This is a genomic window from Aurantimonas endophytica (genome assembly GCF_014196845.1).
Taxonomy (GTDB): domain Bacteria; phylum Pseudomonadota; class Alphaproteobacteria; order Rhizobiales; family Rhizobiaceae; genus Aurantimonas; species Aurantimonas endophytica.
Map to the genome: position 1 here is coordinate 512,875 of NZ_JACIEM010000002.1, position 55,670 is coordinate 568,544.

General features: G+C 67.4%; 54 protein-coding genes, 1 tRNA gene and 1 pseudogene (1 of these 56 running past the window's edge). 22 read left to right on the top strand and 34 right to left on the bottom strand.

Annotated elements, in window-relative coordinates; translation table 11 throughout:
- Nucleotides 1-504: 504 nt before the first annotated feature.
- The 7 genes from GGR03_RS10050 to aroC form a co-directional block, all read right to left on the bottom strand.
- Nucleotides 505-1,197, bottom strand: a complete 693-nt coding sequence (locus tag GGR03_RS10050) for a VTT domain-containing protein (RefSeq protein WP_183207547.1) — start codon at nt 1,195-1,197, stop codon at nt 505-507.
- Nucleotides 1,198-1,296: 99 nt separating this feature from the next.
- Nucleotides 1,297-2,517, bottom strand: coding sequence for a class I SAM-dependent RNA methyltransferase (locus GGR03_RS10055; RefSeq protein ID WP_183207549.1), 1,221 nt, complete (start codon nt 2,515-2,517; stop codon nt 1,297-1,299).
- Complete coding sequence (locus tag GGR03_RS10060; RefSeq protein WP_183207551.1) at nt 2,514-3,278, bottom strand: TlyA family RNA methyltransferase; 765 nt, start codon at nt 3,276-3,278, stop codon at nt 2,514-2,516. The genes GGR03_RS10055 and GGR03_RS10060 overlap by 4 nt, the downstream gene beginning before the upstream one ends.
- A gap of 60 nt (nt 3,279-3,338) precedes the next feature.
- Nucleotides 3,339-5,255 carry a 1-deoxy-D-xylulose-5-phosphate synthase gene (gene dxs / locus GGR03_RS10065; protein ID WP_183207553.1) on the bottom strand — a complete coding sequence of 639 codons (1,917 nt, stop codon included), beginning with the start codon at nt 5,253-5,255 and terminating at the stop codon, nt 3,339-3,341.
- 252 nt (nt 5,256-5,507) lie between these two features.
- A complete protein-coding gene (locus tag GGR03_RS10070) occupies nt 5,508-5,780 on the bottom strand; it encodes an exodeoxyribonuclease VII small subunit (protein WP_183207555.1) in 273 nt (90 codons plus the stop codon).
- A 55-nt stretch (nt 5,781-5,835) separates the two neighbouring features.
- Entirely contained in the window at nt 5,836-6,762 is a 927-nt protein-coding gene (locus GGR03_RS10075) for a histone deacetylase family protein (RefSeq protein WP_183207557.1), read from the bottom strand.
- A gap of 155 nt (nt 6,763-6,917) precedes the next feature.
- A complete protein-coding gene (gene aroC, locus GGR03_RS10080; protein WP_183207559.1) occupies nt 6,918-8,012 on the bottom strand; it encodes a chorismate synthase in 1,095 nt (364 codons plus the stop codon).
- A 213-nt stretch (nt 8,013-8,225) separates the two neighbouring features.
- On the opposite strand from aroC, the gene GGR03_RS10085 reads away from it, so the two are divergent.
- Nucleotides 8,226-8,474: a DUF1344 domain-containing protein gene (locus GGR03_RS10085; protein ID WP_183207561.1), complete on the top strand. Its 249-nt coding sequence runs from the start codon at nt 8,226-8,228 to the stop codon at nt 8,472-8,474.
- A 15-nt stretch (nt 8,475-8,489) separates the two neighbouring features.
- On the opposite strand, the gene GGR03_RS10090 is transcribed toward GGR03_RS10085, so the two are convergent.
- From GGR03_RS10090 to GGR03_RS10105, 4 genes are all read right to left on the bottom strand, one after another.
- On the bottom strand, nt 8,490-9,083 hold the full coding sequence (locus tag GGR03_RS10090) for a histidine phosphatase family protein (protein WP_183207563.1): 594 nt from the start codon (nt 9,081-9,083) through the stop codon (nt 8,490-8,492).
- Between the two features lie 22 nt (nt 9,084-9,105).
- A complete protein-coding gene (gene fabI, locus GGR03_RS10095; RefSeq protein ID WP_183207565.1) occupies nt 9,106-9,930 on the bottom strand; it encodes an enoyl-ACP reductase FabI in 825 nt (274 codons plus the stop codon).
- Between the two features lie 99 nt (nt 9,931-10,029).
- Nucleotides 10,030-10,980 carry a DnaJ C-terminal domain-containing protein gene (locus GGR03_RS10100; protein WP_183207566.1) on the bottom strand — a complete coding sequence of 317 codons (951 nt, stop codon included), beginning with the start codon at nt 10,978-10,980 and terminating at the stop codon, nt 10,030-10,032.
- 122 nt (nt 10,981-11,102) lie between these two features.
- On the bottom strand, nt 11,103-11,522 hold the full coding sequence (locus GGR03_RS10105; RefSeq protein WP_183207568.1) for an RT0821/Lpp0805 family surface protein: 420 nt from the start codon (nt 11,520-11,522) through the stop codon (nt 11,103-11,105).
- A 76-nt stretch (nt 11,523-11,598) separates the two neighbouring features.
- Here GGR03_RS10105 and pdxH point away from each other — a divergent pair, with 76 nt between their 5' ends.
- A complete protein-coding gene (pdxH, locus tag GGR03_RS10110) occupies nt 11,599-12,219 on the top strand; it encodes a pyridoxamine 5'-phosphate oxidase (RefSeq protein WP_183207570.1) in 621 nt (206 codons plus the stop codon).
- Nucleotides 12,220-12,257: 38 nt separating this feature from the next.
- Here pdxH and tldD read toward each other — a convergent pair whose 3' ends face one another.
- Together tldD and GGR03_RS10120 are read right to left on the bottom strand one after the other, a co-directional pair.
- Complete coding sequence (gene tldD, locus GGR03_RS10115) at nt 12,258-13,673, bottom strand: metalloprotease TldD (RefSeq protein ID WP_183207572.1); 1,416 nt, start codon at nt 13,671-13,673, stop codon at nt 12,258-12,260.
- A gap of 94 nt (nt 13,674-13,767) precedes the next feature.
- On the bottom strand, nt 13,768-14,283 hold the full coding sequence (locus GGR03_RS10120) for an invasion associated locus B family protein (protein WP_183207575.1): 516 nt from the start codon (nt 14,281-14,283) through the stop codon (nt 13,768-13,770).
- Nucleotides 14,284-14,658: 375 nt separating this feature from the next.
- Here GGR03_RS10120 and coxB point away from each other — a divergent pair, with 375 nt between their 5' ends.
- The 11 genes from coxB to rnhA all read left to right on the top strand — a co-directional run bounded on the left by coxB (nt 14,659) and on the right by rnhA (nt 23,762).
- Entirely contained in the window at nt 14,659-15,570 is a 912-nt protein-coding gene (gene coxB / locus GGR03_RS10125) for a cytochrome c oxidase subunit II (RefSeq protein ID WP_183208007.1), read from the top strand.
- Nucleotides 15,571-15,594: 24 nt separating this feature from the next.
- The gene (gene ctaD, locus GGR03_RS10130; RefSeq protein ID WP_183207577.1) at nt 15,595-17,196 is read left to right on the top strand and encodes a cytochrome c oxidase subunit I; all 1,602 of its coding nucleotides are present in this window, start codon (nt 15,595-15,597) and stop codon (nt 17,194-17,196) included.
- Nucleotides 17,197-17,316: 120 nt separating this feature from the next.
- Nucleotides 17,317-18,261: a heme o synthase gene (locus tag GGR03_RS10135; RefSeq protein WP_183207579.1), complete on the top strand. Its 945-nt coding sequence runs from the start codon at nt 17,317-17,319 to the stop codon at nt 18,259-18,261.
- Between the two features lies 1 nt (nt 18,262).
- On the top strand, nt 18,263-18,397 hold the full coding sequence (locus tag GGR03_RS24610) for a hypothetical protein (protein WP_281378983.1): 135 nt from the start codon (nt 18,263-18,265) through the stop codon (nt 18,395-18,397).
- Complete coding sequence (locus GGR03_RS10140) at nt 18,394-19,026, top strand: cytochrome c oxidase assembly protein (RefSeq protein ID WP_183207581.1); 633 nt, start codon at nt 18,394-18,396, stop codon at nt 19,024-19,026. Before GGR03_RS24610 ends, GGR03_RS10140 begins: the two co-directional genes overlap by 4 nt.
- Before the next feature lie 109 nt (nt 19,027-19,135).
- Nucleotides 19,136-20,014: a cytochrome c oxidase subunit 3 gene (locus GGR03_RS10145; RefSeq protein WP_183207584.1), complete on the top strand. Its 879-nt coding sequence runs from the start codon at nt 19,136-19,138 to the stop codon at nt 20,012-20,014.
- Nucleotides 20,015-20,090: 76 nt separating this feature from the next.
- Nucleotides 20,091-20,477 (top strand): DUF983 domain-containing protein, encoded by a 387-nt coding sequence (locus GGR03_RS10150; protein ID WP_183207586.1) that lies wholly within the window; start codon nt 20,091-20,093, stop codon nt 20,475-20,477.
- A complete protein-coding gene (locus GGR03_RS10155; RefSeq protein ID WP_183207588.1) occupies nt 20,467-21,249 on the top strand; it encodes an SURF1 family protein in 783 nt (260 codons plus the stop codon). The genes GGR03_RS10150 and GGR03_RS10155 overlap by 11 nt, the downstream gene beginning before the upstream one ends.
- A gap of 100 nt (nt 21,250-21,349) precedes the next feature.
- Complete coding sequence (gene ispH / locus GGR03_RS10160) at nt 21,350-22,315, top strand: 4-hydroxy-3-methylbut-2-enyl diphosphate reductase (protein WP_246367860.1); 966 nt, start codon at nt 21,350-21,352, stop codon at nt 22,313-22,315.
- A gap of 5 nt (nt 22,316-22,320) precedes the next feature.
- Complete coding sequence (locus tag GGR03_RS10165; RefSeq protein ID WP_183207592.1) at nt 22,321-23,301, top strand: homoserine kinase; 981 nt, start codon at nt 22,321-22,323, stop codon at nt 23,299-23,301.
- Nucleotides 23,298-23,762: a ribonuclease HI gene (rnhA, locus tag GGR03_RS10170; protein WP_183207595.1), complete on the top strand. Its 465-nt coding sequence runs from the start codon at nt 23,298-23,300 to the stop codon at nt 23,760-23,762. The genes GGR03_RS10165 and rnhA overlap by 4 nt, the downstream gene beginning before the upstream one ends.
- A 43-nt stretch (nt 23,763-23,805) precedes the next feature.
- Here rnhA and GGR03_RS10175 read toward each other — a convergent pair whose 3' ends face one another.
- Both GGR03_RS10175 and GGR03_RS10180 read right to left on the bottom strand, forming a co-directional pair.
- Nucleotides 23,806-24,291 (bottom strand): peroxiredoxin, encoded by a 486-nt coding sequence (locus GGR03_RS10175; RefSeq protein ID WP_183207597.1) that lies wholly within the window; start codon nt 24,289-24,291, stop codon nt 23,806-23,808.
- Between the two features lie 96 nt (nt 24,292-24,387).
- Complete coding sequence (locus tag GGR03_RS10180; protein ID WP_183207599.1) at nt 24,388-25,209, bottom strand: protein-disulfide reductase DsbD domain-containing protein; 822 nt, start codon at nt 25,207-25,209, stop codon at nt 24,388-24,390.
- Nucleotides 25,210-25,403: 194 nt separating this feature from the next.
- Here GGR03_RS10180 and GGR03_RS10185 point away from each other — a divergent pair, with 194 nt between their 5' ends.
- Entirely contained in the window at nt 25,404-26,006 is a 603-nt protein-coding gene (locus GGR03_RS10185; RefSeq protein ID WP_183207601.1) for a YqgE/AlgH family protein, read from the top strand.
- Between the two features lie 7 nt (nt 26,007-26,013).
- On the opposite strand, the gene GGR03_RS10190 is transcribed toward GGR03_RS10185, so the two are convergent.
- The 4 genes from GGR03_RS10190 to thrC are packed head-to-tail and all read right to left on the bottom strand — an operon-like array spanning nt 26,014 to nt 32,304.
- The gene (locus GGR03_RS10190) at nt 26,014-28,908 is read right to left on the bottom strand and encodes an EAL domain-containing protein (protein ID WP_183207603.1); all 2,895 of its coding nucleotides are present in this window, start codon (nt 28,906-28,908) and stop codon (nt 26,014-26,016) included.
- Between the two features lie 46 nt (nt 28,909-28,954).
- On the bottom strand, nt 28,955-29,578 hold the full coding sequence (locus GGR03_RS10195) for a GNAT family N-acetyltransferase (protein WP_183207605.1): 624 nt from the start codon (nt 29,576-29,578) through the stop codon (nt 28,955-28,957).
- A gap of 9 nt (nt 29,579-29,587) precedes the next feature.
- Nucleotides 29,588-30,898 (bottom strand): M16 family metallopeptidase, encoded by a 1,311-nt coding sequence (locus GGR03_RS10200; protein ID WP_183207607.1) that lies wholly within the window; start codon nt 30,896-30,898, stop codon nt 29,588-29,590.
- Nucleotides 30,895-32,304 (bottom strand): threonine synthase, encoded by a 1,410-nt coding sequence (thrC, locus tag GGR03_RS10205; protein ID WP_183207609.1) that lies wholly within the window; start codon nt 32,302-32,304, stop codon nt 30,895-30,897. Before thrC ends, GGR03_RS10200 begins: the two co-directional genes overlap by 4 nt.
- A 134-nt stretch (nt 32,305-32,438) precedes the next feature.
- Between thrC and GGR03_RS10210 the strand changes: the two genes are divergently transcribed.
- Nucleotides 32,439-32,987, top strand: a complete 549-nt coding sequence (locus GGR03_RS10210; protein WP_183207611.1) for a hypothetical protein — start codon at nt 32,439-32,441, stop codon at nt 32,985-32,987.
- Nucleotides 32,988-33,049: 62 nt separating this feature from the next.
- Here the strand turns inward: GGR03_RS10210 and GGR03_RS10215 are convergent, their stop codons facing one another.
- Nucleotides 33,050-33,736 carry an HAD family hydrolase gene (locus GGR03_RS10215; protein WP_183207613.1) on the bottom strand — a complete coding sequence of 229 codons (687 nt, stop codon included), beginning with the start codon at nt 33,734-33,736 and terminating at the stop codon, nt 33,050-33,052.
- A 180-nt stretch (nt 33,737-33,916) separates the two neighbouring features.
- Here GGR03_RS10215 and GGR03_RS10220 point away from each other — a divergent pair, with 180 nt between their 5' ends.
- Nucleotides 33,917-35,053, top strand: coding sequence for a site-specific DNA-methyltransferase (locus GGR03_RS10220; protein WP_183207615.1), 1,137 nt, complete (start codon nt 33,917-33,919; stop codon nt 35,051-35,053).
- A gap of 17 nt (nt 35,054-35,070) precedes the next feature.
- Here GGR03_RS10220 and GGR03_RS10225 read toward each other — a convergent pair whose 3' ends face one another.
- A complete protein-coding gene (locus tag GGR03_RS10225; protein WP_183207617.1) occupies nt 35,071-35,688 on the bottom strand; it encodes an HAD family hydrolase in 618 nt (205 codons plus the stop codon).
- Between the two features lie 11 nt (nt 35,689-35,699).
- Entirely contained in the window at nt 35,700-36,770 is a 1,071-nt protein-coding gene (gene mutY / locus GGR03_RS10230) for an A/G-specific adenine glycosylase (protein ID WP_183207620.1), read from the bottom strand.
- 113 nt (nt 36,771-36,883) lie between these two features.
- On the opposite strand from mutY, the gene GGR03_RS10235 reads away from it, so the two are divergent.
- The 3 genes from GGR03_RS10235 (at nt 36,884) to ppdK (ending at nt 41,171) form a co-directional block, all read left to right on the top strand.
- Nucleotides 36,884-37,411, top strand: coding sequence for a DUF721 domain-containing protein (locus GGR03_RS10235; protein ID WP_183207621.1), 528 nt, complete (start codon nt 36,884-36,886; stop codon nt 37,409-37,411).
- A 140-nt stretch (nt 37,412-37,551) separates the two neighbouring features.
- Complete coding sequence (locus GGR03_RS10240) at nt 37,552-38,334, top strand: thioredoxin domain-containing protein (RefSeq protein ID WP_252920185.1); 783 nt, start codon at nt 37,552-37,554, stop codon at nt 38,332-38,334.
- Between the two features lie 167 nt (nt 38,335-38,501).
- A complete protein-coding gene (gene ppdK / locus GGR03_RS10245; protein ID WP_183207625.1) occupies nt 38,502-41,171 on the top strand; it encodes a pyruvate, phosphate dikinase in 2,670 nt (889 codons plus the stop codon).
- Between the two features lie 28 nt (nt 41,172-41,199).
- Here the strand turns inward: ppdK and GGR03_RS10250 are convergent, their stop codons facing one another.
- Entirely contained in the window at nt 41,200-42,981 is a 1,782-nt protein-coding gene (locus tag GGR03_RS10250; protein WP_183207627.1) for an SLC13 family permease, read from the bottom strand.
- A 205-nt stretch (nt 42,982-43,186) separates the two neighbouring features.
- Nucleotides 43,187-43,591 (bottom strand): hypothetical protein, encoded by a 405-nt coding sequence (locus GGR03_RS10255; RefSeq protein ID WP_183207629.1) that lies wholly within the window; start codon nt 43,589-43,591, stop codon nt 43,187-43,189.
- A gap of 164 nt (nt 43,592-43,755) precedes the next feature.
- Between GGR03_RS10255 and GGR03_RS10260 the strand changes: the two genes are divergently transcribed.
- Both GGR03_RS10260 and GGR03_RS10265 read left to right on the top strand, forming a co-directional pair.
- A complete protein-coding gene (locus tag GGR03_RS10260) occupies nt 43,756-45,384 on the top strand; it encodes a long-chain-fatty-acid--CoA ligase (protein ID WP_183207631.1) in 1,629 nt (542 codons plus the stop codon).
- 71 nt (nt 45,385-45,455) lie between these two features.
- Nucleotides 45,456-46,385 carry a DUF1499 domain-containing protein gene (locus tag GGR03_RS10265; RefSeq protein WP_183207633.1) on the top strand — a complete coding sequence of 310 codons (930 nt, stop codon included), beginning with the start codon at nt 45,456-45,458 and terminating at the stop codon, nt 46,383-46,385.
- 25 nt (nt 46,386-46,410) lie between these two features.
- Here GGR03_RS10265 and GGR03_RS10270 read toward each other — a convergent pair whose 3' ends face one another.
- Nucleotides 46,411-47,313, bottom strand: a complete 903-nt coding sequence (locus tag GGR03_RS10270) for an MBL fold metallo-hydrolase (protein ID WP_183207635.1) — start codon at nt 47,311-47,313, stop codon at nt 46,411-46,413.
- Between the two features lie 251 nt (nt 47,314-47,564).
- On the opposite strand from GGR03_RS10270, the gene GGR03_RS10275 reads away from it, so the two are divergent.
- Nucleotides 47,565-47,639, top strand: a tRNA-Gln gene (locus tag GGR03_RS10275).
- 305 nt (nt 47,640-47,944) lie between these two features.
- Here the strand turns inward: GGR03_RS10275 and GGR03_RS10280 are convergent.
- The 9 genes and pseudogenes from GGR03_RS10280 to GGR03_RS10320 all read right to left on the bottom strand — a co-directional run.
- A complete protein-coding gene (locus GGR03_RS10280) occupies nt 47,945-49,576 on the bottom strand; it encodes a complex I subunit 5 family protein (RefSeq protein ID WP_183207637.1) in 1,632 nt (543 codons plus the stop codon).
- A complete protein-coding gene (locus tag GGR03_RS10285) occupies nt 49,573-51,108 on the bottom strand; it encodes a complex I subunit 5 family protein (protein ID WP_183207639.1) in 1,536 nt (511 codons plus the stop codon). Before GGR03_RS10285 ends, GGR03_RS10280 begins: the two co-directional genes overlap by 4 nt.
- Nucleotides 51,105-51,452: an NADH-quinone oxidoreductase subunit K gene (locus GGR03_RS10290; RefSeq protein WP_183207641.1), complete on the bottom strand. Its 348-nt coding sequence runs from the start codon at nt 51,450-51,452 to the stop codon at nt 51,105-51,107. The genes GGR03_RS10285 and GGR03_RS10290 overlap by 4 nt, the downstream gene beginning before the upstream one ends.
- Nucleotides 51,449-52,381 carry a hydrogenase subunit MbhD domain-containing protein gene (locus GGR03_RS10295; protein ID WP_183207643.1) on the bottom strand — a complete coding sequence of 311 codons (933 nt, stop codon included), beginning with the start codon at nt 52,379-52,381 and terminating at the stop codon, nt 51,449-51,451. The genes GGR03_RS10290 and GGR03_RS10295 overlap by 4 nt, the downstream gene beginning before the upstream one ends.
- Nucleotides 52,378-52,671, bottom strand: a complete 294-nt coding sequence (locus GGR03_RS10300) for a cation:proton antiporter (protein WP_183207645.1) — start codon at nt 52,669-52,671, stop codon at nt 52,378-52,380. The genes GGR03_RS10295 and GGR03_RS10300 overlap by 4 nt, the downstream gene beginning before the upstream one ends.
- Nucleotides 52,668-52,952, bottom strand: a complete 285-nt coding sequence (locus GGR03_RS10305) for a monovalent cation/H+ antiporter complex subunit F (RefSeq protein WP_183207647.1) — start codon at nt 52,950-52,952, stop codon at nt 52,668-52,670. Before GGR03_RS10305 ends, GGR03_RS10300 begins: the two co-directional genes overlap by 4 nt.
- Before the next feature lie 2 nt (nt 52,953-52,954).
- Nucleotides 52,955-53,449, bottom strand: a complete 495-nt coding sequence (locus tag GGR03_RS10310) for a Na+/H+ antiporter subunit E (RefSeq protein ID WP_183207649.1) — start codon at nt 53,447-53,449, stop codon at nt 52,955-52,957.
- 167 nt (nt 53,450-53,616) lie between these two features.
- Nucleotides 53,617-54,054: pseudogene (locus tag GGR03_RS24875) on the bottom strand (AI-2E family transporter); the annotation flags it as partial.
- 215 nt (nt 54,055-54,269) lie between these two features.
- A protein-coding gene (locus GGR03_RS10320; RefSeq protein WP_183207651.1) for a hypothetical protein crosses the window boundary here: on the bottom strand, nt 54,270-55,670 show its 3' portion. The gene runs 330 nt beyond the window's last position; only the last 1,401 of its 1,731 coding nucleotides appear in the window; the start codon falls outside the window, past its right edge; its stop codon occupies nt 54,270-54,272.

Consider the following 55,670-nt stretch of genomic DNA (forward strand, 5'->3'; position numbering starts at 1 on the left):
ATTGGCCGCTGCCTCCCTCACGGCGTCATCTCCGGGCTTGACCCGGGGACCCGTTCCAAACCGTCCGAGCTCTCGATTGCCCTGGGAACACGCGTCACCTCCGCTGCCGCCATTCAACGTTCCCTGGATCCTCGGGACGGGCCCGAGGATGACGACCCTCGATGAGCGCAGGCACATACTTGCCGAGTTGATGGATAGGCGCGTCATCGCGGCGATGTACCCAGGCTTATCGGTGTCGCCGGCAACCCGTCCGTGGGGCGCTGGCTAATGCCGTCATCTGGCAAACCGGACTGCCCCGCCGCCGTCGGCGACTCGTCAGATCATCCACGGGCGTCATCCTCGGGCCCCGTCCCGAGGATCCAGTTTGAGGGCCCTCAGGCCGAGGCCGGGATCGATTCCCTGCCGCGCGGCGGGAGCTTCTGCGCCGAGGCATGAGTCACGGGGACAAACCCGGGGATGACGCCGTGAAGGTGGTTACCGCCACCTCGCCGATGCGGCTGGTCTTCATCCACGCTTTCGACTGTCTTCCTCGATACTGCCGGTCGTCGCCCCGCGGGTGCTCTTCCCCCCGGCTACGTCGCTCTTCGTGTCGTCAACGGTCTCCGGCTCCTCCTCCGCCTCGGCGCGAAACAGGAAGCGGTAGGTGCCGACACAGCCGATAAGGCAGATGCCGGCCGCGATGACGATGATCGGCCAGGTGCCGTGCTCGGCGAAGAACACCCGGAATGCCGCCCCGAATATGTAGGCGCCGAGCCCGTAGGCGCCGGCCCAGAGCGCCGCGCTGATCGTGTTCAGGACGAGGAATTTCGGCCAGCTCATGTGCATCGTGCCGGCGACGAAGCCGTTCAGCTGGCGCAGGATGATGATGAAGCGGGCGACCAGTACCACCCAGAGGCCGTAATCCTCGAAGCGCTTCTCGACCATGGCGAAGCGGCGCTCGCCGAGGCCGACCTTCTCGCCCCAGCGCACCACCATGCCCCGGCCGTAGCGGCGGCCGAGCAGATAACCGAGATTGTCGCCAACCACCGCCCCGACCATCGCGGTGAGGAACACCGCGGTCAGGCTGAGCGAGCCTTCGCCGGCCAGCATCCCTGCGGCCATGACCAGGCTTTCGCCCGGCAGCGGCAGCCCGGTCGACTCAAGGAGAACGACGACGAACAGGAACGCGTAGCCGTAGTGGGTCAGGTACTCGGTCACTGTGTCGGTTCAGTTGGTTGCGGGGGTTGGCGCGCCCGATCGGCAGGCATCTCGGCTCGCACGAACGGCCGGCAACGGCAAGCCCGTCTCGCTGAGTGCTCAGCGCTCCAGCAGTGCGACGACTTCCACGTGGTGCGACCAGAGGAACTGGTCCACCGGCGTCACCGAAGTGACCCGATAGCCGCCGTCGATCAGGATGCGCAGGTCGCGTGCCAGCGTCACCGGGTTGCAGGAAACCGCCGCGACCCGGCGCACGGTCGAAGCGGCCAGTTCCTGCGCCACGGCCTCGGCGCCGGCCCGCGGCGGGTCGAACACCACGCCGTCGTAGCGCTTGAGTTCCTTGGCCTGGATGGGCCGGCGGTAGAGATCGCGCTTTTCCGTCGTCACCGCCTTCAGCCCGGCGGCGCGGCGCCATCCCGTGTCCAGCGCCGCGAGCGCCGTAGGGTCGGCTTCCACGGCGTGGACCCCGGCCTGTCGGGCGAGCCGCAGCGAGAACGTGCCGCAACCGGCGAAGAGATCGGCGACCCGGCGGGCACCGGCGAGATGGTCACAAACCAGCGTCGCCATCGCCGCCTCGGCCGACGCCACGGCCTGGGTGAAGGTGCCGGCCGGCAGTTCCACCGAGACGCCGTCGAAGGCGAGTGTCGGCGGCCGCGTCATGATCACCGTCTCGCCGCCGACCGTGAGGCGAGCGAAATCCTCCGCCAAGGCCAGCCTTACAGCGTTGCGGCGCAGCGATTCCGAGAGGTTGGCCGCGTCGGCAACGACGACGTCGAGCCCGGTCGCCGTCGCCGTGACGGTGATCCGCAGCGGCCGCTTGCGGTCGACGAGGAGGCTTGCCAGGCGCCGCAGCGCCGGCAGCGCGCGCTCTATCGCCGGCAGCGCGATGACGCAGACGGTGATCGGCACGATGCGGTTCGATTCCGCGGCGTTGAAGCCGAGCACGACGCCGCCATCCACCCGCGCCGCCGAGAGAACGACGCGCCGGCGCGATGCAGGCGGGCAGGGCACGAGCTCCGCCACTTCGGTCTCGATCCCCTCGCGGGCGAGCGCCTTGAGGACCAGGTCGCGCTTGAACAAATGATAGAGTTCGTCGTCGGCGTGCTGCATGTCGCAGCCGCCGCAATCGCCGAAATGCGGGCAGGGCGGCAGCTGCCGATGCGCCGAGGCCTCGACGATCGTCGTGGTCCTGAACGGCGTGCCCGGACGCTCGATCGCCACGGTCTCGCCGGGCAGCGTGAACGGCACGTAGATCGGCCCCCCGGTGGTTTCGGCGACGCCGTCGCCCCTGGCGCCGAGATGGTCGATGGTCAGGTTCACTGCTTGACCCCGGCCAGCAGGAACTCGTGATTGCCGTCCCCGCCGGCGATCGGCGAGGGGATCAGGTCGATCGACCGCCAGCCCGTCTGCTCGTCGAGCCAGGCGCGCAGCGCCTCGGCGACGGCCGGGGCGCTATCGGGATCGCGCAGCAGGCCGTTCTTGGCGATCGCCTCGCGGCCGGCCTCGAATTGCGGCTTCACCAGGAAGACGGCGTTCGTCCCCGGCTCGGCTAGTTCCAGCGCCGGGGGCAAAGCGAGGCGCAGCGTGATGAAGCTGACATCCGCGACGAGGAGGTCGAATTGTCGGCCGCCAATGTCCTCGCGCTCCAGGTCGCGGGCATTGAGCCCCTCGATCACCGTGACGCGCTCGTCGGCTCGGATCCGTGGATGCAGTTGCCCGTGCCCAACGTCGATCGCGACGACATGCGCCGCGCCGCGGCGCAGCAGCGCCTCGGTGAAGCCGCCGGTCGAGGCGCCGAGATCGACGGCCGTCCGCCCCGCGACGTCGATGCCGAACTTGTCGAGGGCAAATTCCAGCTTCAACCCGGCGCGCGACACGTAGTCGGCGGCCGGATCGTCCAGGGTGATGACGCTGTCCGGCGGAACGTTCAGGCTCGGCTTGGTGACGGTCAGGCCGTCGACCTTCACGTGCCCACGCCGGATCGCGTCGCGGGCCCTTGCACGACTCGCCGCTAGGCCTCGTTCGCTGACGAGGCTGTCCAGTCGCACGCGCGACAAATGCTGCTCTTCGGTGGCTGCCATCGTGAGGTCATGCGGGCAGGCGAGGCAAATGGCAAGCGGCGATAACGGGGCAGGGCCTTCTCAGGCCTGCATCACCCGGCTCGCTTCCGTCCCCAAGGCGCGGAAAACCGCATCGACGATGCCCTGCTTGTCGAGCCCGGCGAGCTTGATCATCGCTTCCGGGGAAGCGTGGTCGACGAAGCGGTCCGGCATCACCAGGGGGCGCACTTTCAGCCCGCGGTCGAGCAGGCCGCTGGTCGCCAGATGCTGCAGCACCTGCGAGGCGAAGCCGCCGCTGGCGCCTTCCTCGACCAGGATCAGCACTTCGTGATCGCGGGCGAGGCGGCCGATCAGCTCAGTGTCCAGCGGCTTGGCGAAGCGGGCATCGGCAACGGTCGTCGACAGGCCGAAGGATTCCAGCTCCTCGGCCGCAGCGAGACTGTCGGCCAGCCGGCTGCCGAAGGAGAGGATCGCCACCTTGGTGCCCTCGCGCAGGATGCGGCCCTTGCCGATCTCCAGCGCGACGCCCCGGTCCGGCATCTCGACGCCGGTGCCGTTGCCCCGCGGATAGCGGAACGAGATCGGGCCTTCGTCGTAAACGGCCGCGGTGCGGACCATGTGGCGCAGTTCCGCTTCGTCGGCCGCCGCCATGACCACCATGCCCGGCAGCGGCGCGAGGAAGCCGGTGTCGAACGAGCCCGCATGGGTCGGCCCGTCGGCGCCGACGAATCCGGCGCGGTCGATGGCGAAGCGCACCGGCAGCTTCTGGATCGCCACGTCGTGGACGATCTGGTCGTAGGCGCGCTGCAGGAAGGTGGAGTAGATCGCGGCGAAGGGCTTGTAGCCTTCCGAGGCCAGCCCGGCACAGAAGGTGACGGCGTGCTGTTCGGCGATGCCGACGTCGAAGGTGCGGGTCGGGAAGATCGCCTCGAACTTGTCGAGCCCGGTGCCGTTCGGCATCGCGGCGTTCACGGCGACGATCTTGTCGTCTTCCTCGGCTTCCTGGATCAGCGATTCGGCGAAGACGGCGGTGTAGCTCGGGGCATTGCCCTTCGATTTGGCCTGCGTGCCGGTGATGACGTCGAACTTCGACACGCCGTGATACTTGTCGGCCGAGCTCTCGGCGGGCGCGTAGCCCTTGCCCTTCTTGGTGATCACGTGGACGAGGATCGGGCCGGTCTTGGCGTCGCGGACGTTCTTGAGCACCGGCAGGAGGTGGTCGAAATCGTGCCCGTCGATCGGCCCGACATAATAGAAGCCGAGCTCCTCGAACATCGTGCCGCCGGTGAAGAAGGCGCGCGTGTATTCCTCGGTCTTGCGGGCGCCCTCGCGCATGAATTCCGGCAGGCGCTGGGTGATGTGCTTGGCCCGGTCGCGCAGCGTCCGGTAGGTCTTGCCGGAGACGAGCCGGGCGAGATAGGCGCTCATCGCGCCGGTCGGCTGGGCGATCGACATGTCGTTGTCGTTGAGGATGACGATCAGCCGCGCGTCGAGCGCGCCGGCATTGTTCATCGCCTCGTAGGCCATGCCGGCGCTCATCGCGCCGTCGCCGATGACGGCGATCACGTTGTTGCTGCCGCCGGATAGGTCGCGCGCCACCGCCATGCCGAGGCCGGCCGAGATGGAGGTCGAGGAATGGCCGGCACCGAACGGGTCGTATTCGCTCTCGGTGCGCTTGGCGAAGCCCGACAGGCCGCCTTCCTGGCGGACGGTCCGCATGCCCTCGCGCCGCCCGGTCAGCAGCTTGTGCGGATAGGCCTGATGGCCGACGTCCCAGATCAGCCGGTCTTCGGGTGTGTTGAAGACATGATGGATTGCCACCGTCAGCTCGACGACGCCGAGCCCGGCGCCGAGATGGCCGCCGGTCCTCGACACAGCGTCGATCAGGTCCTCGCGCAGCTCGTCGGCCACCTGCCTGAGCTGGCTCTCCTTGAGCCGGCGGAGATCGGCGGGAGAGGCGATCTGATCGAGCAGCGGCGTGTTCAACTCGTGGGACACTGAATCAACCTTTCAGAGGCCATCGGGACGGCAGGAACTCGCTTACATCGGTTCCAGATTGCATGGTTCAAGCCGGACGGTCCACCGAACTGGACACGAAGAGCGTAACGCCGAGGGTTTGGGGAGGGTAGTGGGGAACCTGGCGTCTTCGCCAGGATGAAACGGACGGGACCGCATCGCCTTTCCGTCGCCGGAACCAGAGCCGCGTCGCCGCCGCTCCTCCGCCCGAAGCGTCACACGCCGATGAGCGCCTCAGCCTGGATCGAGCGGTTCGGCGCCCACCGGCTTGCCGGCGCGGTTGAGCTTGATCTTCTCGACCTTGTCCTCGGCAGCGGAGAGCAGCCGGTCGCAATGATTCTTCAGCTTCTCGCCGCGCTCGTAGATGCGGATCGAGCGGTCGAGCGGCACGTCGCCGCGCTCGAGATCCGAGACGATCCTTTCCAGCGATGCCAGAGCTTCCTCGAAGCTCATGCGCTTGATGTCGGAATCGTCGCTCGGCAGCGCGGCTTCAGGTGTATCGGACATCGGCTCTCGTCGTTGGTTGTCGCACGGCGCGGTGGCTGGCCAAGGGCCGGCCCCGTCAGCCGGTCATCAGCCGCTTGACGTGCGCGGCGGTGGAGACGGCTAGGCCCTGCAGGTCGTAGCCGCCTTCGAGCAGGCTCACAAGACGCCCCTGCGCATACTTGTCCGCGATGGCCATCAGTTCGGCCGTCGCCCAGTCGAAGTCGCCCTCGGTCAGCTTCAGGTTGCCCAGCGGGTCGCGGTAGTGGCCGTCGAAGCCGGCCGAGACGATGACGAGGTCCGGCTCGAATTCCCGGAGCGCCGGCAGGATACGGGTCCGGAACGCGTCGCGCAGGATCTCGCCGCCATCGCCGGAAGCGAGCGGTGCATTGACGATGTTGCCGGCGCCGGTTTCGTCCCTGGCGCCCGTGCCCGGATAAAGCGGCATCTGGTGGGTCGAGCAGTAGAGCACGCTCGGATCGGACCAGAAGATTTCCTGCGTGCCGTTGCCGTGGTGGACGTCCCAGTCGACGATGGCGACCCGCTCCAGCCCATGCACGGCCTGCGCATGGCGGGCCGCGATGGCGGCATTGTTGAACAGGCAGAAGCCCATCGCCACCGCCGTCTCCGCATGATGGCCGGGCGGCCGGGCGGCGACGAAGACATTGTCGACCTCCTTCGACACGACGTCGTCCACCGCGGCCACGGCGGCGCCGACCGCGCGGAAGGCGGCGGAAAAACTCTTCGGGCTGACGATCGTGTCGCCATCGACCCGGACCAGGCCGTCCTGCGGAATGGCGGTCGCGACCTTGCGGACATAGGCTTCCGGGTGGCAGCGATAGATCGCCTCGAGCGAGGCTTCCGGCGCCTCCGCGCGATCGAGATGCTGGAAGCACTCCGCCTCCAGCGCCGCCGAGACCGCGCCCATCCGCTCCGGACGTTCGGGATGGCCGGCACCCGTCAGGTGCTCGGCGAAGATCGCGTGGTGATAGAGGCGGGTGGTCATGGTCGGCAGGCGACCGGGCTCGTACGCAGGCTCATCCGGCCGTCCTCCTGTTTTCGCAAAGCCGTCCACTGCCAAGGGCTAGCGCGTTGCGGCGGGCTTATCAATTGTGCCGGTCGTCGGAGGCGAACGGGGTCGCCTCCTCGAGCGTAGATCGATCAGATCCGTCCGGTCTGGCCGCGATGACGCAGATAGTGATCGGCAATCGCGCAGGCCACCATCGCCTCGCCGATCGGCACTGCGCGGATGCCGACGCAGGGGTCGTGCCGACCCTTGGTCATGACGTCGACCTCGGTGCCCGCCGCGTCGATCGAGCGTCGGGGCGTCAGGATCGACGAGGTCGGCTTAACGGCGAAGCGCGCCACAACCGGCTGGCCGGTGGAGATGCCACCGAGAATACCGCCCGCGTGGTTGGACAGGAACTCCGGCTTGCCGTCCGGGCCGATCCTGATCTCGTCGGCATTGTCCTCGCCGCTGAGCCGCGCCGCCTCGAAACCGTCGCCGATCTCGACGCCCTTGACGGCGTTGATCGACATCAGCCCGGCGGCGATGTCGGCGTCGAGCTTGCCGTAGACCGGCGCACCGAGACCCGCCGGCACGCCCTCCGCGACGACCTCGACGATGGCGCCGACCGAGGAGCCGGCCTTGCGCACCGCGTCCAGATGCTCGGCCCAGTGTTCGGCGGTCTCGGCGTCGGGGCAGAAGAACGGGTTGCGGTCGACCTCGCTCCAGTCCCAGCGGCTCCGGTCGATGGCGATCGCGCCGATCTGCACCAGCGCCGCCCGCACCCTCAGGCCCGGCACGATCAGCCGGGCAATGGCGCCGGCTGCGACCCGCGTCGCGGTCTCACGCGCCGACGAGCGACCCCCGCCGCGGTGATCGCGAACCCCGTACTTGATGTCGTAGGTGATGTCGGCGTGGCCGGGGCGGTAGCGCTGCGCGATCTCGGAGTAATCCTTCGACCGTTGATCGACGTTCTGGATCTCCAGCGCGATCGGCGTCCCCGTGGCGACCAGCTCGCCCTCCGCCTCGCCGGGCACGACGCCGGACAGCACCCGCACCTGATCCGGTTCCTGGCGCTGGGTCGTATAGCGCGACTGACCGGGCCGGCGCCGATCGAGGAACGCCTGGATTGCGGCTTCTGAAAAACGGACGCCAGGCGGCGTGCCGTCGACCACGCAGCCGATCGCCGGGCCGTGGCTCTCGCCCCAGGTCGTGACGCGAAAAAGGTGACCGAACGTGTTGTGGGACATGTAACTCCGCCAAGATGGCACGTACTGGCAAGAGGGCGGTGTAGGCGCCTTTAACCAATTCGGTCAAATGCAACGAAACGCAACACATCGTAAAGCTTTCCGCGCCACTTCCGACACAATCCGGTTCGAGTTTGCCGGTGCGCGGGCCACTGGCTCGCAAGGTGCCGCGGCGCAGAGCCAGGGTTCGCGGCGGAGATCGCAGGAGGCAGTTCGATGACCAGGCAGATACTCGCTTTTTTCGCCAGTTCGGTGCTGACGGTCGCGATGCAGATTCCGTCGATGGCTCAGGAGGTCGACGGGACGATCGAGGCAGTCGATCGCGAGCGGGCGGAAATCCGCCTCAGCGACGGCCTCGTCTACATGCTTCCCGACGGCTTCAATTTCGATGGGGTCAAGCCCGGCATGGATGTCGTGTTGATCTATGACGAGCAGCATCCGCTAGGAACGATACGCCTCGTCTGAACCTCACCGAGGAGCCTAGACCCAGGCAACTTCGCCGTCCTGCCAGCGCAGGATCCGGTCCTGCGGCACGCCGAAGCGGGCCGCGGTATCGGGGTCCATCCCGGCATGGCGCCGCAGGAAGCTGCGGGTGATGCCACCATGGGCGGTGATCAGCGTCGGGACGTCCAACTCGTCGAACACCGGGCCGACGCGCTGTTCGAGCATCTCGTAGCTTTCGCCCTGCGGGCCGGGCGGCACGAAATGCCATTTGTCGGCCTTGCGGGCGGCGATCCGCCCGGGGTCGCGCGCTGCGATCTCGGCCAGCGTGGAGCCCTGCCAGTCGCCGAAATGCAGCTCGACCAGCCGGGCGTCGCGGTCGAAATCGTCGGGCTCGAGGCCGAGCTGTCCGCGGATGATCCGCATCGTCTCGACGGTCCGCGACAGCGGGCTGGAGATGAAGCGCAGCGAAGCGGCCTTCTCGCCCAGGACATTGCGCAGGTACAGCCCGTTGCGGGCCGCCTGGTCCCGGCCGCGAGGAGTCAGCGGCACGTCCTCCTGACCCTGCAGGCGTCCCTCCGCATTCCAGGCCGTCAGGCCATGGCGGCACAGATAGAGCAGGGGCAGGCTCATGCCGGCGCCAGCGCGGGCCCGCTTACGGGACGTCCTTGACGACGGAAATATCCGGTGCGTCGACCGCCTTCATGCCGACCGTGTGGTAGCCCGAATCGACATGGTGGATTTCCCCGGTGACGGCAGTCGACATGTCGGAGAGGAGATACAGCGCGGACTGGCCGACCTCGTCGATCGTTACCGTCCGCTTCAGCGGCGCGTTGTACTCGTTCCACTTCAGGATGTAGCGGAAATCGCCAATGCCGGACGCGGCGAGCGTCTTGATCGGGCCCGCCGAGATCGCGTTGACGCGGATCTTCTGCTTGCCGAGATCGACGGCCAGATAGCGCACCGAGGCCTCGAGCGCAGCCTTGGCGACGCCCATGACGTTGTAGTGCGGCATCACCTTCTCGGCGCCGTAATAGGTCAGCGTCAGCATCGAGCCGCCATCGGTCATCAGCTTCTCGGCCCGCTGCGCGACCGCCGTGAAGGAATAGACCGAGATCAGCATGGTCTTGGTGAAATTGCCTTCGGACGTGTCGACATAGCGACCGGTAAGCTCGTCCTTGTCGGAAAAGCCGATGGCGTGCACCAGGAAGTCCAGCTTGCCCCACCGTGCCTCGAGGCCCGCAAACACCGCATCGATGCTGGCGCTGTCTGCGACGTCGCAATGGCCGGCGACGAAGGCGCCGAGTTCGGCGGCGAGCGGCTCGACTCGCTTCTTCAGGGCCTCGCCCTGATAGGTGAGGGCGATCTCGGCGCCCTGCTCGGCAAGCGCCTTGGCGATGCCCCAGGCAATGGAACGGTTGTTCGCCACCCCCATCACGAGGCCGCGCTTGCCGTTCATCAATCCGGTTGAATGAGCCATGGCGCGAATCCCCCGGACCTACTGCAATGGGTGGTTTAGACGGCGGCGGGTATGGCACAGCCCCGCCGGACCATCAAGCGCGGTGGCCGCGTCGGACCGTCAGCCGGCGGCGGGTTCCTGCTCGGCGCGCTGGCGAAACAACGCCTCGAGCTCGGGATCGTGCTTCGGCAACACAACCCGCACCGTGACGAGGAGATCGCCTCGATCGCCCGTTTTCGTCGTCAGGCCCTTGCCCTTCAGGCGGAAAGTCTTGCCCGAACTCGTCCAGGGCGGGATCCTGAGAGACACCCGGCCATTGATGGCCTCCACCTCCACCTTGCCACCGATGACCGCGGTCTGCAGCGGCAGATCCAATTCGTGCACGAGATCGCGCCCGTCGACGCGGAAGCGCGGATGCGGCACGAAGCTGATCGTCACCAGCGCATCGCCCGCCTTGCCCCCAGGCAAGGGCGAAGGCTGGCCCTGGCCCTTCAGGCGGATGGTCTGGCCATCTTCGACCCCGTCGGGCAGGCGGATGGCGAGCCGCTTTCCGGTTGGAAATTCCGCTTCGACCTTGTCGCCCGCGATGATGTCCTCGAGCCTGACCGCCAGCCGCGCGTTGAGGTCCGCACCCTTGGACGCGGCGTTGCGTGCGGCGGTGAACCCCGCGCCTTCCGCGCCGCCCCGCCGTCCGGCACCGCCGGAAAACGCCTGTTCGAAGAAGTCGGAGAAAATGCCCTCCGCGCCGAAATCCTCGGTTCCGCCGGACGAGCGGAATTCAAAGCCGCCGGGCCGAGCGCCGCGCCTGGCGCCGCCGAACGGCGCGCCCGAGAAGCCCTGGAACTTCTGCTTGCCTTCGGCGTCGATCTCGCCGCGATCGAACTGCGCCCGCTTCTCCTTGTCGCCCAGGATCTCGTACGCCTGGTTGGCTTCGTTGAAACGGTTGATGGCACTTGGATCGTTGGCGTTCGCGTCCGGATGATACTGCTTCGCGAGCTTGCGAAAGGCAGTCTTGATCTCCTTCTCGCTCGCCGACTTGGCGACGCCGAGGACGGCGTAGGGATCGCGCATCTGGCAAGAGGTCCTTCAAGTACGGTGATGGCATACGGCACGACGCGCGGGGCCGCCCGCGCTGAGGGGTTATATGGACCGCTTCCACTGGAAATTTAAGGCCTGCCTCGAGGTCAGGCTGCTCAGCTTCCTGCTTCGTTGAAGCTCACGAGCGCCCACTCGCCTTCGCCGACCGTGCAGGCCTCGCCGTGATAGAGCGCGATGCCGTCGAAGCGCTGGCGGGAAGTCTGGAAGCTGCGACAGATCCGGGGCCCGTCGCGAACCTCCCTGATCGCGGTCAGGACGCCGTTGGCGCCGGTCTGGGGATTGGCCCAGGCGTGCCGTACCGCGCCGCCCTTGATGTCGGCCGTCGAGACGGCGTTGCGCACCGTGCGTTCGTCGGAGGCGAGTTCCTCGTTCGGCGCGGCGGCGGGCTCGGGGCGGGCAATCGAGCCGGTGACCAGTTCCGCGTCGACCATTCCGCCAAGGCCCGGGCCGGAGACGACGCAACCGCCGAGTCCCAAGGAAAGAACGCTGGCCGCGAGGAGGTGGATTCGTGCCATCGATCTCTTATCTGTTGCCGCGCCACGCCCGCCTGCGAATCAGGGGGCGTTCCCCGTTGCAAGGAACACAGCGAATATGGCGAATGAAGCCTTAACCCTTGGTGAAAGACCTGTGGGGGACGACCCGTTCGGCCTTTTCGCCAATTGGCTGGCGGAGGCCGAGGCGAGCGAGCCCAACGACCCGAACGCCCTCGCTCTGGCGACTGTGGACGAGACGGGCCTGCCCGACGTTCGGATGGTGTTGCTCAAGGATTTCGACGCGGCGGGCTTCGTCTTCTACACCAATTTCGAGAGCAGCAAGGGGCGCCAGCTCCTCGCGTCGCGCAAGGCCGCAATGTGCTTCCACTGGAAATCGCTGCGTCGTCAGGTCCGGGTCCGTGGGCCGGTCGAGGTGGTCAGCGAAGCCGAGGCGGACGCCTATTTCACCTCGCGGCCGCTGGGCAGCCGCATCGGCGCCTGGGCCTCGGCGCAGTCGCGCCCGCTCGAGAGCCGGGCGGTGCTGGAGGCGCGCGTCGCCGAACTCGGCGACCAGTACGGCGACAGTGCCGTCCCCCGGCCGCCGCATTGGTCGGGCTTCCGCCTCGTGCCCCAGCAGATCGAGTTCTGGCACGACGGCGCCTTCCGCCTGCATGACCGAGCACTGTTCAGCCGCGACGGCGACGCCGGCGCCTGGCGGATCGAGCGGCTTTATCCGTAAGGGGCGGCGGCACTTAGCGAGGGTGCCGCTCCCGCGCCTCAGGTCTCCGTGCCGCCGACCGTGATCTGGTCCATCCGCAGATGCGGCTGGCCGACGCCGACCGGAACGCCCTGGCCGTTCTTGCCGCACATGCCGACGCCGGTATCCAGCGCGACGTCGTTGCCGATCATCGATACCCGGTGCATCGCCTCTGGTCCGTTGCCGATCAGCATGGCGCCCTTCAGCGGCTCGGCCACCTTGCCGTCGCGGATCCGGTAGGCCTCGGTGCAGCCGAACACGAACTTGCCGGAGGTGATGTCCACCTGCCCGCCGCCGAAGGAGACCGCGTAGATGCCGTCCTTCACCGAAGCGATGATCTCCGCCGGCTCGTGCGGCCCGGCGAGCATCATCGTATTGGTCATGCGCGGCATCGGGGAGTGGGCATAGGACTGGCGTCGCCCGTTGCCGGTGGGATTGACGCCCATCAGCCGGGCGTTCTGGCGGTCCTGCATGTAGCCGACGAGCTTGCCGTCCTCGATCAGCACGGTGCGGTTGGTGGGCGTTCCCTCGTCGTCGATGGTCAGCGAGCCGCGCCGCTCCGCGATGGTGCCGTCGTCGACGACGGTGACGCCCTTGGCTGCGACCTGCTGGCCCATGAGACCGGAGAAGGCCGAGGTTTTCTTGCGGTTGAAATCACCCTCGAGCCCGTGGCCTACCGCCTCGTGCAGCATGACGCCCGGCCAGCCCGAGCCGAGCACGATGTCGAACGTCCCGGCCGGGGCGGGAACGGCGGTCAGATTGGTGCGTGCCTGCTGAAGCGCCTTGTCGGCGATCGCCTGCCAGTTCTCGGGGACGAGGAATTCCGCGAGCCCGGTGCGGCCGCCGGCCCCGAACGAGCCCGACTCCTGCTGGTCGCCGGCGCCGCACACGACCGAGATGTTGATCCGCACCAGCGGCCTGATGTCCCTGGCAAGGCGGCCGTCGGCGCGCAGGATCTCCACCGTCTGCCACTGCGCGCCGAGCGTCGCCGACACTTGCCGGACGTCGTCACCCTTCGCCCGCAGATACGCGTCGATCTCCTGCAGCAGCTTGACCTTCGCCTCGAAGCCCGGCGTCGGGATCGGGTTCTCGTCGCCATAGAGCTTACGGTTGGTGCCGGCAGGGGGCTCGGCATAGGTGCCGTGATGGCCGGTCTTGACCGCCGCGACGGCGCTCGCCGCGCGCTTCAACGCCGCTTCGGAAAAATCGCCGGCATGGGCATAGCCGACCGCCTCGCCGGCGACCGCGCGCAGCCCGAAACCCTGGTCCATCGAGAAATTGCCGGATTTCAGCCGGCCATTGTCGAAGACCAGCGATTCCGATTCCCGGTATTCGAGGAAGAGTTCCCCGTCATCGGCGTCGGTCAGGGTCTCGCCGAGGATCGCATCGATCTCGGCGCGGGAAATGTCGAAGCGCTCGATCAGCGACGCTGTCATGGGTGACTCCTCGGGTGGCGACTGTCGCGGCGCAGATATGGTCGCGCAGCCGTCCTGCCAACCGTCCTCGATCGAGCTGCGCCAGAGCCGGGATCTACGGCAGGGCGTCGAAGCCGTCCTTGAAGCCGGCCAGGTCGACCGGGATGCCGATTCCCTGCTCCGGCGTCTGGAAGACGATGAAGGTCGCGGTGGTGCCGGCCGAAAGCGTGGCCAGCAGCTCGTCGGCGAGAATGACTTCGGCGTAGCATCCGTCCTGGAAGCAGCGGACGAACTGGGCACGGCCGATATCCTTGCCGTCAACGTACAGACCGAGCCCATTTGGCAGGAGGATGCCCAGCGGTGCCAGGATCCGCAGGATCCGCGCCTGCTGGTCGGCGGTCTTCAGCGCGACGATGGACAACCCGACCTCCGGCCGATCCTCGGCCACGACGTTCTGCAGGAGCGCGCATTGCTCGCCGGTCGCCCCGGCGGGCTCGTCGCACACCACCGCCCAGGAGCCATGCTGGGATTTCACGGTCCCGGTCGCCCCGGACTGGGCGGCAGCCGGGAGGCTGGCGCCGAGACCGGCGAGGATGAGGGCCGCAAGAAGGGGCCGAGAGATTCTTGTCATGGGAAAAATCCGAATCACGCGCTCGCATCGATGTGGCGCGGGCATGGTAAACAATTGCTTATCGCACGAGGCGCCGGGACGTTTCGAGAGGCGACCATGCATCGCTGGCGCCAGCCTAGCACGCGGCGCGCGTTCCTTGCAGGCCCTTCCAGCCAAGCCGCACCGCTTGCGGCGGCAGCCGACGGCAAGTTTCGCGATTTTGTCGCAAGCTTATGACGCTTCTAAGATGTTGCGGCGGGCCGGGTTTCGTGGTTTGAAGCGGTGGACCGCCAGATATATTCGTTTTCTGATATGTGTGGGCATGCAGGCATCGGCGCCTGTCTGTCGCATTTCATCGATGATCGAGGGCTGCCGCGGGTGCGACAGATGGAGATAATGCGAGTGAGACGATCGTTCTTCGCCGCCGCGGCGTTTCTGGGAGGGGCCGGCACCGCGTCGGCACAGGATGCCGCCGTGATCCCGGGACAGCCACACCCATGGCAGATGGGGCTGCAGGAGGCGCTTTCGCCGATCGAGGCGCAGATCCACTGGTTCAGCAATTACACGCTGGCATTCATCATTCCGATCACGGCTCTCGTGGCCGCGCTCCTGGCCTGGTGCATCTATCGCTACGCCGCCCACCGCAATCCCACGCCATCGCGCACCAGCCACAACACGACGATCGAGGTCGTGTGGACGCTAGCGCCGGTGATCATCCTGCTGTTCCTGGCGGTGCCGTCCTTCCAGCTCCTCACCGCGCAGTACAACCCGCCGCGCGAACCGGAGCTGACGATAAAGACCACCGGCTACCAGTGGTTCTGGGGATACGAGTACCAGCCGATCGAGACCGAGGGCGAAGCGGCCGCCGAGCCGGTGTCGTTCGAATCCTATCCGCTGCTCGAGGAGGACCGTGACGGTTCCGGCAAGGAAGACCGCGGCGTCTATCCGCATCTCCTGGCCGTCGACAACGAGATGGTCGTTCCGGTGAACACCGTGATCCGCATCCTCTCGACCTCGGCCGACGTGATCCACGCCTTCGCCCTGCCGTCGATGGGCGTGAAGGTCGATGCGGTCCCCGGCCGGATCAACGAGTATTTCATGGAGCCGCTGCGCGAGGGCATCTTCTACGGGCAGTGCTCCGAGCTCTGCGGGCAGGCTCACTACAACATGCCGATCGCCGTCCGCGTCGTGTCGCAGGAACAGTTCGCCAGCTGGTACGCGGCCGCTGCCGAAGACCTCGACGGCGCCAATGCGGCGTTGACCGCAGCAATTCAGACCGCCGGCGATGTCGCCGTGGCCGGCCGTTAAAACTAGGGTTCGAGGGAGATCGACATGGCTTACGGAGCCACTCACGACGCCCATGGCGACCACAAGCCGACCGGCTGGACGCGCTGGGTCTATTCGACCAACCACAAGGACATCGGTACGCTCTACCTGATCTTCGCGATCGGTGCCGGTATCATCGGCGGCGCGCTGTCGGTCGCGATGCGCATGGAATTGCAGGAGCCGGGTCTGCAGATCTTCGGCGACCCGCAGATGTACAACGTCTTCACGACGGGCCATGGCCTGATCATGATCTTCTTCATGGTCATGCCGGCGCTGATCGGCGGCTTCGCCAACTGGATGGTGCCGATCATGATCGGCGCGCCGGACATGGCGTTCCCGCGACTGAACAACATCTCCTTCTGGCTCCTGGCGGTGTCGTTCCCGCTGTTGATCCTGTCGATGTTCGTCGAAGGCGCGCCGGGCTCCACCGGTGCGGGCACTGGCTGGACCATGTATCCGCCGCTGTCGACGTCAGGCCATCCGGGTCCGGCGGTTGATCTCGCGATCTTCGCGCTGCACATCGCCGGTGCCTCGTCGATCCTCGGTGCGATCAACTTCATCACCACCATCCTGAACATGCGCGCGCCGGGCATGACCCTGCACAAGATGCCGCTGTTCGCATGGTCCGTGCTGGTCACCGCCTTCCTGCTGCTGCTTTCGCTGCCGGTCCTGGCCGGTGCCATCACCATGCTGCTCACCGACCGTAATTTCGGGACGACCTTCTTCGACCCGTCGGGCGGCGGCGACCCGATCCTGTTCCAGCACCTGTTCTGGTTCTTCGGTCACCCCGAGGTGTACATCCTGATCCTGCCGGCTTTCGGCATCGTCAGCCACATCATCTCGACCTTCTCCCGCAAGCCGGTCTTCGGCTATCTGGGCATGGCCTACGCCATGGTCGCGATCGGCGTGGTCGGCTTCGTCGTGTGGGCGCACCACATGTACACGACCGGCATCTCGCTCAACACGCAGCGCTATTTCGTGTTCGCCACGATGGTGATCGCGGTGCCGACCGGCATTAAGATCTTCTCCTGGATCGCGACGATGTGGGGCGGCTCGCTGTCCTTCAAGACGCCGATGCTCTGGGCGATCGGCTTCATCTTCCTGTTCACCGTCGGTGGCGTCACCGGCGTCAAGCTGGCCAATGCCGGCATGGACCGGGTGCTGCACGACACCTACTACGTCGTCGCGCATTTCCACTACGTGCTGTCGTTGGGTGCCGTCTTCGCCATCTTCGCGGGCTGGTACTACTGGTTCCCGAAGATGACCGGGTACATGTACAACGAGACGCTCGGCAAAATTCACTTCTGGATGACGTTCGGGGGCGTGAACATCCTGTTCTTCCCGCAGCATTTCCTGGGCGCCGCGGGCATGCCGCGCCGCTACGTCGACTACCCGGAAGCCTTCGCCGGCTGGAACTTCGTCTCCTCGATGGGCTCCTACATCTCTGCCGTCGCGGTGCTGGTGTTCCTCTACACCGTCTTCGAGGCCTTCTCGAAGAAGCGCGTCGCCGGCGCCAATCCCTGGGGCGAGGGGGCGACCACGCTCGAGTGGCAGCTGCCGTCGCCGCCGCCCTACCACCAGTGGGAGACGCTGCCGCGCGTCAAGTAAGGCAGCGATACACCTGCGGCCGACCGGCCGACGGGTGGAAACAAGAAGCGGCTGCCGTCTTCCGGGGCGGCGGCCCACCGGACCGGATGAACCGGTCGACCGGAGCAGTCCGAGGTTGATTTGACGTTTCTCGATGCCACCAGCACAGCGGCCGCTCCCGACAGGGTGAGCCTCGCCGAGCCGCGGGATTTCCTGGCGCTTCTGAAGCCGCGGGTCATGTCGCTGGTCGTCCTGACCGCGATCACCGGCCTCGTCATGGCACCGGGCGATCTGCACCCGACTCTGGCGTTCATCGCGATCCTGTCGATCGCCATGGGTGCCGGTGCCTCCGGCGCACTCAACATGTGGTACGACGCGGACATCGATCGCCTGATGACCCGCACCGCGCAGCGTCCGGTCGCCGCCGGCCGCATTGCGCCCGAGACGGCGCTGGGCTTCGGCGTCGGTCTCTCATGCCTTTCGGTGATGATGCTCGGCCTTGCCACCAACTGGTTCGCGGCCGCGCTGCTCGCCTTCACGATCTTCTTCTACGCCGTCATCTACACGATGGGCCTGAAGCGCCGGACGCCGCAGAACATCGTCATCGGCGGTGCCGCCGGCGCGTTTCCTCCGATGATCGGCTGGGCCGCGGTGACCGGTGGGGTGGCGCTCGAGAGCATTGTCCTGTTCCTGATCATTTTCCTTTGGACGCCGCCACATTTCTGGGCGCTGGCGCTGTTCAAGCTCAAGGACTATGGCAGCGCCGGGGTGCCGATGCTGCCCAACGTCGCCGGCGAGCGGGCGACGCGGAACCAGATATTCCTCTATTCGCTGATCCTGGTCCCCGTTGCGGTGGCTCCCTGGCTGCTCGGTTTCGCCGGGCCGGTCTACGGCATCGCTGCGATCGTCCTTGGCGCGAACTTCCTGCGCCATGCCTATGCGACGCTGAGAATGCCGGATGGCGATGCCCAGATGGTCCCGGCGAAGAAGCTGTTTGCCTTTTCGATCTTCTATCTGTTCGGTCTCTTCGCCATCTTGCTCGTCGAAGGGATCGTCGGCGGCATGGTTTCTACGGGTGGGCTCTGAGATGGCTGATGATGGCGTCCGGCTCACCGCAGCCGAGCAGAAGGCCCGGCGGAATCGCAACATCGCGATCGGGATCATTCTGGTCGCGCTTGTCGTAATCTTCTATTTCGTGTCCCTGGCGAAGATGTCGGCATGAGCGGCGAACCGAGCGAACGTCCTGGCACTCTGACTGCGAAGACTGCGCGTCGCGGCAGGATCATCGCGGTCGCCTGCGCCGCCTTCGCGTTCGGGATGGTCGGCGCCGCCTACGCTTCCGTGCCGCTCTACGAGCTTTTCTGCCAGGTCACTGGCTATGGCGGGACGACGCAGCGTGCGGAGGGCGAGTCAGGCCGCTTGGTGGACAATTCGATCGTCGTGCGGTTCGACGGCAACGTGACCCCGGGCCTGCCCTGGCGTTTCGGGCCGAACGAGCGCGAGATCAGCGTCAAGCTCGGGGAGACTCGGCAGACCAGCTTTCATGTGCGCAACGATTCGGACAGGCCGGTGACGGCGCAGGCGACGTACAACGTCACACCCGATGCTGCCGGCCTGTACTTCAACAAGATCGCCTGCTTCTGCTTCGACAACCAGACGCTCCAGCCGGGCGAGGAGATGGACATGCCGGTCGTGTTCTTTGTCGATCCGGACATCCTGGAGTCGGAGGAACTGCGGAACGGCAGGGCGATTACGCTGTCCTATACGTTCTTCCCGCAGGAGAGCGTCTCCGAACCGGTGGCGACAGCGCCGGACAAGGGCGAAACGGACGCCGCGACCGACAATCTTTGACGTCTCGCGCCGCGCGTAAGCGCCGGCGCGGGAACTTACGCAAGCTGGAGTTTGCCGCCGATCTCTTGTAGTCAGATCGCCGAGCAGTGAGGGAGACCGGGGAACCGCGATGGCAGACACGCACGCCAAGCATCACGACTATCACATCATCGATCCGAGCCCGTGGCCGTTCATCGCTTCGGTCGGCGCGTTCATCATGATGATCGGCGCGGTCAGCTACATGCGCTACCTGTCCGGCAACCAGTTCCTGGTCTTCGGGATCGACCTGGCGACGCCGTGGATCTTCTTCGTCGGTCTCGCGATCGTGCTCTACGTCATGTACGCGTGGTGGGCGGATGCCATCAAGGAAGGCCAGGAGGGCGCGCACACGCCGGTCGTGTCGATGCACCTGCGCTACGGCATGATCATGTTCATCGCCTCCGAGGTGATGTTCTTCGTGGCGTGGTTCTGGGCGTTCTTCGATGCCAGCCTGTTCCCGAACGAGGCGGTGCAGGCGGCGCGGACCGAAGTGCTGGGAGGCCAGTGGCCACCGGTCGGGATCGAGGTGCTCGACCCGCTGCATCTGCCGCTGTTCAACACGGTGACCCTGCTCCTGTCGGGCACGACAGTGACGTGGGCGCACCACGCCCTGCTGCACAACGACCGGAAGGGGCTGGTCTGGGGCCTGGCGCTGACCGTGCTGCTCGGCCTGATCTTCTCCTACGTGCAGTACTATGAATACGCTCACGCGCCCTTCGCCTTCGCCGGCTCGATCTATGGCTCGACCTTCTTCATGGCGACCGGCTTCCACGGCTTCCACGTCATCGTCGGGACGATCTTCCTGATCGTCTGTCTGATCCGCGCGATGAAGGGGCAGTTCACGCCGGAGAAGCATTTCGGCTTCGAGGCGGCGGCCTGGTACTGGCACTTCGTCGACGTCGTCTGGCTGTTCCTGTTCTTCAGCATCTATGTCTGGGGCAGCTGGGGTGGCGTGATCCACCACATGTAGTCCGCGCTTCACAGAGCGACCTTGGAGGAGGCGGCGCAGCAATGCAGCCGCCTTCTTCGCTTCAGGGAACAACCGCATGAGCGAACAGCAGCCCGACCGGGCATTGGCCGACCCGACGCGTGCCGGGATTCTGGGGCGCTGTCCACGCTGCGGCGAGGGCAAGCTGTTCGCCGGCTTCCTGACGGTGGCTCCGCGCTGCTCGAACTGCGATCTCGACTTCGCCTTCATCGATTCCGGCGATGGGCCGGCGGTCTTCGTCATCCTGATCATCGGCTTCGTCGTCTGCGGACTGGCGCTCTGGGTCGAGGTCAGCTTCAACCCGCCGCTCTGGGTGCATCTCGTGCTCTGGCTGCCGCTGATCCTCGCGCTCGCGCTGCCGCTGCTGCGGGCGCTGAAAGGCCTGATGATCGCCCTGCAATACAAGCACCGCGCGGCGGAAGGCCGTCTCGACCATGGCGAATGAACCGGCGACTATCCCGGGCGGGCCGGCCGCGCCCTTCCGCATGAGCCGCGGCCGCTACTGGTTCGCGCTCTTCGCCTGTCTCGTCGGCATCGTCATCCTGATGGCGCTCGGCACCTGGCAGGTGGAGCGGTTGCAGTGGAAGGAAGCGCTCGTCGCGCGGATCGACCAGCGCATCGTTTCCGATCCGATCGATCTCGACGCGCTCGAAGCGCAGTTTGCCGCCACCGGCGATGTCGACTACACGCCGGCGACTGTCGAAGGCCGCTTCCTCAACGATGGCGAGCGATACTTCCTGTCGACGTTCGACGGGCAGTCAGGCTGGAACGTCTACGTGCCGCTGCTCACCGAAGGGGACCGGCTGGTCTTCGTCAATCGCGGCTTCGTGCCCTACGACCGCCGCGACCCGGCGACCCGCCGGGAAGGCCAGGTCGAAGGCCCGGTAACCATCACCGGGCTCGCCCGCAACGCGCCGACCGAGGAGCCGGGCTTCTTCGTCCCCGACAACGACCCCGCCGGAAACACCTTCTTCTGGCGCGACGTCGACTCGATGGCCGAGGGCCTGGCAATCCCGCCCGGCGTGCGCATCCTGCCGTTCTTCGTCGATGCCGGTCCCGGCAGCGCCCCCGGCGGCTGGCCGGTCGGAGGCACGACGGTGGTCGAGATTCCAAACAACCACCTGCAATACGCCGTGACGTGGTACGGGATCGGCCTCGTGCTCATCGTCATGACCGTGCTGCTGGTGGTGAGCGACTGGCGCGCCCGCAAGCCTTGACACCGGCAGGTCCCATCCCTTCATTCGGCCGGGCGACGCCGCCCCAGCCCCGGAGCCTTGTTTGTTCAATTCAGACGCCAAGCCGAAACTGACGATCCGCATGTGCGAGCCGCGCGGCTTCTGCGCTGGCGTCGACCGGGCGATCCAGATCGTCGTGCTGGCGCTGAAGAAGCACGGCGCACCGGTCTATGTCCGCCACGAGATCGTCCACAACCGCTACGTCGTCGAGGGGCTGCGCAACATGGGCGCGGTCTTCGTCAAGGAACTCGACGATGTGCCGGATGACGGCCAGCCGGTGGTCTTCTCCGCCCATGGCGTGCCGAAATCCGTGCCGGCCGCGGCGGCGGCCCGCGAGATGCTCTATCTCGACGCGACGTGTCCGCTGGTCTCCAAGGTCCACAAGCAGGCCATGCTGCACGTCAAGCGCGGCCGCCACGTGCTGCTGGTCGGCCACAAGGGCCATCCGGAGGTGATCGGCACGATGGGCCAGCTGCTGCCGGGCGAGGTCACGCTGATCGAGACCGAGGCCGACGTCGAAGCCTTCGTGCCGGCCGATCCGGCGGCACTCGGCTTCGTCACCCAGACCACCCTGTCCGTCGACGACACCAGCGGCATCATCGCGGCGCTGCAGGCGCGGTTCCCGGACATGCAGGCGCCGTCGTCCGAGTCGATCTGCTACGCGACGACAAACCGGCAGGACGCGGTGAAGGCGGCAGCGCCGGGCGCCGATCTGTTCCTCGTCGTGGGTGCGCCGAACTCGTCGAACTCCAAGCGGCTCGTCGAAGTAGCCGAGCGGGCGGGTGCGATGCAGGGCGCCCTCGTCGAGGGGGTGGCGGACCTGCCGTGGGACAGCGTCCCGCCGGGTGGCGTTGTCGCGCTTTCCGCCGGCGCCTCGGCGCCGGAGATCCTCGTCGACGCAATCGTGGACGCGTTTCGCGACCGATTCGAGGTGACCGTCGAGCTGGTGCGGACCGCCGAGGAGACCGAGAACTTCCCGGTCATGCGCTCGCTGCGCGAGACGCCCCTGACGGCCGCCGACATGGCCTTCGTCAGCGGCCGGAACTGAACGTCGTGGCGGTCTATACCGATATCTCGGAAACGCAACTCGCCAGCTTTCTCGCCGACTACGACCTCGGCGCGCTGCTGAGCTACAAGGGCATCGCCGAAGGGGTGGAGAACTCCAACTTCCTGCTGCGGACCGAAGCCGGCACCTTCATCCTGACGCTCTACGAAAAGCGCGTGAACCGTGCCGACCTGCCGTTCTTCGTCGGACTGATGGAGCACCTGGCCGAGCGCGGCATCTCCTGCCCCCTCCCGGTCCACACCAAGGTGGGCGAAGCCCTCGGCGAGCTCGCTGGCCGGCCCGGCGCCATCTTCACCTTCCTCGAAGGCATGTGGACGCGCCGGCCGACCGCCGACCACTGCCGGGCCGTCGGGGCGGCCATGGCGGGAATGCACGCGGCGGCACGCGATTTCGGGCTCCGACGCGAGAATGGTCTGTCGCTCGGTGAATGGCGACCGCTTTTCGAGAGCTGCGGCGATCGCGTCGACGAGATCGAGCCGGGCCTCGCCGCCGCCATCGACGAAGAGCTGTCGTATCTCGAGGCGAACTGGCCTGCCGATCTGCCCGCCGGCATCATCCATGCCGACCTGTTTCCGGACAACGTCTTCTTCCTCGCAGGCGAACTGTCCGGCCTGATCGACTTCTATTTCGCCTGCAACGACCTCCTCGCCTACGACCTCGCGATCGGCCTCTGCGCCTGGTGCTTCGAGCCGGACGGCAGCTTCAACGTCACCAAGGGACGCGGCCTGATCGAGGGCTATGCCGGCGTGCGTCCGCTGAGTGCGAACGAGGTTGCCGCATTGCCGATCCTGTGCCGCGGCGCGTCGATGCGCTTCATGCTGACGCGGCTCTATGACTGGCTGAACGTGCCCGAGGGGTCCTTCGTGACCAAGAAGGACCCGCGCGAATATCTGCGCAAGCTGCGCTTCCACCGTGCAGTGGCAAGCGCTGCCGAATACGGCTTCGATCTCGAACGGGTGACGCAATGAGCGGCGAGAGCGGGGACAGGGTCGAGATCCATACGGACGGTGCTTGTTCGGGCAATCCCGGCCCCGGCGGCTGGGCGGCGATCCTGCGCTTCAACGGCGCCGAGAAGGAGCTGAAGGGCGGCGAGGCCCTGACCACCAACAACCGCATGGAACTGATGGCGGTGATCGAGGCGCTCGCCGCGCTGAAGCGGCCTTGCGCCGTCGATATCTATTCCGATTCCCAGTACATGCGGGACGGGATCACCAAGTGGATCCATGGCTGGAAGCGCAATGGCTGGAAGACCGCCGACCGCAAGCCGGTGAAGAACGCCGAGCTGTGGCAGCGCCTCGAGGAGGAGAAGGGTCGCCACGACGTGACCTTCCACTGGGTGCGCGGCCATGACGGCAACGAGCTGAACGAGCGTGCCGACGAACTGGCCCGAGCCGGCATGGCGCCGTTCAAGAAGAAGGTCGCCGGCTGACCGGACCGGCTCCGGCGCCTCGGCGTCGAAGCCGGCTGGGCGGTCAGAGCTGTTCGAGCAGCGCTTCGGCTGAAGACGTGTCGGCCCGGCCCGGCGAATCCTCGACATTCAGCGCCGTCACGACGCCGTCCTCCACGATCATCGAATAGCGCTTGGAGCGCGTGCCGAGACCGGCGACCGACAGGTCGATGTCGAGTCCAAGCGCCTTGGTGAATTCGCCGTTGCCGTCCGACAGGAAGGTGATCTTGCCGGCGGCTTCCGTGGACTTTTCCCAGGCGCTCATCACGTGGATGTCGTTGATGGCGACCACGGCGATCGTGTCGACGCCCTTGGCCCGGATCTCCTCGTTGTAGGTCAGGAAGCCGGGGAGGTGGTTCATCGTGCAGGTGGGCGTGAACGCGCCGGGCACTCCGAACAGCACGACCTTCTTGCCGCCGAAGATTTCCGCGGTCGACAGGTCGACCGGGCCGTCGGACGTCCGGGTCTTCAGTGTCGCGTTGGGGATCTTGTCGCCGATGCCGATAGCCATGTCGTGTCTTTCCCTTCCCGGAACGCCCCCGGTCGGCTGCCGGCAACCGCCCGCGAGGGCGCATCTGGAGCAATGCGGCGCTTTGTCGAGCCGGCGCTACCGCGACGGAGCGACCGCAAGGCCCTTCGCCTCCAGCGCGCCCGCGCCGTCGGTGAACACCACGTCGACGCGTTCGGGCGGACCCGCCTCGCCGCGCGGGCGCTCCAGCACCGGTACCTGGAACACCAGCCTGTCGCCCTGGCGGGCCGGCGCGTCCGGTTCATCGAAATACCAGCCGGCGGGACCTGCGACGAAAAGGTCTGCATCGTCGCGCGGAGCGGACGTTCCACCCTGTTCCGGGCGGGTGATGGCAACGGTCAGCATGTCGCCGGCGAGCCGGGCGGATGCAAGCTCGGCAGGCGCCTCGCCTCTTTCCGGAAGCGCGGCGAACGCCGCCTGGACGGCGCCCGCATCTGCTTCCGCCGCCGTCAGAGTCGCCTGAACCGGGACGCAGATCTCGCGGCAGACACCCATCATGACCGAGGCTGCCACAGGGCCAAGTTCCGCACCGGTCGCCGGCGCCAGCTCGAACGCCACTGCCAATGACCGATTGTAGCCGTTGGCTCGCGCCAGCCCCTCGCCGAAGCGATGCGGCGCCGGAAAATGCAGCTCGGCATGGCCAAGCCCGGAAGTCGCGGCGAAATCGATGGTCGGCGGGATTCCGGAGGTGCCTGGATCCACCCAGTAGGTCTTCCAGCCGGGGGCCAGATCAAGGAGCAGCGCGCCGCGCACGCTGCCGTCTGCTCCAGCCGGCGCGGTGGTGAGGCGGACCGTCATCGGCTCAGGCGCAGCGGCGCCGACGGAACCGGCCTCGGCGAGGCCGGTGGTCATCAGGACGCAGATTAAAGTTGCTGCGAAGCGGTTTTCGAGAAAGCGCATCACTCTCCGGTTGCCGGCAGTGGCCCCGCGCAGCGGGAGGGAGACGATGCATAGCCGGCACGACAGGCGCCAGCCACTCAAAATCGCGCGACCGGCAGGCATTGGGCGCAGGTCGTGACTATCTTGCTCTGGTCGGAATGCCGCCGCGGTGCCACGATAGGCAACGGTCGCGGAAAGGATGATCGAGGTTGACGATGGTGAGAGACGATATCGAAGAGACTGCCGCGGATTCCCTCGAGGGTCATTTCCTCATCGCGATGCCCGCGCTCGATGCCGAGCCGTTCAACAGGACGGTGATCTACGTTTGTGCCCACTCGCCGAACGGCGCGATGGGCTTCATCATCAACAAGCCCCAGCATGTCAGCTTCCCGGAGCTCCTGACCCAGCTCGGCATCGTCGAAAGCGAGGACGACATCAGGCTGCCCGGGGGCGGCCGCGAAGTGTCGGTCTGCATGGGCGGGCCGGTGGAGCGGGGGCGGGGCTTCGTCCTGCATTCCGACGACTACGATTCTGAGTCCACCGTCTCGGTCGCCGAGCGCATATCGCTGACGCCGACCCTCGATATCCTCAAGGCGATCTCGCAAGGGATCGGCCCGCGCACGGCGATCATGGCGCTCGGCTATTCCGGCTGGGCCCCAGGCCAGCTGGAAGGCGAGATCGCGGCCAATGGCTGGCTGACCTGCAAGGCCGATCTGTCGATCGTGTTCGACAGCAAGCTCGAAGACAAATACGGGCGGGCCTTGGCGCTGCTGGGTGTCGACGCGGCGTTCCTGACCAGCGAGGCCGGCCACGCCTGAAGCCGGCTCAGCTGGCGCGTTTCACGCCCATCTGGTCGAGCAGCATCTTGCGCGCCTGGTCGACCGTCAGCGGCTGCGAGAACAGGAAGCTCTGGGCGAACTCGCAGTTCAGCTGGCGCAGGAGGTTGAGGTCGGACTCGCTCTCGATGCCCTCCGCCACCACCTTCAGGCCGAGGTCGTGCGCCATCGTCACGATCGAGTTGAGGATGATCGGCCGCTGCGGCTGGGTGTTGTTGCGCAGGAAAGACTGGTCGATCTTCAGCGTGTCGAACGGGAAGCGCATCAGATAGGCGAGTGACGAATAGCCGGTGCCGAAATCGTCGAGCGAGAGGCCGACGCCGATCTCCCGGAGACGGGCGAGCAGCTGCGCCGAGCGTTCCGGGTTGTCCATCACCAGGGATTCGGTGAGTTCCAGCTTCAGCGATTCCGGCGGCAGGCGGTAGCGCGACACGACGGTGCGGACGTCCGCGATCAGGTCCTGGCGGATCAGCTGCCGGCTGGAGATGTTGACCGACACGAAGATCGTCGGGTCGGACGTCATCAGGTGCCAGTCGCTGAGACGCTTGGCCGCCTCCTCCAGCGCGAACTGGCCGAGCTGGACGATCAGCCCGGTACTTTCGGCGATAGGCACGAATTCGCTTGGCGAGACAGCGCCGCGGCGCGGGTGTTCCCAGCGCAGCAACGCCTCGAAGCCGGCGATGGACTCGGTATCGAGACGCACGATCGGCTGGAACGCCAGCGACAGCTCGTTGCGCTCGAAGGCTCGCCGCAGATCCGCCTCGAGCTGCAGCCGCCCGGACCCGATGGTCTTGTAGGCTGGGCGGAACGGCTCGATCCGGTCGCCGCCATAGCGCTTGGCCTGGTACATGGCGAGTTCGGCTTCCTTGAGCGCCTCGTTGGCGTTCGAGGCTTCGGTCCATCCGGTGAGGCCGATCGAGCCGGTCAAGACGATCTCGCGGCCGGCAAAGGCGATCGGCGCCTTGATCGCCTCGCGCAGCGCCTCGGCAAAGCTGGCGACTGCCCCGACCTCGGTCTCCGACAGAAGGATCAGCCCGAACTGGTCGCTGCCCAGCCGCGCCAGCGAATCCTGCGGCTTCAGGATGCGCTTCAGCCGCCGCCCAACGGTGAGAAGGATCGTGTCTCCGGTGGCGATGCCGAAATCGTCGTTGACCTGCTTGAAGCGGTCGAGGTCCACGAGGAAGAGCGTCGGGTGGACGTCCTCCCGGGTGTTCGACAGGACGCCGATCGCCTCCAGCCGATCCATGAACAGCTCGCGGTTGGGCAGGCCCGTCAGCTGGTCGTGCAGCGCGTCGTGGAGCAATCGCTCCTCGGCCTTCTTGCGCTCCGTCACGTCCTTCAGCGTGCCGACGCAGCGCACCACCTCGCCGTCGCTGCCCAGTACCGGGCGCGCCCGCAGCGAGACCCAGTGATAATGGCCGTCCTCATCCCGCATCCGGAATTCCTGGGTGATCCGGCCGCGCCGGTGCTCCAGGATCGTGTCCAGCGTCAGCTTGAACCGGTCGCGATCGTCCGGGTGGAGGATCGGCAGCCAGTCGCGGGCGGGCCCGTTCATCGAGGCGATGGGCATCCCGGCCAAGGCGTCGCCATCGGCGCCGGCAAAGATGCGGTCGCGGCTGACATCCCAGTCGAACACGGCGTCGCCGGTCCCGGATAGCGCCAGCGAGCGGCGTTCCATGTCCGACAGGAGCCCCTGCGCAAAACTGCCGCCGGCGAACGCGTGCTGCATGACGGTGAAGCCGATCAGCAGCACGATCAGCACCAGCCCGCCGCCGAGCGCCGGCTGGATGATGTCGTTGTCGATCCGGCCGGTCACCGTCATCCAGCCCGCGAACAGCCAGAGTGCGATCAGGCACCAGGTCGGGATCAGCATGATCGCCCGGTCGAACCGCTTGAAGGACAGGAATCCGATGAGGCCGAGGCCGGCGACAGCGGTCGCGGCCAGCGAGAGCCGCGCGACGCCCGAAGCCAGCTGCGGATCGAAGGCAGCCAGGCCGCCGAGCGCACCGAGCGCGGCCAGCCAGAGCACGGTGAAGATCGACAGGACGCCGTGCCAGCGGTTGAGATGCAGATAGGTGTACAGGAACAGCACCAGCGTGAAGGCGAGCGCCACCTCCGTGCTGGCGCGCCATACCCGCTCCTGGCCTGGCAGGATGGGCACCAGCTTCTGCCAGAAGTCGAAGTCGATGCAGATATAGGCAAGGACCGCCCAGGCGAGGGCCGCCGTAGCCGGGAACATCGCCGATCCCTTGACCACGAACAGGATGGTCAGGAAGACCGCCAGCAGGCCGGCAATGCCGAGCACGATGCCGCGATAGAGCGTGAAGGCGTTGACAGTGTCCTTGTAGGCGTTGGGTTCCCAAAGCCGGATGTCGGGCAACTGGCTCGCGGTCATCTCGGCGACGAAGGTGACCACCGCGCCCGGGTCGAGCGTCACCAGGAAGATGTCGGCTTCGGCGCTGGGCTGGCGCTCGAGCGCAAACCCCTGCGACGGGGTGATCGAGGCGATGCGCTGCGCGCCGAGGTCGGGCCGCCAGATGCCGGAGCCGACGAGTTGGAAGTGCGGCGCGACGACGAGCCGGTCGAGCTGCTCGTCGGTGTTGTTCGCCAGCGCGAAGGTGGCCCAGAGTCCGGAGGCCTGCGGCGACGTCGCCTCGATCTCGATCCGCCGGACGATGCCGTCGGCACCTGGAACGGTGGAGACCTGGAAGCTTCGGCCCTCGCCGCGGGAAATCTCCACGGCGCTCTGCATGTCGATCGCCGTGTCCTCGCGGGAGATGCTGACCGGTTCCAGCGCGAACGACGGCATCGTCAAGGCAATGAGCGCGACGAGGAACGCCATCAGCGCCATTGCGATATTGCCGGATACCGTCATCGATCGCATGCGCGCGGCAATGCCCCCTTCTTGTCGGCGAAAGTGCATCGCGAGCCTACGCCCCGCTCGTCCTGCTCGCACCATCCCTGGACTGCGAAACCGACCATTCTTCGGCAAGAAGCGCGTAGAGATAATGATCTTCCCAACGGCCGGCGATCTTCAGGTAATTTCGCAGATGCCCCTCGCGGCGAAACCCGCATTTCTCCAGTAGCCTGATCGAGCGGGCGTTGGAAGGCAGGCAGGCGGCCTCGATGCGGTGCAGGCCCTGGATGTCGAAGACGAACAGCTTGATCGCCTCGACCGCGCGCTGCATCAGGCCGGCGCCCGCGTAACGCTGGCCGATCCAGTATCCCAGCATGCAGTTCTGCGCGACGCCGCGGCGGATCAGCCCGGCGGTGATCCCGCCATAGAGCGTCGCGCCGTCGGCGTCGAAGATGAAGAACGTGAAGCTCGCGCCCTCGCGGGCTTCCTGCCCGTAGCGCCGCAGGCGCAGCCGATAGGATTCCCAGGACAGCTCGTCCGCCATCCATAGCGGCTCCCACGGCCTGAGGAAGTCACGGCTTTCGGCCCGCAACTCGCGCCAGGCGACATAGTCGGTCCGGCGCGGCATGCGCAGCACGACACCGTCGCCCGCCAGACTAGGAAGCTGCGGTCCGGTGAGGCGGTCGAGGACGCTCATGGCGGTTCGTCAGCGGCCTGCGGCGATCCTGGCCTCGCCGGCACTTTCGCTGGTCAGGCGTCCGGCGATCTCGGCCTGCGCGGGCAGGCGCGAGAGCGGCCCGATGGCGGCGAGCGTCGGGTTGGTGCCGACGAAAAGGCGCTGGGCGAGATCGGAAAGCCGCGGCGCGTCGATGGCGTCGAGCCGGGCGATCAGTTCCTCGTTGGCGATCGTCTCGCCCTTGAACATCAGCTGCCGCGCGATCTGGCCGGCCCTTGCCGCCGGGCTTTCCTGCGACATCAGAAGGCTGGCGCGCATCTGGGCGCGGGCTCGCGTCACCTCTTCGTCCGTGATGTTCTCGGAGGCCTTGAGCAGTTCTTCGACGATGACCGGCGCCAGTTCCGCCAGTTCTTCCTCGCCGGTCGCCGCGTGGATGCCGAAGATGCCGCTGTCGGAGAAGCTCCAGTGGAAGGCGTAGATCGCGTAGCAGAGCCCGCGGCGCTCCCGGATTTCCTGGAACAGTCGCGAGGACATGCCGCCGCCGAGGATCAGCGACAGGATCTGCGATGCGTAGAAGTCGCGGGCGTAGTAGGGGCGGCCCTCGAAGCCCAGCACCATCTGCGCGTCCTGCAGGTCGCGTTCCTCGCGGAACTCGCCGCCGGTATAGCTCGCGAGCGTCCGCGGTTGCGCGCGGATCGGAAGCGGCGACACCGTGCCGGAGCCGAAGGCGGCGCTTACCTGGTCGACGATGGCCTGGTGGGACACCGCGCCGGCCGCCGAGATGATCATGTTGTCCGGCGCGTAATGGCGGGCCAGATAGCGGCGCAGGTCATGGGGCTCGAAGGATCTGACCGTTTCGCGGCTGCCGAGGATGGGCCGGCCGATGATCTGGTCGCGAAACGCCGTCGCCTGGAAATGATCGAAGACGATGTCGTCCGGCGTGTCCTCGGCGGCGCCGAGTTCCTGCAGGATCACCTGCTGCTCGCGCTCCAGCTCCTGCTCGTCGAAGCGGGAATCGATCAGGATGTCGGTCAGGATGTCCAGCGCCAGCGGCACGTCGTTCTTGAGTACCCGCGCATAGTAGGACGTCGTCTCGACGCTGGTGGCGGCATTGAGTTCGCCGCCGACATTCTCGATCTCTTCGGCGATCTGGCGGGCATTGCGCTGGCTGGTGCCCTTGAACGCCATGTGCTCGAGCAGATGCGCGATGCCATGTTCGGCGGGCGCCTCGTCGCGGGCGCCGGCCTTGACCCAGATGCCGAGCGCCGCGCTTTCCAGCAACGGCATCGTCTCGGTGGCGACCGTCAGCCCATTCGCGAGCCGCGTGACCTCGACGCTCAAGCGTCGGCTCCCTGGGTGACCGCGCGGGAACGCGCGAGAACATACTGCTCGATCGCATCGATATCGTTGGGCAAGCGGTCCACCGTTTCGCGTTTCTGCATCAGGTCGGCATGGCTGGGCGGCAGGGCCGGCGAGAGGCCGCAGGCCTTCTTCACCGCGTCCGGGAACTTTGCCGGATGGGCGGTGCCGAGCGTGATCATCGGTGAATGGGACATGTGGGTCTCGGCGACATGCACGCCCACGGCGGTGTGCGGGTCGAGGAGATAGGCAGTCGTCGCGAGCATCCGGCGGATCGTCTCGGCGGTTTCCGCCTCGTTCGTCGCACCCGCATCGAATTCGGCGCGAATGGCCGTGAGGACATGGTCAGGCAGCTGGAACCCGCCGGACTGGGAGAGCTGCTGCATCAGGCGCCGGACCAGGTCGGCGTCGCGGCCGCTCGCCTCGAAGATCAGCCGTTCGAAATTCGACGAGACCTGGATGTCCATCGAGGGCGACATGGTGGCGTGGACGCCGCCGGTCTCGTAGCGGCCGCGGTCCAGCGAACGCACCAGGATGTCGTTCTCGTTGGTGGCGATCACCAGCCGCTCGATCGGAAGACCCATGCGCCTTGCGCCGTAGCCGGCGAAGATGTCGCCGAAATTGCCGGTCGGCACGGTGAAGGAAACCATCCGATCCGGGGCGCCGAGGCTGGCGGCGGCGGTGAAGTAGTAGACAATCTGGGACATGATCCGGCCCCAGTTGATCGAGTTGACGCCAGACAGCGCCGCTTCCTCGCGGAAGCGCCGATCGTTGAACATCGCCTTCACCAGCGCCTGGCAGTCGTCGAACGTTCCATCGACGGCTACGGCATGGACGTTGTCGGCGCCCGACGTCGTCATCTGGCGCTGCTGCACCGGCGACACCCGACCGTGCGGGAACAGGATGAACAGGTCGGTGCGGTGGCTGCCGGCGAAGGCGGCGATCGCGGCGCCGCCCGTGTCGCCCGACGTCGCGCCGACGATGGTGGCGCGCCGGCCGCGCTGGGCGAGAACGTGGTCCATCAGCCGCGCGATGAGCTGCATCGCCACGTCCTTGAAGGCCAGCGTCGGCCCGTGGAAAAGCTCCAGCACGAAATGCGCCGGCCCGATCTGGACCAGCGGTGCGACCGCCGGATGCGGGAAGGTGGCGTAGGCCTCGTCGACCATGCGCTTCAGGTCGGCAGGCGCAATGTCCTCACCGACGAAGGGCAGGAGAATGTCGAAGGCGACGTCGGCATAGGGGCGACCGGCAAAGCCGCGAATGGTCTCGGCGTCGAGCGTCGGCCAGGTCTCGGGAACATACAGGCCGCCGTCATTCGCAAGACCCGCCAGAAGGGCGTCGGAAAATCCTAGGACCGGAGCCTCGCCTCGCGAACTCACGTATTTCACGTCGTCTCCACTTCGCATTCCGGTCGCATGAGGCTGTCGATGCGTCGCCTGTCGGACGCCGTACCGGTCGCCTATCCGCAATCCGGCTGATATAGAACGGCCCGCCACAATAAGGGAAGAACCGAGCGATGCATATGGTGACTGCCCTCCGGGGCGCTATGGTCTGCGGCGCGATGGCGCTGCTGTCGGCGTGCTCCTCGAGCAATAATGGTGCGCAGCTGGAGGCAGATGCCGGCGCGCTCGCCGCTCCGGGTCAGGTGCCGGGCGCGGCAACGGCATGGGAGGCGGGAGGGGAATCGCGCTTCTGCCCGCAAGTGACGCTTCGCGAGGGAACCGCGATCCTCCGCAAGAATGTCGGCGATCAGGTCGACTATGTCGCCTCGATCAGCGAGGCGAACCGCGACTGCCGGATCATCGACGGCCGCCTGCGCATGCAGATCGGCGTCGCGGGCCGGATCGTCCCGGGCGCGGCGGCACAAGCGCGGACGGTCAACCTGCCGATCCGCGTCGCCGTGCTGCTCGGCGAGGACGTGATCTATTCCGAACTCGGGCGGCAGGCGGTCGCCATCGCACCCGGCGGCGGGGCGAAGACCTTCCGCTATCTGGACCAGGGGATTTCCCTCGACCCGAACGAGACCCGCGTGGTGATCTACGCAGGTTTCGACGAGGGTCCGCCGGAGTGACGGGGCGCATCGCGCCAGTCTGACCATATCGAAAAGCGCGGCGGTGACGCCGCCGCGCGGGCCTACGCGTCGGACCAGATCGCCAGTGCCTCCACTACAGCCGGGAAGTCCGCGAGGCGGCTGATCACCGTCTCGGCGCCGGCCTCGGCGAGTTGCTCGGCATGGCCGGCATAGCTGTGCTGGCCACCGGTGAAGCCGACGACACGGCATCCCGCCGCGGTGGCTCCGGCAACGCCGTGGACCGAATCCTCGATCACGATGCTCGCCTTCGGAGGAACGGAAAACTGCTCGCAGGCGTAGAGGAAGACGTCCGGAGCCGGCTTGCCCTTTTTCGCGCCGACCTCGGTGGCGCTGAAGACGTTCGGCACGAATGCGTCCCACAGGCCGACACGGTCGAGCATCAGTTCAAGCCGGTGCGTCGACGAGTTCGAGCAGATGCAGCGCGGCAACGTCAGCCGCTCGATCGCCTCCCGCGCGCCGGGAATCTCCTCGACTTCGCTCTCCAGGCGCCGGTCGATCTCGGCATCGACCCGCGCCGCGAAATCCTTGGGGAACCGTGTCCCGGTCTCTTCGGCGAGGCGCTGCATGATCGTCGGCCAGGTCAGCCCGGCAAAGCGCGTCGCGAAGTCGGAAGCCTCGATCTCGATTCCCTGCCCTTGAAGCATCTCGGTCTCTACCGCCGCGGCGATGATCTCCGAATCGACGAGAACGCCGTCACAGTCGAAGATCACGAGCAGGGGGTCGGCCATCATCAGCTCCGGGCAGAAGGGGGTTCGGGATCGTTCCGCCGTGGGCGAAATGCGGCGGGCGGCATGGTCCGCGTCCGGTAACACGCGGCGCCCGGTCGGACAAAGCCACTATTTCACCGATTGTTTACGTCGTTCGGTAACCATGATGCCAGACGAGTACCCGCGTAACCGGTGGTGATCATGGCATACAAAAGCTCCGCGTCCCTTGCGACGATCGTCGAGAACGATCGGTCCGAATGGCTCGACCGCATCCACAAGGGCCACTGCGTCGCCCGCATGGAAGCGCTGCCGGAGAACTCGGTCGACGTGATCTTCGCCGATCCGCCGTACAATCTGCAGCTGGCCGGCGACCTGATGCGGCCCGACCAGTCGAAGGTCGATGCGGTCGACGACGCCTGGGACCAGTTCGAGAGCTTCCAGGCCTATGACGCCTTCACGAGAGCCTGGCTGCTGGCAGCGCGGCGGGTGCTGAAGCCGAACGGCACGATCTGGGTGATCGGCTCCTATCACAACATCTTCCGCGTCGGCGCGGCGATGCAGGATCTCGGCTTCTGGATCCTCAACGACGTGGTCTGGCGCAAGACCAACCCGATGCCGAATTTCCGTGGCCGGCGCTTCCAGAACGCCCATGAGACGATGATCTGGGCATCCCGCGACCAGAACGCCAAGGCCTATACGTTCAACTACGATTCCATGAAGGCGGCGAACGACGACATCCAGATGCGCTCCGACTGGCTGTTCCCGATCTGCTCGGGCGGCGAGCGGCTGAAGGACGCCGACGGGCGCAAGGCGCATCCGACGCAGAAGCCCGAGGCGTTGCTCGCCCGCGTGCTGTTGTCATCGACGAAGCCCGGCGACGTAGTGCTCGATCCGTTCTTCGGCACCGGTACCACCGGCGCGGTCGCCAAGCGTCTCGGCCGCCATTACGTCGGCATCGAGCGGGAGGACGAATATATCGCCGCCGCCGAAGCCCGGATCGCCGCTGTCGAGCCGCTGGAAGCCCATTCGGTGCGTTCGGCGGTGAGCAAGCGCGCCGAGCGTCGCGTGCCGTTCGTCAGCCTGGTCGAGGCCGGGCTGGTGCAGCCCGGCGCCGAGCTCACCGACTCCCAGCGGCGCTGGACGGCGCGGGTGCGGGCCGACGGCACGATCGCCATCGGCGACGACGCCGCCTCGATCCACCGCATCGGTGCAAGGGTGCAGGGGCTCGACGCCTGCAACGGCTGGACCTTCTGGCACGTGCGGACCGGCGAGGCGCTGACCCCGATCGACGATCTGCGCCGCACGATCCGCGATCGCCTGGGCGCCGTCGAGGCGTAAGGCGCCGAAGGCGGACGTCAGCGCGGCAGCGCCGGCACGGGCAGGCCCCGTGCCGCCAGGTCGCGCGCCAAAGCCTCGGCGGAAACGAAGTGAATGGCCTGCCAGCCCACGTCACGCGCGCCCGTGACGTTGATCGGCGTATCGTCGATGAACAATGTCCGTGCCGGCTCCAGCCCGAAATCCCTCGCGTGGCGGTGATAGATCGCCGCGTCCGGCTTGATCAGCCGGATGTCGCCCGACACGGTGACGCCGCGGGTCTCTGTCAGGAACGGGAACTTCGCCTGCGCCTCGCGAAACGTGTCTGCTGCGAAATTGGTCAGCAGCGTCACGTCGATGCCGGCGGCGATGAGTTCGCGCATGATCGCGACGCTGCCGTCATGGGCATGCGGCACCATCAAATGCCAGTTGCGGCGAAACGCCCGGATATCGACTTCCCGGTCCGGATGGCGGGCGATCGCTTCGGCTTCGGGCCATGGCCGGCCGCGATCCTGCTCGAGGTTCCAGTCGTGCGAGCACACCTCGGCAAGAAAGAACGCCCGCTCGGCCTCGTCCGGAATGATCGAGCGATAGGGGATATGCGGGTCGTAGTGGATCAGCACCTTGCCGATGTCGAAGACGATATGGTCGATGGTCATGGCGTGCCTGTTCAGCGGGTGGCGGGGGCGGCGGCGGCCAGCACCTTGCGCATCAGCGTCGGCAGCGCCTCGCCGTCCCACGCCTCCGGCGGCGACCACCAGCCCGCCCCCGGGGGGTCGTGCTCGATATCGGCGCGGTAGACGTCGAGCGCCAGCTTGAAATGGGTGAAGCCGTGGAGGACGGTGCCGCAAGCCTGCCATCCGGCGGGGAAGGGGGCGGCCGTCGTGCCGAGTTCGCCATCCGAACGGGCGTTCCAGTTGCTGCTCGGTGGCTCGCTCATGCCACCCAGCATGCCTGTCGTCGCCCGCTTGCGCAGCCATACCGCACCGTCGCCCGGCCGGATCGCGACGAAGGCGGCGCCGCGGCGCGAGGGCACCTCCGCCTTCGGCTTCTTGACCGGAAAGACTTCGGGACGGCCCTCGGCCGCCGCGCGGCAATGCGGGCGGATCGGGCACAGAATGCAGCCGGGGCGGGTCGGCGTACAGATCGTCGCGCCGAGATCCATCATCGCCTGCGCGAAGTCGCCCGGCCTGAGATCGGGCGTGAGCTCGCCCGTACGGATCCGGATTTCCTTCTTCCCGGCCGGCAGCGGCGTCTCGATGGCGAACAGCCGGCTGACGACGCGCTCGACATTGCCGTCCACCACCGCCGCGGGCTCGTCGAAGGCGATCGCGGCGATCGCTGCGGACGTGTACTCGCCGATGCCGGGCAAAGCGCGCAGTGTCGCCGCGGTGGTCGGGAAGGCGCCGCCATGCTCGGTGGCCACCGTCCGGGCGCAGGCATGCAGGTTCCTGGCGCGGGCGTAATAGCCGAGGCCGGCCCATGCCCCGAGCACCTCGGCCTCCGGCGCTTCGGCGAGGTCGGTGACGCCCGGCCAGCGATTGACGAAGCGGGCGAAGTAGGATTTCACCGTGGCAACCGTCGTCTGTTGCAGCATGATCTCGGACAGCCAGACCCGGTAGGGGTCCGGCATGATCCCTGCGGCCCGGGCCTGCGGCGGGACACGCCACGGCAGGGTCCGGGCGTGGCGGTCGTACCATTCGAGCAGGTCTTGAGAGAGCGGAGGCGGGGCGATGGGCATCGAGAGTTCCGGTTCGGCGCCGTTCTCTAACTGCCTGTGTGCCTCATGGCGAGCCGGCGGTGCCACGCGGTCCACAGTGCCGCAGACTGACCGCATGCATCGGCGCTTCGGCGATGAGTGACGCAGGCGGGCCATCCTCACGATTTCCCCGGCGCGGCGTCCAGCCGATCGCCGACATCGTCGGCGGCGTGATGGACCCGATCCTGCGGCGCAAGGCGGGCATGACAATGGGGCTGATTTCCGCCTGGTCGGAGATCGCGGGGGCACGTCTCCATGACTCGACACGGCCGGAGCGCCTGATCTGGCCCGCCCAGCGCAGCGACACCGACCCGTTCGAGCCGGCGACGCTGATCGTCGCCTGCGAGGCGGCGGCGGCGCTTCGGCTGCAGCACCAGACCAGCGAACTGATCGGGCGGGTCAACGCCTTCTTCGGCTTTGCGGCCGTCGACCGGATCAAGATCGTTCAAAAATCCGTCACCCCGGAGCGGATCGACCGCCGGCCTGCGCTGCGGAACCTCGTTGCGGGCGAGCCGGAGCGGATCGAGGAGATGGTGTCGCGGATCGAGGATCCCAAGCTGCGCAACGCCTTGCGGGCGTTCGCCGAAGCCTCGCTGCGGCGATCCAAGCGCGACGCCGAGTGACCTGCATCAATCGCCGTGTCCGACTGCCATGGTTGGAAATGCCGCATTTCTCCCGTACATCGATGACCACACAAGCTGTCTCTTGCCGTGAAGGTCACTTCCCCATGACGAAACAGAACTCTGCCGCCCGGACCCGTTCCGTGACCCTTCCGAGGGCGGCGCTGCTCCTCTCGGGCGCATGTCTGCTGGCCTTCGCGGGCTGCACCGACGAGGTCGACAGCGCGGCAGCGGACGCGGTCGCCGCGCCGCAGGGCGTCGTCCAGATGGCGCAGGCCGAGACCGCGCCGGCCGAGGCTCCGGCGACGCCGGAGGCCACCACGGGAGCCGCGACGCTGGCCGTCACGCCGGCTGCCGAGGCACCGGCCGCCTCGGGCTCGGCCGATGTCGAGGCGCTGATGGAAGAGGGCCCGCTCCCCGATGTGATCATCGGTGACGCGAACGCGCCCGTGACGATCATCGAATACGCCTCGATGACCTGCAGCCACTGCGCCGATTTCCACGCGAACGCCTACCCGGCGATCAAGCAGCAGTACATCGACACCGGCAAGGCGAAGCTGATCCTGCGCGAGTTCCCGTTCGACCCGCGCGCACTGGCGGCCTTCATGCTGGCGCGCTGCACCGGCGACGACGCAAGGCGCACCGCGATGGTCGACGTGCTGTTCGACCAGCAGGGTGAATGGGCGCGGGCGGAAAATGCGTCCGCCGCGCTGCTCAACATCGCCAAGCTCGCCGGAATGAGCCAGGACGAGTTCACGACCTGCCTGAACGACAAGGAACTGCAGGAGAAGATCGTCGAGACGCAGCAGCGCGGCCAGGCCGAGTTCGGCGTCGAGGCGACCCCGACCTTCTTCGTCAACGGCGACAAATATTCGGGCTCGCTGTCGCCCGAGCAGATGGCCGCGGTGATCGAAGCGCACCTCTAGAGCTCCTTTCTGCGAGCCGGCACAGGGTCGGCTCGCAGCCTTGACCCGACCGCCGAACGCGGATCGGGTCTTTTTGCATTGCAGCAATTGGCGTTGTGCCTATCTTCTTCTAGACGTGCGCGGTCCGGGAGAGGCACCCCCGTTCGGGAGGCAGTCTGCAGCATTCGATGCCCAAGCGAATTTTCCATTTCAGGCGTGGAGCGGCGGATCGCCCGGCCGACGCCGCCGAGGCGTTGGGGCTGAAGGGCGCCAATCTCGCCCTCCTGGCGTCGCTCGACCTGCCGGTGCCGCCGGGCTTCACCATCGCGACTTCGGCCTGGCGCGAAGCCATCGGCGTCGGCGAGGACCTGCCGCAGGCGCTGCGGGCCGATCTGCGCGGCGCCATCGAGGATCTGGAAGCCGTCACCGACCGGCGATTCGGCGGCGACCGCCGCCCGCTGCTGCTGGCGGTGCGCACCAGCGCCCGCTCGCAGATGCCCGGCATCGCCGAAAGCGTGCTCGATGTCGGGTTGAACGACCGCACGGTCGACGTGCTGGCGGCGGAGCTCAACGACTTCGCCTTCGCCTATCGCAGCTACCGGCGTTTCATCGAGAGCTTCGCCGGGCTGGTCTTCGGCGCCGATTCATCCGAGTTCGAGGAGATCTTCGATGCCGAGCGCGAGCGCGCCGGTTGGGGCGAGGAGCCTTGCTCGGTGGCCGAATGGCGCGCGCTGATCGCCCGCTACCAGGCCTATTTGGATGACGAGATCGGCCTCGTCCTGCCGCAGACGCCGCTGGAGCAGCTCTACGGGGTGGTCGAGGCGAGCTTTGCCAGCTGGCGCCGCCCGCTCGCCGCCTCGCACCGTGTCCTGCAGGGCATTCCGGAGAATGCCGGTCTCGCCGTCACCGCCCACGCGATGATCTTCAACGAGCGAAATCTGAATTCCGGCACCGGGCGTGCTTTGTCCCGGCATCTGCAGAGCGGCGAGTCGCGGCTGTCCGGCGAGTTCTGGCTGGGATCCCACCGGCAGCAGGAAATCGGCGGCCGGCCGCCGGTGATCGACCTGGCGGAGCAGGAGGGTGCCGCGGCGTTTCCGGCCGACATCGATGCATTGACCCGCCATGTCCGCCGCATCGAGGCGCATGTGGGCGATGCCGTCGAGGTCGAGTTCATGGTCGGCGACGGCGAACTCTTCCTGATGCAGTCGCGCCTGGCGCGGCGGACGCCGGCGGAAGCGATACGCGTGGCGGTGGAGCTGGTGAAGGAGGGCCTGATCGAGGAAGCCGAGGCGATCCTGCGGATCGATCCCGCCTCGCTCGACCAGCTGCTGCATCCGACGATCGAGCGCTCGTCCGATCTTTTGGTGCTGGCGCGCGGCATGCCGGCCTCGCCGGGCGCGGCGACGGGCGAGATCGCCTTCACCGCCGAGCGCGCCCAGGAGATGGTCAACGAGGGACGCGCGGTCATCCTTGTCCGCAACGAGACCTACCCGGAAGACATCCATGGCATGCATGTCTCGGAAGGCGTGCTCACCATCAGGGGCGGTACGACGAGCCATGCCGCTGTCGTCGCCCGCGGCATCGGCAAGCCCTGCGTCACCGGCGCGAGCTCGCTGCGCATCCATGCCGCCAACGGCACGCTGCATGCACCAGGGCTGGTGCTGCGTGAAGGCGACCGCATCACCATCGACGGCGCCTCCGGCGAGGTCATCGAGGGCGCGGTGACGCTGCAGCGCCCCTCGCTCACCGGCGATTTCGCGACGCTCATGGAATTCGCCGACCGGGCGCGCCGCATGCGGGTGCGCACCAATGCCGAGACCCCGATCGAGGCTCGTTCGGCGCGGGCCTTCGGTGCCGAAGGGATCGGACTCTGCCGCACCGAGCACATGTTCTTCGAGGGCGACCGGATCCGCGCCATGCGCGAGATGATCCTCGCCAGCGACGAGGCGGGGCGCCGCGAGGCGCTGGCCAAGCTGTTGCCGATCCAGCGCTCCGATTTCATCGAGCTGTTCGAGATCATGGCGGGGTTGCCGGTGACGATCCGCCTGCTCGATCCGCCGCTGCACGAGTTCTTGCCGAAAAGCGGTTCCGAAATCGCGGAGACTGCGGCGACGCTGCAGGTCGACGAGGCGGTGCTGAAGCAGCGCATCGCGGCGCTCGAGGAATTCAACCCGATGCTCGGCCATCGCGGCTGCCGGCTTGCCATCTCCTATCCGGAGATCGTCGAGGTGCAGGCGCGGGCGATCTTCGAGGCGGCGATCGAGGCGGGCGAGAAGACCGGGGATGCTGTGGTCCCGGAGATCATGGTGCCGCTGGTCAGCCTCCGGCGCGAGCTCGACTTCGTCAAGGACCGCATCGACCGGGTTGCGGCGCAGGTCATGGCCGAGCGGGGCCGCACCGTGACCTATCACGTCGGCACCATGATCGAGCTGCCGCGTGCCATCGTGCGCGCCGACTCGATCGCCGAAGTGGCCGACTTCTTCTCCTTCGGCACCAACGACCTGACCCAGACGGTCTACGGCATCTCCCGCGACGACGCCGGAAACTTCCTCTCGACCTACATGCGCGAAGGCATCATCGAGCGCGATCCGTTCCAGACGATCGACGTCGAGGGCGTCGGCGAACTCATCGCCATGGGTGTCGAGAAGGCCCGGCGGGTGCGACCGGACATCACTCTCGGCGTCTGCGGCGAACAGGGCGGCGACCCTGCCTCGATCGCCTTCTTCGAGCAGACCGGGCTCGACTACGTCTCCTGCTCGCCCTTCCGTGTGCCGATCGCCCGGCTTGCGGCGGCGCAGGCGGCGATCCGCGCCCAGCGTGGCGGGCACCGGGGCAGGGGCCGGCGGCAGGAGGTCTGAGCGCCTGCGATATGTCGTTGGTGCCGGGCTAGACGTAGTAGAAATAGATCGCGATGGAGCTGGCAATGCCGACGATGATGTTCATCGGCACGCCGATCTTGACGAAGTCCATGAACTTGTAGTTCCCGGCTGCGTAGACCAGCGTGTTGGTCTGGTAGCCGATCGGCGTCGCGAAGGATGCCGACGCGCCGAACATCACCGCCACGACGAGCGCCCGCGGGTCTATCCCCATCGACGTCCCCAGCGCGATCGCGATCGGCGTGACCACGACTGCAACGGCATTGTTGGTGACGATCTCCGTCATGATCGACGACACCGCATAGATGATCAGGATGACGACCAGCGGCGAGGCGCCCGACAGCAGCGGCGCGAGGCCGCTGACCATGAGCTCCACCGCGCCGGTCTTCTGCATGCCGATGCCGATTGCCAGCATCGCGAAGATCAGGATCAGGATGTCGCCATTGATCGAGCGCCACGCCTCGTCCGCGTCGAGCACCCGGATGAGCAGCAGCGCAGCAATGGCGATGAAGGCCAGCACCTGGATGCTGGCGATACCGAAAGCCGCGAGGGCGACGACGCCGAGCAAGGCGCCGATCGCGATTGGCGCCTTGCGGCGGCGGTAGGGCCTTGCCTGGCTGAGATCGATGCCGATGAGATCGTTGGCTTCGGCGATGCGCGCGATCGCCTCGGGCCGGCCCTCCAGCAGCAGCCCGTCGGCCGGCCGCAGCTTCGTGTCATAGAGAGAGGGGCCGGGCACGTGCCGGTGGCGCCTGACGCCGAGGACATGCACGCCCGAACCCGAGACCCCCACGAGATCGGAGATCCGCCTTCCAATGCCGCGCCGATGCGCGGCGACCGTCGCCTCGACGACGACCCGCTCGTCGTCCTTTGCCGCCGACGCCGCGACCCGCGCCACGCGGAAGTTCTCGTCGGCATGCAGCGTCAGCAGTTCCTCGGGACTGGCGAACATCACGATCCGGTCGCCCTTCTGGATCGTGACCTCCTCGATGCCTTTGCGGGTCGTCTCCGAGCCCCGCCGAAGCGCCAGCGGGCGGATGCCCCGCGCGCTGAAGGCGGAGGCGTCCCCGACGGTTTCGCCGATCGCCGGGGCGCCATCCCGTACCACGACCTCGGTGAAATACTCCTTGCCGCTGCTGTCCTCCAGCGCGTCCGTAGCCGACGTCCGGTCAGGCAGCAGGAAGCGGCCGACGACGAGGAGATAGATCACCCCGGTGATCGCCGTGACGATGCCGATCGGGGTGATCTCGAAGATCGAGAAGGCCTCCAGTCCCTGGCCCCTGGCGACCCCATCCACCAGGAGGTTGGTCGAGGTGCCGATCAGCGAGCAGGTGCCGCCGAGGATCGTCAGGAAGGAGAGCGGGATTAGAAGCCGCGTCGAGCTGACCCCGAGCGCCCGTGCAAGCTCCGTCATGATCGGGATGAAGACGATCACCACCGGCGTGTTGTTCATGAAAGCCGAGGCGACGAGGACGCCGGTCCCCAGCACGACGAGCGTCGCCACGGGGCGCACGCCAGCGCTCTTCACCAGCCAGCTCGCCGCGCCTTCCAGCGTCCCCGTGCGCACCAGGGCGCCCGACAGCACGAACATCGCCGCGATGGTGATCGGTGCAGGATTGGAGAAGACCGAAGTGAGCTCCTCGCCGTCGACATAGCCGAGGACGAGGAACGTCACGGCGCCGCCCGTGGCGATGACCTCCGGCGGATAGGCTTCCATCGCAAAGCCCAGAAACACAAGGGCCACGACCGCCAGGGCGATGTAGGCGGAATAATCCGTCAGGAAGCTGTCCATGGGAACCGGTCGATGAGAGCTCGAAGACGCGGAACTGCGAAGCCTTGGGACAATTGCAAGGGTCGCAGTAACACGCTTCGTTAGCCGGAGCCTGAGCGCCGGCTCCGCAAGCTCATGATCGCAGCCTGTGCGCTTGCGTCATCAACCGGACGTTACCCTCGGCGGACCGGCCGGCTCGATGTGCCGGCACGCATTGTTCGGGCCGTCAGGCGGTGCCTTCGGGGCTGGTATGGCCGAAGGGCAGATCGTCGCGGATCCGCGTGAGGACGCCGACGAAGGCGCGGGCAAAGCCGTGGAAGCGGTCGCCGATTTCCTCGCGACCCGATACGCGAATGTTGTCGCCACTCCCATTCAGGACGGCGAAGACGATGTTGTCGCGGTTCTCGCCCGCGATGCGTACGGCGGCAATGCGGGAGGCGTCCTCGACCGACCCGTCGGCCGGAATGTCGAACAGGAGTTCGCCGCCGACGACGGTGGCTGCGGCGCGCACGCAGGTTTCGAAATCGCTCTGGGTGAGATCCTGCATGTCGAGCGCGAGTTCGAGTTCGACCGCCTCGATCGTGTCGGCGGCCCGATCCTGTCCGGCGTCGATGTCGGCTTCGATGCGCATCCGGCGCTCCTCGCTGTACCCTTGTCCCAACGGATACGGTGAAGCCGCGAAACGGCCGAACTGTGGCAACGGGCCGCAACGGGGCGGCAACTGGACAAAGCGCCGGCCGTTGCCGACAGTGGTCGCGCCCGGGGAGGGGCGCGTTGCATTGCCGGGAGGAAGACATGCAGGGTCTGATGCAGTCGTGGCCGCTGCTGTGCTCGAAGCTCATCGATCACGCCGCGATCCAGCACCCGCACCGAGAAATCGTCAGCCGTTCCGTCGAGGGTCCGATCCATCGCACCGACTATCGCACGGTGCGCGAGCGATCCCTGCGCCTTGCCAAGCGGCTGGAGCGGGACGGCATCGGCCTCGGCGATCGGGTCGCCACCATGGCCTGGAACACCTGGCGGCACCTGGAATGCTGGTACGGCATCGTCGGTATCGGAGCGGTCTACCACACGCTGAACCCGCGGCTGTTTCCCGAACAGATCGCCTGGATCATGAACGACGCCGAGGACCGGCTGCTGTTCGTCGACCTGACCTTCCTGCCGATCGTCGAGGCGATCGCGCCGCAGCTGGCCAGCCTCGAGAAGATCGTCGTCCTGACGGACGCGGCGCACATGCCCGAAAGCACCCTCGCCAATCTCGCCTGCTACGAGGACTGGCTGGCAGAGGTCGACGACGACTTCGCCTGGAAGAGCTTCGACGAGAACACCGCCGCCGGCATGTGCTACACGTCCGGGACCACCGGAAATCCCAAGGGCGTCCTCTACTCCCACCGCTCCAACATCCTGCACTCGATGCTCGCGCAGCAGCCGGATGCGATGGGCCTCTCCTCCCGCGACCGGGTCCTGCCCATCGTGCCGCTGTTTCACGCCAATGGCTGGGGCCTCGCCTTCACCTGTCCGATGGCCGGTGCGGCGATGGTGATGCCGGGGCCGAAGATGGACGGCGCCTCGGTTTACGAACTGCTGGTATCGGAGAAGGTGACGTTCAGCGCCGCGGTCCCGACGGTCTGGCTGATGCTGCTGCAGCATCTGGAAAAGCATGGCGGGGCCTTGCCGGACCTGAAACGCGTGGTGATCGGCGGCTCGGCCTGCCCGCGAGCCGTGACCCGGAAATTCCAGGATGATTACGGCGTCCAGGTCATCCATGCCTGGGGGATGACCGAGATGAGCCCGCTCGGTACGCTCTGCACCATCAAGCCGGACTATGCGGAGCTGGAGGGCGACGCGCTGCTCGACCTGGAGATGAAGCAGGGCCATCCGCCCTTCGGCGTCGAGATGAAGGTGACGGACGATGCCGATGCCGACAGGCCGTGGGATGGCAGGACCTTCGGGCGGCTCAAGGTGCGCGGCCCCTCGGTCGCTGCCTCCTACTACAAGGGCACCGGTGCCGAGGCATTCGACGAAGGCGGCTGGTTCGACACCGGCGACGTCGCCCATATCGACCCGCATGGCTACATGCAGATCACCGACCGCGCCAAGGACGTGATCAAGTCGGGCGGCGAATGGATATCGACGATCGAGCTCGAAAATCTCGCGGTCGGACACCCGGATGTCGCCGAGGCCGCGGTGATCGGCCTGCCGCACCCGCAATGGGACGAGCGGCCGCTGCTGGTGATCGTGCCGAAGGAGGGGCGGGACCCTGCCAGGGAGGACATCCTCGGCTTCTTCGAGGGCAAGGTGGCCAGCTGGTGGATGCCCGACGATGTCGTGTTCGTGGAAGCGATCCCGCACACCGCCACCGGCAAGATCCAGAAGATGGCGCTGCGCGAGCAGTTCCGCGGCTACAGCCTGCCGACGGGCTGAGCCGACCGCCGGGGCTTCCGCCGGACGCGCGCGGTGGGCTATGATCGGCCCCGACGTCGAAGGGTGCGGTCATGAGTTCTGTCTACGGGCGCCTGCCGGTATCGGGCCACTATCTGCGCAAGCGACTGCGCTTTGCCGGCTTCGCCCGGCGACTGGCCGCCTTCGCGCTGGTGCTGCTCGTCGCGGCGATGGTGATCTACCGGCTGGGGGCGATCGCCCCGCAGGCGCTGATCGGGCTGCTGCTGCTGGTGGCGGCGGTGGCGAGCATCGCCCTGCTGATCTCGGCGGTCGGGCTGATGCGGGTCTGGTATCGCGGCGTCGATGGCGGCCGCACCGCGATGGGCGCATGCTTCCTGGCGCTGCTGGCGTTGTTCCCCTTCGCGCTGGTCACCTATCTGGCCTTCGTCAATCCACGCGCCAATGCCGCCTATACGGAAGCGCTCGCCCCCGAGGGCGTCGCGGCGACGGCAACACCGCCCTCCACCGGCTGGCGGTCGCTTTTCGCCGCCCCGACCGCGCCGGAACAGCCGAGCATCGTCAGCGGTCGGCGCTATGTCGCCGACGCGCCGCGGGTGTTCCAGGCGGCCCGGATGGTGGTCGAGGATTCCGGCTGGCAGGTCGAGGATATCATTGCCGGTGATCCGACGCTGCCGGCGGCGCCCGAGCCAGCCGAGGGCGACCTCGGAATCAGCGGGCTGACGGGCATTCCGATCCCGACGCCGCGCGACAGCGTCGACATGGAAGCGGCCGCCGATCCCCTGGCTGTCCCCGATAGCGACCAGTACCGGATCGCGGCGGTGGCGCGCGACCTCCTGTTCGGCCTGCCGAGCGACATGGTCATCCGCATCGTTGCCGATGATGGCGACACCTATGTCGACATGCAGTCGATGTCCCGCTCCACCGGCATCGATCTCGGCGAGAACCGCCGCATCATCGAGGGGTTCCTGACGGATCTGGACACCGCGATGGCTGGTCTCGAGACGATCGCCGCCGGAGACTGAGCGTCCCGCCCGCGCCGGCCGCTCTTCAGGCCGGCGCGTAGGCGCCGGTGAGCGAGGCGTGGCCATCCGTCGTGACCACGGCCTCTGCCACCAGATCCTCCAGATGCGCCAGGACCGACAGCCCGGCGGCAGGGTGAAGCCGGGGATCGACGTCCCGATAGAGCGCCGAGACGATCTGAGGGATCGTCCGGTCCCCCGCCGCCAGTCGCGCCAGGATTGCCGCTTCGCGCCCGCGCCGATGCTCGATCAGTCCGTGGACGAACGTCGCAGGGCGTTCGACCGCCCCGCCATGGCCGGGCAGATAGACCCTGTCGTCGCGGGCCAGGAGCCGGTCGAGCGATTTCATGTAGTCGCGCATCGAGCCGTCGGGCGGTGCCACCACGGTGGTCGACCAGGCCATGACGTGATCGCCCGACAGAAGGAGCCCCTCACTGCCGACGGAGAAGGCGAGATGATTGGCGCAATGACCCGGCGTGGCGACAGCCGTGACCGCGAATCCACCGAGCGTCAGGGCTTCGTCGTCGCCGAGCACGCGGTCGAACAGGATGCTCGTGTCGGCGCTGGCTTCGAGGCGCCCCGCCTCGTCGGCCAGCATCGGCCGGGCAGGGCGGTGTGGCCCGCCACCCATGACCGGCGCTCCGGTCGCGGCCCGCAGCCGCGCAACGGCGCCGGTATGGTCGCGATGCGTATGGGTCAGGAGGATGGCGTCGACCCGCCGGCCGTCCACCGCCGCAGCCAGCGTCGCGACGTGCTCCGGCTCGTCCGGACCCGGATCCACCACGAAGCAGCTCGCTCCGCCGATCACGTAGCTGTTGGTGCCATGGAAGGTGAAAGGGCTGGGATTGCGCGCCGTCACCCGCAGAACGCCGTCGCCGACGCACACCGCGTCGCCATAAGCGGGATCGAACGCCTTATCGAAGGAAAGCATGGGCGCATCATTCTCCTGGGCTTCAGCCCGAGCCGGGAGCGCGAAGCCGGCAGCCGCGGCCTTCGCATCCGGGTCGACTGGCCCGGGCAGCCTCCTTGGCTGCGGGTCGCACCGACCCGGGAGGTGATGCAGGTGGCGTCCTGGACCCTTCCGGCGCGGTGGCTCCGCAGTATCAAACCTGCCGGATCCTTAGCGATCGTTGCACGGCGATCCGCCAGACGCTATAGCACGGCGCGCAGCATATCGCGCATTGGGGCGTCGCCAAGCGGTAAGGCAGCGGCTTTTGGTGCCGCCATTCGCAGGTTCGAATCCTGCCGCCCCAGCCAGCCGGTCTTCAGCAAGTCCGCGACAGGCAAGTGCTCTGGGGAAAGCTGCGAGGTTTCAGCAGGTTAGCATCAATCTCGCCGCGGGCAGCGCAGTCTCTTCGGCGAGTTTTGCGCGTTTCCGCTTGATGGTTGTGGGACTCTCTCCGTCGGCCGAATTCCCGACATGCTCGCGGAATGGCGAGATATCTGCAAATGGCGCCTGGGCCGACGGTCAAGGAGGCGCAGTGATCGCCGAGCCGACGGTCGACCTTTCTGCTTCGATAACTGCGGGACATGCTGATCGAAGGGCAAGGTTGCCTGCCGTATCAGCTGCCGAGCATCAGGGCAGCGGCGAGCAGGACAGCGATAAGCAGAAGCGACGAACCCGCGAAGGACCATCGCCGCAGAACGGCATCGAATTGCAGGATGTCTGACACGAAGCCGCTCAGCGCCGGCCCGCCGGCTTCTGTCAGGACGACGATGTCGCCTTCGGGCACGGCGCCCCGGAGCTTCGGCAGCCGCCCGACGACGAGCATCGCGAGCAATCCCAAACCCATGGGCCAAAGCAGTTTCGAGAGCGCCTTGGCCTGGAACAGGGGTTGGAATGACCCGTCCGTGACGGCTGGGTAGAGCGACCAGGCAAAGACGAACGAGGCGGCAGCAACGACGCCGAAGGGCAGGACCAGCGCCAGAGAGGGCAAACGTTCCGGTTCCCCATGCGCATCGCGGGAGACCGTATTGAGAAAATGCAGCATCAATAGCGTGCTCCCGGCCGCGGCAAGGGCCGTCGCATAACTTAACACGCCATCGCCGAGCATCGGCTTGGTGGCGATCTTGGCGAGCCCGCCGCTGCTCAGCGGCAGGCCGGCAAGGCTCAACGCGAGTACGGCCGTGAGCAGCAGGATGGCCAGCCGCCGTCGCCTGCTAGTTGCGGCCAGAGTGCCGACGGCAAGAAACAGCGCACCCTTCACCAGCATGTGGTGGACTGCATAATAGGCGATGAGCGTCGTCGCCGAGGCGTCGGCGCGGGCGAGCCCGGCGCCGATCAGGGCGGCGACCAACCCCATCTGGCTCACCGTCGAATAAGCGAGGATCGTCTTTGGCCCCGTCTGGGTGACGCCGATGGCGACTCCGTAGAAGGCGGTAAAGAGACCGGCCGCGACTAGCGCCATCCCCCATTCCGGCAGGCCGCTCTCGTAGGGCAGGAATCGGATCAGTCCGATCACGCCGGCCTTGACCACCACGCCGCTCAGCACCGCCGAGGCCGGCATCGGCGCTGCCGGGTGGGCCAGGGGCAGCCAGACATGCAAGGGCACGAGGCCCATCTTCAGGCCGAAGCCGAGGACGAGCAACGCCACGATGGCGTCGCGCATCGGCGATCTCGAAAGGGTCGCGACGACGTCGCGGATCAGCGGGTTCGCTTCGGCATGGCCGGCCGCGAGCATGACGAAGGCAAGCAGCAGGCAGGCTTCGCTGAGCAGCGCGAGAACGACATAGACGAGCCCGGCCCGTTCGGCCTTCGCCGTCTGCTCGTGGACGATGAGCCCGTAGGCCGCCAGGCTGACCAGCGTGTAGACGAGGTAGAAGCTGGCGATGTCGCCGACGACGAAGACGCCGAGACTGCCGGCCAGCGTCAGCAGCCACCAGATCGCAAAGCGCGTCGCAGCCGGTGTCCGGCCCATGTAGGACACGGCGTAGGCACCAGCGGCGCTCCAGAGGAGGGCCGCGCCTCCCAGCAGGAAGGCGCCCGGCCGATCGAGCACCAGGGACATGCGGAACGGCGCCGGAAAGAACACGAACGTGCCGTCGGGAACCATGATGGCCGCCAGCAGTGCCGGCAGCGGCGCGAAGGGGAGCAGCAGCCGCGCGCGCTCGCGGACGCCGCGGACAAGGCAGCCCGCCGATAGACCGAGCGGCACGAGCACCGAAGCGGCGAGGAGCAGGCCGGCGGCCGTCATGGCGCAACCAGCGACATCGGCGCGATCCGACCGAGTTGCAGGAAACCGAGGGGCTGCAGCGGCACGAAGCCCATGAGGACGGCAGCCAGCGCCAGGACCAGAGCCGCCAGTTCGAGCCGGCGCGGAACGGGTCTGACGGCAGCCAGCGGGACGGCGGGCGTTGCCAGCGCGCGGTTCACGACGCGAAAGACGTAGCCGCCGGCGAGCAACCCGCCGGCGAGGATCGTCGCGGCCAGAAACGGGTGGCTGCCGGTGACGGCAGCGGTGAGCAGCAGGCATTTGGCGACGAAGCCACCGCTCGGCGGCAGCCCCATCAGCGACATGCCGGCCAGCCCGAAGGCTGTCGCGCTGATCGGGAGGGCGCGGCCGAAGCCGCCGAGATCGGCGATGCGGTCGTGGCCGAAGGCCTCGGCGATGGCACCGGCGGCGAGGAACATCGCCGCCTTGGCGAGCGCATGGGAGATGAGCTGCAGCGCGCCGCCGGTCCAGGCGATCGTCTCCCACGGCGGTAGTGTCCCGGTGCGGGCGGCGAGGGGAAAGACGATGAACAGATAGCCGATCTGCGCCACGGTCGAGTAGGCGATCATCAGTTTCAGCCGGGCCTGCCGCAGCGCCACGACGCTGCAGAACAGGATCGAGGCGGCGCCGAGAATGGCGAGGAGTTGCCCTGCCTGAGCCGCGAACCCCGGCGGCGCAACGTCCAGAACGAGTCGCAGGATCAGGAAGAATGGCGCCTTGATGACGAGGGCGGAGAGGACGGCACTGGCCGCCGCCGGCGCGCCGGCATGGGCCGGGGGCAGCCAGATGTGCAGCGGGAAGAGGGCAGCCTTGGCGAGGAGGCCGGCGATCATCAGCGCCAGCGCCAGCGAGGCGCCCGGCCCCTGGATATCCATGGCCGACAGCTGGCCGATGTCGAGCGTGCCGAAGCTGCCATAGATGAGGGCGGTGCCGAGCAGATAAAGCAGCGAGCCGAGGAGCGCGAACAACAGATAGCGCAACGCTGCGGCGACTGTTTCGGCGCGTCCGTCGAGGCAGACCAGCGGGACCGCCGCGAAGGTCAGAAGCTCCAGCGCGACGTAGAGGTTGAACAGATCTTCGCCGAGGAAGACCGCGTTCAGCGCGCTCCAGATCGCCATCAGCAGGATCCAGAATGTCGTCGGCGCGCGGCCATGGCGTGTCGCGGGATCGAGCCCGTGCTGGATATGGGCAAAGGAGCCGATGGCCGCGATCACCAGCGCCGTCATCGCCAGCATGGCGGCTGAAAGTCCGTCCGCCCGCAGCGCCAGGCCAAGCGGCGGTTGCCAGTTACCGACGACGAAACCGACCGCTGCTTCGGTTCGAATCAGTTCGGCGACGATCGCGAGGGCCACGGCAATGCCGGCGCCGATTGTGATGATCGCCAGTCGTCCGGTCTGGCGCGGGCCGAACGCCACCATCGCGAGGATGGCGATCACCGGCAGGATGACCGCAAGGACGAGCAGGAAGCCGCCCGGCGTGGTCGCGTCGGCTGGGGCCGCCGCAAGCGCGGTCATGGTTCGCCCGGGGGCAAAGGCTCCGGTGGGGCGTCGATCGTCGCGCGGCCGGTCAGGTCGAAAAGCCGGCGGAGCAGCCCGACGGCGAGCGCCGTGGCGGCGAAGGCGACGACGATGCCGGTGATCACCATCGCCTGCGGCACCGGATCGCCGTCGAACCCGCCGCCGGCACCGCGCCGGGCGACGGCGCCGAAGACCAGGAAGATGCCCGCGCCGATGATGTTGCAGCCGACGATCCGGCGCAGGAGGGCGGGATGGGTGATCACGGTGAACAGGCCGATGCCGACGAGGGCCGCGCCGCAGAGGCCGAACAGCGCTTCCGGGCTGAGCAACGGGGCGGTCATCGGCCGGGCGCCATCTGCGCGGGGCCGGCGACGAGCAGCGCCAGCGTCGCGCCGATCGACAGGGTCAGGACCGCCTCGATGCAGACGATCAACGGCTTGGCGAGACTCTCCGGATAGGCAAGGAAGCTGCCGGCGATGACGAAGCCTGACAGGCCGATGGCCAGGAACAGCGCCGGGCCGCAGATCAGGATGAGGCGCAACGCCTGGTCCCCCGTACGGGGTGCCGGCCGCAGTCCGGCGAGCATGACCAGGAGCCACATCGCCGCAAGGATGGTGCCGGCCTGGAAGGTCCCGCCCGGCGCATCGGCGCCGACCCAGAACATGTAGACCGCGATCAGGACGCCGAAAGGCGGCAGCGCCTGCGCCAGAGTGACGAGCGGCTCGGGGACGGTGGCCGGCCGCAGGCGTGGGGCGCCGCCCCAGCGATCGTCGGGGGCGAGCGACCAGACACCGACCAGCGCAAGGATCAGCACCACCTTCTCCAGCAGGGTGTCGAGGGCGCGAAACGCCAGCAGCACCCCGGTGACCGGATTGCCGAGGCCGGTGCCGGGGAGCGCGGCCGCGGCCGCAGGCGCCAGCGTCGGCGCCGGCACCGGAAAGGACAGGACGACGACGGCGAGGGCCGCCGTCACCATGGTGCAGCCGATGACGGCGATGGCCCTCGATCCGGAGCCGATCGGGCCGCGGCGCGTCTTGCCGAGACGCAGATGGGCTTCGGCGCGAAGCAGCAGCACGCCGGTGACGCCGCCGCCGATCGCGGCCTCCGTCATGGCGACGTCGAGCGAGCCTAGCCGGGTCCAGCCGAGGGCGAGCAGCAGGCCGAAGGCGACGGAGGCGACAATGGCGCCGCGGTCGTCGCGGACAACGGCGATGTGGAGCGCCAGGGCCAGCAGCAGGGCTGCGACGACAAGATCGGGAGCAAGGCTCATGAGCGCGATCGGCGACGGTGGGCCACGCCGGCGATCAGCTGGCTGGCCGTGGCCGCCGAAAGCTGCGCCAGCAGCCAGACGCAGACCAGCTTCAGCGCGACGGTGGCGCTGGCTGCCTGCGGCAACAGGCCGAGGACGACCAGGCCCAGCCCGAGATTGTCGGCCTTGCTGAGCGCATGCAGGCGGCTCAGCGTGTCGGGAAACCGGATGAGGCCGAGCGTACCCGCGAGGAACAGGATCGCCCCGGCCCCTGCGCAGAACAGCGTGAAGAGGTCGGCGAGGCCGCTCATGTGTCCTCCTCCCGGTCGTCGGCCTCGGGAGCGCTCGCCTCGCCGAGTGTGAAGGCCGTGCAGGAGAAAGCGGCGAACAGCATCATCAGCAGCGCAACGTCGGCCATCGAGCCGGCGCCCGAAGCCGCGCCGAACAGCAACACGACAGCTGCTCCGCCGGTGCCCAGCAACTGGACCGCCATCATGCGCTCGATCGCCAGATCGGCCCGCAATACCTGGAAAAGGCCGAGCGCAGTGACGATCAGGATGAACAGGGCGATACCGACGAGCGCGCCCGCCACAGTCAGTCTCCCTCGCGCAGGACGCGCCGGAATGCTGCCTCGTCAGCCCGGATCTCGGCGAGGATCGGCCCGCGCAAATCCAGGCAGTGCACGAGCAGCGTCCCGTCCTGCTCTGCGGCAACCGGCAGCTTGCCGGGCTGAAGGCTCATCACGGCGCAAAAGGCGCGGCGGGCCGCGCCGTCTGGCAGCACCGTGCGCCAGGTGACGAAGCCCGGCACCAGCATGGGGCCTGGCGCGAAGGCCCGCCGGGCGACGTCGACACCGGCAACCATCGACTGGGGCAGGAAGCGGATGGCGAAGCGCAGAAGCCCCATCGGACTGATCGCGCCGGTCGCGGGCCAGAAGAGCTGGCTGGTCCAGGCTGCAGCCCCAGCGGCCATGACGCCGACCGGCAGATCCTTCGGTGTGGCCCCGATCAGCACGACCCATAGCGCCAGGAACCCTGCGCCTCGAGGGAGAAGGGATGCAGGGGAGCGTGGGCCTGTCGCTGTGCTCATGGGCAACCACGCCTGTGAAGATCGAGCCGAGAACTCGAATTGCCTGGCAGAAGGCTACCATCCGACCATTGGAGGGTCGTGGATTGCCTGTCCCATCTCTGTGCCGGGTGTCCCAATCAGAGCCGCAGCCCATGGGAAGGTCGCAAGCGCGCGGACAGCGCCTGCGCCTAGCTCGTGAAGGAGTGCTTCCCCTCGGGCGAGCCGAGCAACTCGGCCAGCCCGAGGCTGGCGGGGTGCTGGGCGCAGAAGGTCAGGAAGGCGATGGTCATCGGCACGCCGATGAAGGCGCCGAAGACACGCCAGAGATAGGCCCATATGAACACCGAAAACAGCACGACGACCGGCGATATCGAGAGCCTGTTGCCGACGACGCGCGGTTCGACATAGCTGCCGACGAGGAACCGGATCAGGTTGAGGCAGGCAAAGACGGCGATCACCGACTACCAGGAGTCGAACTGTGTCATGGCGAACAGCGTCGGGAAGACCGTCGCGACCAGCGGGCCGAGAAAAGGGATGTGGTTCAGCCAGAAGGCGATGAAGCCCCATTCGGCCGCGAGCGGCAGGCCGACCAGCTTGGCAAAGCCCCACACCAGCAGGACGCTGATGGCGAGCGCCAGCAGCTGCGGCAACACGCGCTGCATCGCATGCTGCGACGGCCAGACCAGCGCGATGATGAACAGCGCGAAGGCAAGCGGTGCAACGACCGAGCTTGCGAGGGATAGCGCGGCCCAGCGCCAGGACGGTGGCGATCAGCAGCTGGGCACCCGGCTGGATCCTGCCGGTCGTCATGACCACGTCGTGTGGCCCGCGCGGCGAGACGTCATGACGATTTCACCCAGCCCGAGAAGCCGGCCACCGCCAGGAGGCTGAGCGCCCAGCCAATGAGCGACTGGAAGTAGAAATAGTTCATCGCGAATTCGCCGCCCGGTTTGGCGGGGTTGGGCCGCCAGAACTCCTTCTGGCCCATCTCGAGCACCGGCAGCAGCGTGTCCAGCGAATACATCCAGGCGTTGAACGGCGGATAGCTCGACGCCTCCCAGCGCTGGCGGAAGCAGTCGAGCTGGGTCTGGCCGGTGGCGGCGAGGCCCGTGGCCTCCGGAAAGGCCAGAAGCGCGCGCTCTTCGGCGCCCTCCAGCCCGCAGAGGGTCCATTCCGGCGCCCGCAGCACCACGGCGCTGTTCGGCATGACGGCACCCTGGCGCTCGGCATGGCCGAAGACGGCGACGCCGAGGATCCAGAACATGAGCAGCCAGACGAACGCGAGCAGCGGCTGGCGACCATAGGCGAGCGTCACCCCGAGGATGCCGTCGGCGCCCGCGAGTAGCCATCGCCAAAGCCGGCTATCCGCCCGCGCCCGCCGGGCACGCCGCTGCAGGCGCTCCTTGACGATGAGCACGGCCCGCGCATCCTCGTCATGGCCCATCTCGCCGAAGACTGTCGCCAACTGCTCGTAGGGTTGCGGCCAGAAATCCTCGCCGTAGCGCTCCGGCGTCTGGCGCGCCAGCCAGGCAAGCCGGCTGGCCGCATCGACTGGCCCGTCGATGAACGCGCCATAGCGACAGCGGTTAAGCAGCAGATCGCCTGTCCCGGGCCATGATGCGGCCTCGTCATGGATGGTGCCGATGGAAGCACCCGTCAAAGCGAGCACGCCGTCGATGCGTGCCCCACGCCGCAGGAAGAGGGCGCCCTTGATGGCGCTTCGGCTCAGTTCCAGGGCGGCCTCGCCGGGATGGTCGAACGAAGCGCCCGAACAATCCAGGTCGCCGCCGATCTGCGCCGCCGTGAAGCGCACTTCCCCATCGGTGCGGGCGCCGCGCAGCACGATCCCGCCCCGCACCCAGATCTCGCTGGCCTCGATGGCGGGGCCTTCGGCTCGCGTGATGACCGCGCCGGCGCAGTCGAGATCCGCCGCGAGTTCCGCGCTCGCCAGATTGATGCCGCCGCGCAGGTGACAGCCGCGCATCAGGACGTTGCGTACCTCGAGGCTCGGGGCGAACAGGGCATAGTCGCCGGGCCCGCTGATGCTGGCGCCGTCGCATTCCAGATTGCCGCCTAGGCGGGCCTCGACGAAGTTGACAGCGCCGTTGATCTCGGCGCCGCGCAGATAGACCCCGCCGCGCGCCTCCATCCGCTCGGCCTGGAGACCGGGCATCAGCGAGCCGTCGAGGATCAGGCGGTTGATGATCGCGGACCTGAGGACAGGCGTTGCCTCGAAATGGCA

What these genes read in the sequence shown, in the direction of transcription:
- GGR03_RS10155 (WP_183207588.1), top strand. Translation starts at nt 20,467, where the DNA reads ATGGCGAATGAACCGGCGACTATCCCGGGCGGGCCGGCCGCGCCCTTC.
- GGR03_RS10285 (WP_183207639.1), bottom strand. Translation starts at nt 51,108, where the DNA reads ATGACCGCGCTTGCGGCGGCCCCAGCCGACGCGACCACGCCGGGCGGC.
- GGR03_RS10250 (WP_183207627.1), bottom strand. Translation starts at nt 42,981, where the DNA reads ATGGACAGCTTCCTGACGGATTATTCCGCCTACATCGCCCTGGCGGTC.
- GGR03_RS10235 (WP_183207621.1), top strand. Translation starts at nt 36,884, where the DNA reads ATGAGTGACGCAGGCGGGCCATCCTCACGATTTCCCCGGCGCGGCGTC.
- GGR03_RS10280 (WP_183207637.1), bottom strand. Translation starts at nt 49,576, where the DNA reads ATGACGGCCGCCGGCCTGCTCCTCGCCGCTTCGGTGCTCGTGCCGCTC.
- GGR03_RS10255 (WP_183207629.1), bottom strand. Translation starts at nt 43,591, where the DNA reads ATGCGCATCGAAGCCGACATCGACGCCGGACAGGATCGGGCCGCCGAC.
- GGR03_RS10175 (WP_183207597.1), bottom strand. Translation starts at nt 24,291, where the DNA reads ATGGCTATCGGCATCGGCGACAAGATCCCCAACGCGACACTGAAGACC.
- GGR03_RS10310 (WP_183207649.1), bottom strand. Translation starts at nt 53,449, where the DNA reads ATGAGCACAGCGACAGGCCCACGCTCCCCTGCATCCCTTCTCCCTCGA.
- mutY (WP_183207620.1), bottom strand. Translation starts at nt 36,770, where the DNA reads ATGCCCATCGCCCCGCCTCCGCTCTCTCAAGACCTGCTCGAATGGTAC.
- GGR03_RS10295 (WP_183207643.1), bottom strand. Translation starts at nt 52,381, where the DNA reads ATGAGCCTTGCTCCCGATCTTGTCGTCGCAGCCCTGCTGCTGGCCCTG.
- ctaD (WP_183207577.1), top strand. Translation starts at nt 15,595, where the DNA reads ATGGCTTACGGAGCCACTCACGACGCCCATGGCGACCACAAGCCGACC.
- aroC (WP_183207559.1), bottom strand. Translation starts at nt 8,012, where the DNA reads ATGTCCCACAACACGTTCGGTCACCTTTTTCGCGTCACGACCTGGGGC.
- GGR03_RS10260 (WP_183207631.1), top strand. Translation starts at nt 43,756, where the DNA reads ATGCAGGGTCTGATGCAGTCGTGGCCGCTGCTGTGCTCGAAGCTCATC.
- GGR03_RS10090 (WP_183207563.1), bottom strand. Translation starts at nt 9,083, where the DNA reads ATGAGCCTGCCCCTGCTCTATCTGTGCCGCCATGGCCTGACGGCCTGG.
- GGR03_RS10195 (WP_183207605.1), bottom strand. Translation starts at nt 29,578, where the DNA reads ATGAGCGTCCTCGACCGCCTCACCGGACCGCAGCTTCCTAGTCTGGCG.
- GGR03_RS10105 (WP_183207568.1), bottom strand. Translation starts at nt 11,522, where the DNA reads ATGGCACGAATCCACCTCCTCGCGGCCAGCGTTCTTTCCTTGGGACTC.
- GGR03_RS10070 (WP_183207555.1), bottom strand. Translation starts at nt 5,780, where the DNA reads ATGTCCGATACACCTGAAGCCGCGCTGCCGAGCGACGATTCCGACATC.
- GGR03_RS10060 (WP_183207551.1), bottom strand. Translation starts at nt 3,278, where the DNA reads ATGGCAGCCACCGAAGAGCAGCATTTGTCGCGCGTGCGACTGGACAGC.
- GGR03_RS10140 (WP_183207581.1), top strand. Translation starts at nt 18,394, where the DNA reads ATGAGCGGCGAACCGAGCGAACGTCCTGGCACTCTGACTGCGAAGACT.
- pdxH (WP_183207570.1), top strand. Translation starts at nt 11,599, where the DNA reads ATGGCGAATGAAGCCTTAACCCTTGGTGAAAGACCTGTGGGGGACGAC.
- GGR03_RS10215 (WP_183207613.1), bottom strand. Translation starts at nt 33,736, where the DNA reads ATGGCCGACCCCCTGCTCGTGATCTTCGACTGTGACGGCGTTCTCGTC.
- GGR03_RS10210 (WP_183207611.1), top strand. Translation starts at nt 32,439, where the DNA reads ATGGTGACTGCCCTCCGGGGCGCTATGGTCTGCGGCGCGATGGCGCTG.
- GGR03_RS10150 (WP_183207586.1), top strand. Translation starts at nt 20,091, where the DNA reads ATGAGCGAACAGCAGCCCGACCGGGCATTGGCCGACCCGACGCGTGCC.
- GGR03_RS10120 (WP_183207575.1), bottom strand. Translation starts at nt 14,283, where the DNA reads ATGACAAGAATCTCTCGGCCCCTTCTTGCGGCCCTCATCCTCGCCGGT.
- GGR03_RS10220 (WP_183207615.1), top strand. Translation starts at nt 33,917, where the DNA reads ATGGCATACAAAAGCTCCGCGTCCCTTGCGACGATCGTCGAGAACGAT.
- GGR03_RS10085 (WP_183207561.1), top strand. Translation starts at nt 8,226, where the DNA reads ATGACCAGGCAGATACTCGCTTTTTTCGCCAGTTCGGTGCTGACGGTC.
- GGR03_RS10270 (WP_183207635.1), bottom strand. Translation starts at nt 47,313, where the DNA reads ATGCTTTCCTTCGATAAGGCGTTCGATCCCGCTTATGGCGACGCGGTG.
- ispH (WP_246367860.1), top strand. Translation starts at nt 21,350, where the DNA reads ATGTGCGAGCCGCGCGGCTTCTGCGCTGGCGTCGACCGGGCGATCCAG.
- coxB (WP_183208007.1), top strand. Translation starts at nt 14,659, where the DNA reads ATGCGAGTGAGACGATCGTTCTTCGCCGCCGCGGCGTTTCTGGGAGGG.
- GGR03_RS10265 (WP_183207633.1), top strand. Translation starts at nt 45,456, where the DNA reads ATGAGTTCTGTCTACGGGCGCCTGCCGGTATCGGGCCACTATCTGCGC.
- GGR03_RS10145 (WP_183207584.1), top strand. Translation starts at nt 19,136, where the DNA reads ATGGCAGACACGCACGCCAAGCATCACGACTATCACATCATCGATCCG.
- GGR03_RS10290 (WP_183207641.1), bottom strand. Translation starts at nt 51,452, where the DNA reads ATGACCGCCCCGTTGCTCAGCCCGGAAGCGCTGTTCGGCCTCTGCGGC.
- GGR03_RS10190 (WP_183207603.1), bottom strand. Translation starts at nt 28,908, where the DNA reads ATGCGATCGATGACGGTATCCGGCAATATCGCAATGGCGCTGATGGCG.
- ppdK (WP_183207625.1), top strand. Translation starts at nt 38,502, where the DNA reads ATGCCCAAGCGAATTTTCCATTTCAGGCGTGGAGCGGCGGATCGCCCG.
- GGR03_RS10075 (WP_183207557.1), bottom strand. Translation starts at nt 6,762, where the DNA reads ATGACCACCCGCCTCTATCACCACGCGATCTTCGCCGAGCACCTGACG.
- GGR03_RS10300 (WP_183207645.1), bottom strand. Translation starts at nt 52,671, where the DNA reads ATGAGCGGCCTCGCCGACCTCTTCACGCTGTTCTGCGCAGGGGCCGGG.
- rnhA (WP_183207595.1), top strand. Translation starts at nt 23,298, where the DNA reads ATGAGCGGCGAGAGCGGGGACAGGGTCGAGATCCATACGGACGGTGCT.
- GGR03_RS10185 (WP_183207601.1), top strand. Translation starts at nt 25,404, where the DNA reads ATGGTGAGAGACGATATCGAAGAGACTGCCGCGGATTCCCTCGAGGGT.
- fabI (WP_183207565.1), bottom strand. Translation starts at nt 9,930, where the DNA reads ATGGCTCATTCAACCGGATTGATGAACGGCAAGCGCGGCCTCGTGATG.
- tldD (WP_183207572.1), bottom strand. Translation starts at nt 13,673, where the DNA reads ATGACAGCGTCGCTGATCGAGCGCTTCGACATTTCCCGCGCCGAGATC.
- GGR03_RS10180 (WP_183207599.1), bottom strand. Translation starts at nt 25,209, where the DNA reads ATGCGCTTTCTCGAAAACCGCTTCGCAGCAACTTTAATCTGCGTCCTG.
- GGR03_RS10225 (WP_183207617.1), bottom strand. Translation starts at nt 35,688, where the DNA reads ATGACCATCGACCATATCGTCTTCGACATCGGCAAGGTGCTGATCCAC.
- GGR03_RS24610 (WP_281378983.1), top strand. Translation starts at nt 18,263, where the DNA reads ATGGCTGATGATGGCGTCCGGCTCACCGCAGCCGAGCAGAAGGCCCGG.
- GGR03_RS10100 (WP_183207566.1), bottom strand. Translation starts at nt 10,980, where the DNA reads ATGCGCGATCCCTACGCCGTCCTCGGCGTCGCCAAGTCGGCGAGCGAG.